Consider the following 43,937-nt stretch of genomic DNA (forward strand, 5'->3'; position numbering starts at 1 on the left):
CATATACCTGGCCCACCCGCAACGCTTCCGCCGCCCACCCCGGGCCCCGGAGATCCCGACCATCGTCGGGATCAACCACCGAAGAACAACCAACCAAGTCCTGTCTCAGACAGGTTGAGAAATTCCGTGATGGGGGGTGCGTTTGCCGAAAAGTGGTGGGCTTGTCGGAGCTGGCATCCTGGAGACAGCACCACGTCGGACAGCCAGGAGTGAACAGTGACCGCACCAGACCGCGTCGACGTCCTCATCATCGGAGCCGGGATCTCGGGCATCGGGGCCGCCCGCTACCTACGGACCAAGCGTCCGTCGAAGACGTTCACCATTGTCGAGGCTCGTGCAGCCGCCGGCGGAACCTGGGACCTCTTCCGTTACCCGGGCATCCGCTCGGACTCGGACCTGCACACCTTCGGCTACGAGTTCAAGCCGTGGACCGACAAGCAGGCGATCGCCGACGCCCCGCGAATTCTCGACTACCTCCACGAGACGATCGAGGAGAACGACCTCACCGGCCACATCCGGTACCACCACAAGGTCATGGCCGCCGCCTGGTCCTCCGACGACGCACGGTGGCTCGTCGACCTCGAGCGCACCGACACCGGGGAGCGGACGCAGATCAGCGCGCGGTGGATCTTCTGCGGTTCGGGCTATTACGACTACGACGAGGGATTCAGTCCCGACTTCGCCGGCGAGGACCGCTTCCGCGGTCAGATCGTGCACCCGCAGCACTGGCCGGAGGATCTCGACTACGCCGGGAAGCGGGTCGTGGTGATCGGAAGCGGTGCGACGGCCGTGACGCTGCTGCCCGCAATGGCCGAGGAGGCCGCGCACGTGACGATGCTGCAGCGCACGCCGACCTACGTCATCCCGTTGCCGCGTGAAGACGCAATTGCCAACTCGCTGAAGAAGATCTTCGGCGACGAGCGGGGATATGCGCTCACTCGGCAGAAGAACGTCGCGCAGCAGCGAATCCTGTTCGAACTGTGTCAGCGGTTCCCCCAGGTGGCGCGACGAATGATCCGGAAGATCAACAAGTCTCAACTCCCGGAGGACTTTCCGGTCGACGTCCACTTCAACCCGCCCTACGACCCGTGGGATCAGCGCCTGTGCGTGGTGCCCGACGCTGATCTCTTCCGCACCATCCGGTCGGGCAAGGCGTCGATCGTCACCGACCGGATCACGTCGTTCACCGAGACCGGCATCCTCCTGCGGAGTGGCGCCGAACTCGAAGCCGACATCATCGTCACCGCAACGGGACTCAACATCAAGATCATCGGCGGCATCGACCTCACCGTCGACGGCAACCCGGTCTCGCTACCGGACACCGTCGTCTACCGCGGGATCATGCTGTCCGATGTGCCGAACTTCGCACTGGCCATCGGGTACACCAACGCATCCTGGACACTGAAGATCGGGTTGCTGTGCCAGTACTTCTGTAAGTTGCTCGGGTACATGGACTCTCACGGTCACGACGCGGTGTGGCCGGTAGCCGACTCGGGCATGCCCACCCGGCCGTTGCTCGACTTCGGCGCCGGGTACGTCCAGCGCGCTCTCGACACCCTGCCGAAACAGGGACCGCACACCCCGTGGGTGATGTCGATGAGCTACTACGCCGATCGTCGCCTGTTCAAAGGCGATGTCGCCGACGAGAATCTACGGTTTGCGCAGGCGCGGCAACCGGAGGTTCTCACGTAGGAAACACGGACAGAACGACATACCTCGCCGGCTTCACCTGTCGGGCAAGCGAAACAATCAGTCGAACTCTAAGTCCTTCGCGGCCTCTCGCCGGTTCAGTCGCTGGGCGACGACACCCACCCCGAAGCCGTGCAACACGACGCTCGCCAGGACCGTCACGGTCATCGCATACAGCGTCTCGTTGGCGACCATGCCGTCGAGTTCGTTGAAAGCAAGGAGACCGAAGACGATCGACGCGGTTCCGCGTGGCCCGAGGACGCCGATCAGAAGTCGATCACGTGGGCCGATGTCGGTGCGCAGCAGCGCGAGGTAGACGGGAACGATCCGGAGGACGGTCAGCGCGGCGAGGGCCAGAACGACGATCTGCCAGACGAACCCGAGTTCGAAGACCAGCACGGCGGCACAGCCGAAGACGAACCACATCGTGAGGGCCGCGAGCGCACTGACATCGTCGGCGAGGCGCAGTTGCTCGTCGCCCGGACCGTCGGCCCGTGCCGCCTTGTAGGCGATACCGCAGAGGAATGCCGCCACGAAGCCGTTGCCGCCGAGTTGCACCGAACATCCGTAGGCGAGGATCGGGATGAGGACGAGGCTGATCCGGATGGACTGTTCGGTGGCGAGCCCGCGGCGAATGGTGAAGTTCGTCAGTCGCGCGGCGAGGAGTCCGATGACGCTGCCCGCCAACACCGCCCACAGCGCAGACGGCACCGCCTGTTCGAGTGCTTCGGCGGGGGAGGAGGCGTGCTTGTGGTCGCCTGCGAGCGTCAGGGCGAAGATGAAGAGCGGCGCGATGATGCCGTCGTTGTAACCGCTCTCGATGTTCAGCAGGTGTCGCACCCGCGTGGGGAACCGCCGATCACGTACCAGCGACGAGGCGGGCGTCAGGTCCATCGGGGTCACCACGCAGGCGATCAGCAGCGCGACGCCGACCGCCATCGACGGCAGGAGCGCGACACCCAGCAGGGTCGCCAGGGCGACCGACAGCGGCATCGCAATGAGCAACAGCCGCAGAGATGTTCGACGTTCACCGGCGAAGTAGCCGCCTCGCACCTCGATGGCGTCGACGAACAACAGGAGAGCCAGGATCAGTTCGACGAAGGGTTCGGCTGCGTCGGTGTCGAGTGCGTTGCCGATGGAGTTGTTCGTGGTCAGCCCGATCACGAGGCCGGCGACCACCATCACGATGGCCCCGGAGATCTGGAGCCGCGACAACCGGCCCGCGACCAGGGTCCACCCGACGATCACCACGATCGCGATCAGTGCGGGAGTCATCGACCTCGCCCACGTGACAGCATTGTCGGATCTTATCCCGGCCGGCCGCGCTGATCAGGTAGGTCGCAGCGAGATCAGTGCACGTGAGGCAGCTTCGCCACGTCGTGAATCCATGAAGTCGGCTCGCTCCGGACAGCCGTTGCACACGGGTGGACGCGGATAGGCTGACGTGCATGGAGTTCGAGGACATCTTCACCGCGGTGGCGGTCGCATTCGAAGCGCTCGGCGCACTGGCCATGATCACCGGCTTCATCATCGCGCTCGTCCTCGGTGCGCGGTCGTTGTCCCGCAGGGAATCCGGCAGCGAAGCCTTCTCGATCCTCCGGACAACCCTGGGCTCGGCCATCCTCCTCGGTCTCGAGATCCTCGTCGCCGCAGACCTCATCCGCACGATCACCTCGAAGCCCTCGATCGAAGACGCACTGATCCTCGGGATCATCGTGGTGATCCGGACGGTGCTGTCGATGTCCATTCAGATCGAGATCGAGGGCACTCTGCCGTGGCGGCGGGCGGTGCTGACCAACGGCGGTCAGTTGCTGAGCAAGGCGGTGGCACGTGACGCGGCCGCGAGTCGGGCGGTCGAAGAATCGTGATCGGCTGATCGACAACGCGTTCGGACGCCTACCAGATGCGCCTCGGGATGAGGAGTCAGCCGGTGACCCGAAATTGACGGCGATAACTGGTCGGCGACGTCGCGAACGTCGCCGCGAAGTTCTGTCGCATCGTCACGCTGCTGCCGAAGCCGCATCGTTCGGCGATGGTGTCCATTCCGACGTCGGTGGTCTCGAGGAGAACCCGGGCACGATCGAGCGTTGCCGAAGGATCCACTGCGCGGGCGTCGTTCCGGTGACCATCTTGAAGTTCCGCACGAAGCTCCGGGTACTCATGGCGGCCCGGGAGGCGAGATGTTGCACGGTGAGCGAGTCGTCGAGATGCTGCGCGGCCCACTCCATGAGTTCGCCGATCGGGTTGCCTGTTGCCGTCACCGGGACGGGCTGTCGGGTGTATTGCGCCTGACCGCCGTCCCGGTGCGGCGCGACGACCAGGCGGCGGGCGACGTCGTTGGCGACGTCGGCACCCAACCGTTCGCGGACGAGGTGCAGGCAGGCGTCGATCGCCGACGCCGTGCCCGCTGACGTCAACACGTCACCGTGGTCCACGTACAGTACGAGCGAGTCGAGCGGGATGTCGTTGTGGCGCTTGCGTAACGCGTCCATCGCCGCCCAGTGGGTCACCGCCGATCGCCCGGACAGCAGGCCGGCGTCGGCGACCGGGATCGCGCCGAGACACAGCCCGACGATGACCGCGCCACGGTCGTGGCCGTCGATGAGGATCTGGCGGAGAGAGGCGTCGAGCGGCGGGAGATCCTCGGGCCAGGACGGCACGACGATCATGTCCGCATCTGCGGCAGCCTCCGGTCCCACAAGACCGGAGATCTTGTACCCCTCGCCGACGCCGACCTCGCCGCCGGCCATTCGCGCCACTCCCGACCGTACTCTGCGACGACGCATAGTGAGGTGGTCGGTCGACACCCCCGGCCGCCGACAGATGGGAGACCCGACCATGACCACGATCCGCCGCGCACTGATCCTCGTCGACGTCCAGAACCAGTACTTCGACGGCCCGCTGGCCATTCAGTACCCGCCTCGTGACATGAGCGTGCAGAACATCGTCCGACTCATCGACCACGCGAAGGAGCAGCGCATCCCGGTGGTGGCCGTTCAGCACACGTACCCGGCCGACGCGCCGGCGTTCGCGGAGGGGTCGCGATCGTGGGAACTGCACCCGGACGTCGCCTCGCGGGCGACACCGTCGTGGAAGCGGGTGCGCAAGATCCACGGCAGCGTGTTCGCCGGGACCGACCTGGCGGAGTGGCTGCGGGCGCAGGACGTGAACACGGTGACGTTCGCCGGCTACATGACGAACAACTGCGACCTGGCCTCGGCCGCGGGCGCCGAGGAACTGGGCATCGCCGCCGAGGTGGTCTCCGACGCGACCGGCGCCATCCACATCGCGAACGCCGCCGGGAAAGCCTCGGCCGAGCAGGTTCACAACACGCTGATGGCGATCCTCCACTCCAACTTCGCCGCGGTCGCCACCACCGATCAATGGATCGACGCCAGCGCCGGTGGAGACCCGCTCGACAAAGACGATCTGGCGTCCTCAGCCGTGGAAGGGCAGCGGGCATTCGGCGCCTGACGAGCGCGGTTTTATATGTCGACCGTCATAGAGTAGCGTGCACTGCGTTATAGCGGTCGTCATAGTCGCGTGAGGAAGAGTCCTGCCATGCCCACACTCGCCGAACTCGTCTCGGGTTTCGATCCGACCTCGGAATTCGTCGTCCCCACCCAGTGGACGCAGGGTCGTACCGCTTACGGCGGGCTGACCGCGGCCATGTCGGTACTCGCCGCGCAGCTGACCGAGGGTAAGCCGCTACCGCCACTGAAGTCGGCACAGTTCCTGCTCAGCGCGCCGGTCGTCGACGCCGCGACGTTCACCGCCCGCCGACTCCGCGAAGGGCGATCAGCCTCGAGCGTCGCCGTCGAAACCGTGAGCGGGGGACAGATCGCCGCGCACGCGTCGCTGATCTTCGCGCAGCCGCGTCCGAGTGCGATCAGCCATGACCTCGTCGGCGCTCCCGAGGTTCCGGCACCCGAGGATTGTGGGCCGTTCGGCGACGCCTCGGCGCCCCTTCGTCCGGCGTTCGTCGACAACGTCGAGATGGTTCGGGCGGGTGGGACCGTCCCGCTGGGTGACGACGGGGACCCGCGGTTCCTCGCCTGGGTGCGGCATCGCGGTGCCGAGGGAGTGGATCCGACGATCGCGCTGGTCGCCCTCGCCGACGCCCTGCCGCCGGCGACCACGGCCGCGTTCACCGAGTGGGCGCCGATCAGCACGATGAGCTGGTCGCTGCACATCTGCACCGACGACCTGCCGAAGCCGACGGACTGGATGCTCCTGGAATCGTCGAGCACCTTCACGCGCGACGGCTACTCCCATCAGTCGATGACCCTGTGGGACAGTGCATCGCGTCCGATCATCCAGGCCTCACAGACGGTTGCGCTGTTCGCCTGACGAAGCCCGGAGAAGTGCGGCGTTCAACCGCCGTGGGATTCCCTGAGGGCTCGGCCCTTCTCGATGTCTTCCTGGTGGATCTTCTCGTTCTTGTCCGAGACGGTGGTGTCGCGAGGGGGAAGCTGTAGCCGCTCTTCGGCAGCCATACCCGCCTGAAGCTGACGACCACGCTCGAGTTCGGCGTCGAACTCCGCGCCGAAGAGCAGGGCCAGATTGGTCAGCCACAACCACAGCAGGAAGACGATCACACCCGCCAGCGCGCCGTAGGTCTTGTTGTAGCTGCCGAAATTCGAGACGTAGAGAGCGAACGCCGCCGAGGCCACGATCCAGGTGACGATCGCCAGGACTGCGCCCGCACTGATCCACCGGAACTTCGGTTGTTTCACATTCGGTGTCGCCCAGTACAAGACAGCGACGATCACCACCACGAAGACCAGCACCACCGGCCAGCGCACGATGTTCCACACAGTCAGAGCGGTGCTGCCCAGACCGATCGCATCGCCGATGGAACGTGCGATCGGTCCACTGACCGCGAGCATCAGCGCCACAGCAGCGGCGAGGATCAGGGCCACCAGCGTCACCAGCAGCATGGCGGGCCGCAGCTTCCAGATCGGACGGCCTTCATCGACCTCGTACATGCGGTTCATCGCACGACCGAATGCGCCGACATATCCCGACGCCGACCACAGAGCGCCGGCGAGACCGATCACGAGGGCGAGGCCTGCACTCGGCGCGGACACGAGTTGTTCGACGGGTGCACGCAGCGTGTCCACCGCATCCGACGGGCCCAGGTCTTCGACCATCGTCAGCACCGCGTCAACCGTCTTCTCTCCCTGTCCGAAGACACCGAGCAGCGAGACCATGGCGAGCAGTGCGGGGAACAGTGACAGCACCGAGTAATAGGTGAGCGCGGCCGCCAGGTCGGTGCATTGATCACGGGAGAACTCGCGGGCCGTCTTTCGCAGCACGAACATCAGCGACGGCTTGGTGAGGTCGGTGGGCGATTCGGGCTTACGTGGATCGTCTGGATCGGCGAGAGTCGGGTCGTCTTCGACGTCCCGGCCGGCCTTGTCCATGGTCTGCTCGTCCTTGCTCATACCCCGGTGTAGCCGCCGGGTTCGCAGACCAAACTCTCCATGCCTTGACCAGGCCGGACGGGGGAGCGCGCCCGGTGGCGGTCAGCCCGCGGAGGCGACCACACGTGACAGCGCGAGCTCGCGGCCGGCGATGCGCGCGTTCTCCTCGGCCTCGACCTTGAGCTCGGCCGCGATATCGGCGAAGGCATCGAGGGCAGGATTCACACCGACGAGCGTGAACTGACGTTTGACGATCCGGAGGTCGAGTCCCCAGACATCCTCCAGGACGCGGCGCAGCCACGGCGTCGAGCGGTCCCAGCCGTCCCTCGGCGTTCCCGGGTCGTAGTTGCCGCCCTGGGTCGTGACCAGCACCGCGGGCTTGCCACGCAGCGCGGCCGGGTCGACGCCGATCCGCGGATCGGTAGCTGCGAGGTCGTACCAGCCCTTGAAGTGTTGGGAAACACCGAAGTTGTAGAGCGGAACGGTGAGCAGCAACGCCTCGGCCCCGATGACCTCATCCGCGATCTCGGCGGCGACGGCGACTGCCTCGCGTTGCGCAGCGTCGCGGTCGGCCGGCGGGACCGTTCCGGCGATCACGGCATCGCGCCACACAGTCGCGGAAACGGGATCGGTCGACAGATCTCGGCGTGTGACCGTCGAGTCCGGGTGAGCGCTGGTCCATTCGCGCTCGACGAGGTCGCCGAGGGCGCGGCTCGACGACGTGGAGGGGAGGATGCTGGCATCCAGACGGAACAGAGACATTCGAACTCCTCGGGAGCAACTAGGTATTTAGAAGTGACTACTCACAAGGTAGTACCGTCGTCGTCGAAGCGCCACCGGGCGACTAGGATGTGGTCGATGTCCGATATTTCCGCGACCGGCCACGCGCCGCGCACATGCGACGATGCGTTGCGTCGTGCGTTCGGCTTCCTGGGCAAGCGGTGGAACGGCATTCTCATCGCAACGCTGATGAACGGACCGGCGGGGTTCGCCGAATTGCGTTGCGCCGTCGGAGGAATAAGCGATTCGGTGCTGTCCGGCCGACTCTCGGAACTGACCGCGGCCAATCTGGTGGAACGCCTGGTGGATCCCGGACCGCCGGTGTCGGTGTCCTATCAGCTCACCGAGTCGGGGCGCGCACTCATGCCGGCACTGACCGCCCTCACCTCTTGGGCTTGGGAGAATCTGCCGCCGTCGGTGGCGGAGTAACTCGACGGATCAGACTGCGATCCGACACACTTCGTCGACCACGCCCTGCAGGTCGCCCTGGATCATCCTCGTCAGCGCGGCAGGCGTCTCGTCCTTGAAGCCGGTCAGGTCGACCGGATCCCCGAAGGTCACCATCGGTCGGGCCCGATCGCTCTCCGATGAGTAGGCGATACCGGCGGACACGAGCGTGACGTCGACGCCCGCTTTCAACGCACGGTAGGCGATGTGGCCGATCCCGGTTCCGAGCTTCTGCAACCGGGTCACGTCACCCTCGTTGCAGGTCCCCTCGGGGAAGACGGCGATGCTGTCGCCGCGGACCATTCGCTCGACGCAGACGCCGAACATCTGGCGACCGGCCTCCGCGGCGGCCCGGACACCGTGGTCCTTCTGACGGAAGACCGGAATGCCGCCCAGGGTGTCGATCTTGCGTCGCTGCTCCGGGTCCTCGAAGAGTTCGTCTTTCGCCAGCACGCGCAGGTGACCGATGCGGGGACGAAGGGGTGAGCGGAAGCCTGCCGCCGCCAACACCAGCGGATCGCGCTCGGACACATGGTTGGCCGCGACCAGTAACGGTTTGCCGCTGCGGACCGCGCGAACCAGACGATCGCGGGCGGTGAACCCCACGACGGGCCTGATCTTGGCGGCGAGCACCCCGTACATCAACTTCGCGCGTACGCGATCCTGCTGGTGATCGAGGTAATGCGCGTATACGGCCTCAGACCGGGTGAGCTCCACATCCACGTAAGTTACGGTACCGTAGGTTAGTTGTCATGCCCAAGGAACGGCGAAACCAGTCTGTCTGTGGACGACGAAGAACAGCAGGTGGGGGGCTTGAGTCCATGCCGGGGCGATGTTCAGTCAGGCACCACGACGGCTCGACCACGTAGGTCATTGGCGGCCAATCGCCGGTAGGCCTCGACCCCGTCATCGAGCGAGAACCGTTCGACCGCCACCTCTAGGACACCGTCTCGTGCGAGGTCGAGAACCTCGATGAGCTCGTCGCGTGCTCCCCAGTACGGCGCGCGCACCGACACCTCGTAGGGCTGGGTGAAGAAGCCGACCTTCGCCGCGGCGACCATGTCGCCGATGCCCACGATCACCACGTCACCCATGGTCCCGACGACGCCCATCGCGATGTCGAGAGTGGGTTGCAGGCCGACGAAGTCGAAGACTGCGGTCGCACCGTCGTTCCCGGTGATCCTGCGGACGCCCGCGACGGCATCGGCGTCGGAGAGCACCACCTCGTGGGCCCCGACCTCGCGCGCGAACTCGAGCTTCTCGTCGCTCACGTCGAGGGCGATCACTCGCGACGGAGTCAGGTGCCGAAGCAGTTGGATCCCGACATGCCCGAGACCACCGGCTCCGATGACCACTGCCGTGGTGCCACCGACCAGCTTCGGAAGCGATGGTTTGATCGCGTGGTAGGGCGTGAGGCCGGCATCGGTGAGAGGGACTGCATCCACCGGATCGAGGTCGCCGAGGGGCACCAGGTGGCGCGCATTGTCGACGAGCAGGTACTCGGCCATCGCGCCCGGGTTGCCCAAACCCGGTGGTGCGATGCCCAGTTCGCCGGCTCGGCTGCAGTAGTTCTCCAAGCCGCGGGAGCAGAAGTGGCAGACGCCGCAACCCCAGGCTCCGTACACGGCCACTGAGATGCCCTCGGAGATACCGGTGACGCCGGTGCCCACCTCGGCGACCACGCCGGCTCCTTCATGGCCGAGCGTCATCGGAAGGGGATACGGGAATCCTTCTTCGGGCAGGTTGAGGACGAAGTCGTCCGAATGGCAGGCGCCGGCTGCCGTCACCTTCAGGAGCACCTGTCCGGGACCCGGCGAGGGTTTGTCGACCTCACGCAGCTCCGGCAGTTTGCCCGGCTGGATGACCTGAATAGCCTTCATGCGCATACCTTTCGATCCGGCGGATGGTGGACCCGCCTTCCGGTCTACTCCGTCGGTCGCAAAGCCATGCGTCTTCCGTCGAACTCGGCACAATCCGCTCGGCGTGGCAACTTCCTGTTCACCACCGGCGGGATGGGTTCCGTGCCGCGCATCGCACGCATTGCCGGGCCGCGGGGAGGACCTCGAGTCGCTCGGGGTCGATGACCTCGCCGCACGTCTCGCAGCGGCCGTACGCTCCGCGACCGACGCGCTCGAGAGCAGCGTCGATCTCGTCCAGACGAACCCGCGATCGTTCGAGCTGGGCGACCAACTGGCCACGCTCGACGGCGAGTGTCGTCCCCTCCGGATCGTGTTCATCGTCGGAGGCGGCGTCCGCGGTCGACTCGATGACGGCGGCCAGACTCGCAGACAGTGATTCGATGAGCGTCGCGGTTCTCTCGCGCTCGGCGATCAGCGATATTTCCGATTGGTTCGGGCCGGAGTTCGGGTCGGAGTGGATCACGTTGACCGAGCCCAGGTCTGTGGTCGACTCACGGCTCAAGTTGTACGCCGCAGGTACGACGTTCTCGGTCACGCATGAACGTCGCGGAGACCGACGGCGCCGCGCAACCCTGAACAGTTGACGCACCCCACGCAGCCCCCACGCAGCCGACACAGGCCGTGCAGCGGACGCAGCCGACACATCCAGCGCACCGCCGGCACAGCAGACAGGCCACGACACCGACACTGCCGGCGACCCCGAAACTGATTGCGGTGGCGACACTTCCGGCGACGAGCAGGCTGGCCATCGTCGCCGCCGAACCCGTGACGATCGCGCTCGCGACCGTAGCCGCCGAGGAACTGACACCGGCGCTGGCCACCGTGCCGGCCGACCCGGCGACGGCAGCGCTCGCGACGGTGCCGGCCGAACCGGCCACCGCCAGGCTCGACGTGGTCGCGATCGAGCCGGCGACCGCGGTCGAGTTCACGGTCGAGGGTGATTCGACGACAGAAGTCTCATCGCGGGTGAGTGTCCACATGATGTCCATGGTCGCGCAGTCGGAACACGCACGCAGGGGGTTCGGGGGCAACTCACCGGTGTTCCGCGGAACACTCCCGACACTCAGGTCCCGCAGAACGTCTGGAACGACGAGTTGAACTCGTCCGAAGCAGGCGCGGTGTACTTGACCCATTCGACGCGCCGCTCGAACGGGTGCGTCACGACGTCGAGTAACTCCTCGAACGGCGCGAGGTCACCCTCGTGCGCGGCGCGGAGGGCGGCGTCGACCATGTGGTTGCGTGGGATGTAGAGCGGGTTGACCTGATCCATCGCGTCTGCGGTGGTGTCGTCGTCCCGGCCGTGATCGGCGAGCGTCTCGCGCCATCGTGCGAGCCAGGGCGCCGAGACCTCCCGTGGGAGGAGTAGGTCGAGTGGAGCCGTTCGTCCGCGGAGTTCGTCGGCGAGCGCCCGGAAGGCCCCGGTCCAGTCGGCGCGGTGTTCTGCCATCAGGGCCAGCAGGTCGTCGATCAATGCGTGGTCGACAAAGGTATCGGCCAGCCCCAACTTGGCGGACAGACCTTCGTTGAGGTGCTGCTCGTACAGACCGTCGAAGGTGGACAGCGTGGCGGTCGCGATGGCGATCGCCTCGTCCGGCGTGGGGCTGATCAGCAAGAGAAGCGTTTCGGCGAACCGTGCAAGGTTCCATTTCAGGACGGCGGGCTGGTTCCCGAAGGCGTAACGCCCGCCCTGATCGATCGAGCTGAACACCGCTGCCGGATCGAAGGCGTCGACGAATGCGCACGGCCCGTAGTCGATGGTCTCGCCGGAGATGGTGGTGTTGTCGGTGTTCATGACACCGTGCACGAACCCGACGAGCATCCACTGGGCGACGAGGCGGGCCTGACGGTCGACAACGCCCTCCAGCAGCTTCGCGTAGCGGTTCCCACCACCGGTGGTCGGCAGATCGGACAGGTCGGGGTAGTGGCGAGCAATCGCATAGTCGGCGAGGGGTTGCAGGATGTCGCCGTTGCGGGCGGCGAACTCGAAGGTACCGACCCTCAGGTGACTCGCTGCGACGCGCGCGAGCACGGCTCCGGGCTCGACACCGGTGCGGTGAACGCCGCGACCCGTCGCCACCACCGACAGTGACCGGGTGGTGGGCACGCCGAGAGCGTGCATGGCTTCGCTGACCAGGTATTCGCGGAGCATCGGTCCGACGACCGCGAAACCGTCTCCTCCTCGCGAGAACGGCGTCGGACCAGAGCCCTTCAACTGCATGTCGACGCGGTGACCCTCGACGTCGAGCAGTTCACCCAGCAGAAGTGCCCGCCCGTCGCCGAGCAGTGGGGCGTATCCGCCGAACTGATGTCCGGAGTACGCCGTCGCCACCGGTTGCCCGTCGGCGGGCACGGCTGCGCCGGCCAGGATCGCGACCCCGTCGTCGGAGCGCAAGGCCTCGACGTCCAACCCCAACGACGATGCGAGCTGTTCGTTCACGACGAGGAGCTGCGGATCGGGCACGTCGGCTCCCCGCCATTCGACGGTGAGCGGCGTCAGCTCATCGACGAAAGTGCTCTCGAAGCCGGTGATCGCGTCGGACGTGCGGGCGGGGGAGTCGGTGGCAGCCACTCTTCGAGCGTAACCACTCGTCGCGCTGCCCGACTTTCGCTGATGTCTACAGTGCGATGGCGGCGCCGCAGATGCCGCAGGCCTCGAACTCGCGCCGTCCCCAGCGCGCGATCGGGATGAAGAACACGGTGAACTGCTTGAACTCCCGCATCCGGGTCCACTGGGTGGTGTTGTGACAACGGGGGCACGTACGGGTCTGTCCTGCGCCGAGTTGCTGCTGCTTGGGGCCGTATCCGAAGAGGAAGAACACTCCGTCATCGTATGCACGACCGCGACCGGCCCGTCCGGACTGGATCGAGACCCGGCACCCGTCAGTCGCACGCGTGTGCGAACATGGACGCGTGAGCTCGCAGAAGAGGACCGGCCTGACCGCCGTTGACCTGGAATCTCTGTCCGCCGCACTCGCGGCCGGCAAGCGCGTGACCGTCTACCTCCGTGACCCGATGCCGTCCCTCGGACTCGACGCCGGGACTTCGGCGCGGGTTCTGTCCGTCGACGGTTCGACGGTGACGGTGCGGCCCAAGGGCGTCGACGATCAGTTGCCCTTCGAGGCCGACGAACTGCAGCGCGCACGTTCCGCCTCAGCACCCGCGAAGGCAGCCCCACGGTCGCCCAGGACCGCCCCTGCCGACCCGACACCGTCGGTACGCCCTGCGCCGACACCGAAAGCAGCTGCAGTGGAACCGAAGCCGACGCCCGAGCCCACTACGCGTCCGGAGCCCGCACCGCCGCGATCGGCCGCGCCGAAGTCTGCTCCGGCGAAAGCTGCTCGACGGTCGAAGAACTCGACAGCGGCGGTGAGCGTGACCATCACGTCAGCGGGTGAGAGCCTCTGGACGGTGTCGGTGGCGCACGGGACCAAGAAGGGAAAGCCTGCTGAGGTGACCGCTGACCGCGTGGCCCGCGCGATGCAGGAACTCGGCGACGACGCAGCGATCACGGCCGTCGACGAGGTCATCGAATCCGCGCGCGAGGCCGCGCAGAGGAAGATCGAGGAGCTGACGCGCGAACTCGAGAACGCACGAGCAGCGCTCGCTCACCTCGACGTCGGGCCCGCCGAGAGCTGACTCGAGTTCATCCGGCCGGCGGGGCGAAGAACTCCAGCGCGATGTTGTCCGGGTCCCGGAACGATATCCCTGATCCGTAGTGGGCGTGCTTGATGCCGCTGTGCGCGATTCCGGCCTTGTCCAGACGGGCAACCCATTCTTCGAGTTCGGGCCGAGTGCAGGCGAATGCGACATGGTCCAGTCCGACGTTCCGCTCGTCGAAACCGTCAGCATCCGACCCGCTCGAACTATGGGTGTGGAGTCCGAAAAGCGTTCCGCCGGCGAGTGCGAAGACCGTGTGATGGAAGTTGCCGGATTCCTCGTCCTCGTCCAAGACCGGTTTGGCGTCGAACAGGGTCTGGTACCAAGCGGTACTCGCAGCAAGGTCACTCACGGTGATCGCGACGTGGGTGAGAGCGGGAAATGCAGGCATCGGATGCCTCCTCCCAGGAAGGGCGCCGGATGGGAACTCTGGACGCACCGACCAGTTTATCGCCGCAGCCAGAGTTCAGGCCTCAGTCCGGGTCGGTGAACCGAGGTTCCCGGCGGGCCAGGCCGGCGTGCACGGCCTCGAGCTGGTTCGGTGAACCGATCAGCTCGACCTGCAGTGTGCTCTCCAGCAGCAGCGCGGCCGATGGGTCGGTACCGGTCCAGGTCTCGTCGTAGAGGCGCTTCGCGGCGCGCACCGCGTGGGGCGACTTCGCCGCGATCTGGTGGGCGAGGTCCAGGGCGCGGGCGAGCGGGTCGTCGGCCGTGCCGGTGACCAGCCCGAGCTCGTGGGCCTCGGCTCCCGAGAGCACACGACCGGTGAAGGTGAGTTCTTTGGCCACGTCGGCCCGAAGGAGGCGCGGGAGCGTCTGGGTCATACCCATATCCGGCACCAGGCCCCACTTCACCTCCATGATGGACAGTCGTGCGTCGGGGGTCGCGTAGCGGATGTCGGCGCCGAGCGCGATCTGCAGGCCACCTCCGAAGCAGTTGCCATGGATCGCGGTGATCACCGGCGCCGGCACGTGACCCCAATCGAGAGACACCCGCTGCGCCTGGTTTCCGCGGTCGGCGTCGTCTCGATCCAGCAGAGAGTCGGCGAGCCCATCGCCGCCGAGTGATGAGATGTCGAGGCCGGAACAGAAGCTCTTCCCGGCTCCGTGGACGACGACCGCCCGCACTCGACGATCCGCCGCCAGGTCGCCCGTCACCGCGAGCAACGCGTCGAACATCGCGGGGTCCAAGGCGTTGTGCTTGTCCGCCCGATTGAGCGTGACCGTCGCGACGCCCGCATCGTCGACATCGAGCAGAATCCGTTGTTCCGTCATCGTCTTCACCACCTCGCCGTGTGTCGTCGGCCGTGCGATGGGCCCGGCCACGTACTCCGAGCGCTTACACTACGGCGGTGGCGGAATCAGTCTGGGAGTTCACCGAATCCGATGGTTCGGTCGTCGTGCACACCGATGTGGGCGGGCGGGCGGCACGCACCGGCCACCGACTGACGATCGCGATGCGCACCTGGTCGGCGTCGGTGACACTGACCGACGACCTCGTGCCGACGAACCTGAGCGCCACGATCGCGGTCGACTCGATGCACGTGGAATCCGGGGAAGGTGGACTCACCCCGATGACCGGTGCCGAGAGGTCACTGGCCCGCATGAACGCCCTGAAGTCCATGGGCGCCGACAAGTACCCCGAGATCACCTATGCGGCAGATACATTCAGCACTACGGACGGTGGTTACCGAGCCGACGGAGTGCTGACGATCCACGGTCGGTCACACCCGCATGGGCTGGACCTGCAGGTCGTCGAGACCGCCGATGGTTGGCAGATCTCGACCGAGTCCACCATCACTCAGAGCGACTTCGGGATCAAACCGTATTCGCTGATGATGGGCACGCTGAAGGTCGTCGACGACGTCCGCGTCGTCGTCGAGGTGGCCCGCACTCGCTGACCAGCGGTGGCCGCGCGCCTGACTTGGCTCCGGTGCGAGTGCGTTCCGGTCGGTACGCTCGATGGTGCGCGATTTGTCCGCCTGGTCCGTCAGCCCTCGCGGGCTTGCGCCGGACGAGCCCGTCGGACACGCACGAGCTGGAGAGAACCGTGGAAGCACTGATCCTGATCGCCGTCATCGTCCTGATCGTCGTCGGGGTGGTGGTGATCGCTCAGCAGCGCTCGGGCACCAACGCGGCCCGAAACCTGGACGACGCGAAGGCCGACGCCCGACAGGCGATCGAACGGCTCGGCGGGCAGGTGTTCATGCTGATCGGCGACGGCCCGGCGTCGAAGCAGGCTCTCGCCGACGCGGGCGAGCGCTATACCGCGGCGGGGTCGCAGATCGAGCAGGCCAACTCACCCGCGCAGGCGCGCCTGGCCAAGCAGACCGCCATCGAAGGCCTGTACTACATCCGCGCGGCGCGGATCGCGATGAACCTCGATCCCGGTCCCGCCATCCCCGAACTCGAGGGCCGGCAGAGGGCGGGCAAGGTCACCGAGGATCGGAAGGTCGAGTTCGAAGGACGCCAGGTCGAGGCGTCGCCCAACCCGTCTGATCGGACGCCGAACTACTACCCGGGTGGCCGTGTCGCCGGGCGGCCGGTTCCGGCCGGCTGGTACTCCGAGCCCTGGTGGCGGCCGGCGCTCGTGGCGGGCGCCTGGGGTGTCGGATCGATGTTCCTGTTCTCCGCGATGTTCTCCGGCATGGCCGGCGTCCCGTACGACGCCCAGGGCTTCGAGAGTGGCATCGGCGATGGATCCGACATGGGAGCCATCGACGGTGGCGCCGGAGGCGACGACTTAAGCGGGGGTGCCCCCGGCGGCGATGGCGGTTTCGGCGGAGACGGTGGTTTCGGTGGAGACGGCGGCGGTTTCGGTGATTTCGGTGGCGGAGGATTCGACTTCTGATCGACCTGAGGGGCATCGAAAACCGCGGTGTGTAGCCATCTTCGAGATGTCCTCCACCGGCAACGACCGCTCGGCGACTCGTGGTTCGATGTGCGGGTTTTGCGGCACGGTCCGCTCAACGGCGAAGAGGTCTCAGTACCTGGAATGGGCATAGACGTACAGCAAATGGAGCATCTTCGCATCCGCATGATGAGCCGGATGCAGCTCCTCCGCGACACAGACTAGAGCCGGCCTTGTCGACCCACTCGTAGCTTCCACCCTCGAACCCACTGGTCAGCGCACCGGCTATGGGTCAATCGCCCGTCCTTCGATTTTGGTGACACAGGTCACTCGACGCCCATATAGTTACCCAATGCCACTTAGTCATCTAAGTGACAGAGGACGGCGGCGCCGTTCCTGATCCCCAATTGAAAAGGACACACCGATGAAACCGTTCAGAGGCTCGCGCGTCGCCAAAGTGGTGGCCGCATCGTTCGCGGTGGTCGCGCTCAGTGCGACAGCTGCATGTGGCAGCGACGACAGCGGTGACGGCTCCGCGTCGGAGAGCGTCGCCGCACCGGAGGGTTCCTTCCCTGGGACTGCGGCCAGTGGCGAGCCGGTGAAGATCGGTCTCATCAACAACGAGGGCGGACAGGCCATCTCGATGCCCGAGAACCGGGAAGCGGCCGAAGCCGTCGTCAAGTACGCCAACGAGAACCTCGGCGGAATCGGTGGCCGGCCCATCGAACTGGTCATCTGCAAGCAAGGTGAAGACGCCAATCAGGCCCGAGACTGTGCCAACAAGATGGTGGAGGCCAAGGTCTCTGCCGTCCTCATGACCAGTAGCGGCCAGGGCAATTCGATGGTCCCGATCATCACCGGGGCCGGCATTCCCTACGTTTCCGCAGCGGGTCAGGCATCGTCGGAGCTGACCACCGACGGTGCGTTCATGTGGACCGCAGGCCTGCCCGGCGCGCTCACCTCGATGGCGAAGTACTCCGCCAACCAGGGCATGAAGAACGTCACGGCCTACGTCATCGACGTCCCGGCAGCGACCGCCGGTGTCCAGGCGATGGGCGCCCCCGCCTTCCAGGCCGCGGGAGTCAACCTCAAGGTCGTTCCGATCCCGCCGGGCACCCCGGACGCCACTCCGCAGGTGAGCGCGGGCCTCGGCGACAACCCCGACGGTGTGGTCGTCATCGGTGAATCCACCCTCTGCACATCGGTGTTCAAGGCACTGGGCACGGTATCGACGACGGCCGAGAAGATGACCATCCAGCCGTGCTCCGATCCGGCCGTGGTGGAAGCGGTCGGCAACCAGAACCTCAACGGCACCAAGGTCTTCACCGCCTCGGTCATCAACGCCGACGATCCCGAGACGCAGCTCTACAAGGCGATCATGGCCAAGTACGCGCCCGACACCGACATCGAAGGATTCGCGATCATCGGTTACCAGGGCATGCTCGGCCTGGTCCGCGCAACCGAGTCGGTCCAGGGGACGGACACGTCGCCGGCCGCGTTGACCGCCGCGATCAAGTCCGCCAAGGACGTTGTCCTGCCGGCCGGTTACGGTCTCAAGTTCACCTGCGACGGCAAGGCGATGCCCGGCATGGTCTCGGTGTGCGGCAGCGGAGGAATCGTCGAGACCTTCGAAAACGGCGAGCTCGTCGACCCCCAGCTCGTCTGACCTGACGAACGTTCACCACACCCGCACGATCATCCGGAAGTCGGTAGATGACCCAAGATATTCAGTTCTTGCTCCTAGGGCTCGGCAACGGCGCTGTCTACGCAGCATTGGCACTGGCCCTGGTCATGACCTATCGGAGTTCGGGTGTGGTGAACTTCGCCACCGGTGCCATCGCGCTGTACATCGCGTACACGTACGCGTACCTGCGCGACGGCGAGCTTCTCATCCCGATCCCGGGGTTCCCCAAGACAATTGATCTCGGGGGACCCCTGGGATTGGCACCCGCCATGGTGATCGCACTCCTGATCGCCGCCGGCCTCGGCGCCCTTCTCTATCTCTGCGTGTTCCGAATGCTCAGGACCGCACCAGCCACGGCCAAGGCGGTCGCCTCGATCGCCGTGATGTTGGTGATCCAGGCTCTGCTCGCCGCCCGGGTGGGTACCAGCCCGGTGTCGGTGGATGCGATCCTGCCCACCGACATCATCGAGATCGGAGACATCCGCGTTCCCGCCGATCGCGTGTGGATCGCGGCACTGGTCGTCGTGCTGACGGTGCTGTTGATCCTCGCCTTCCGCCTGACCCGATTCGGTCTGGCCACCCGGGCAGCCGCCGAATCGGAGAAGGGCGCAATCGTCGCGGGCCTGTCACCCGAGCGCATCGCGTACGCCAACTGGGCACTGTCGACGATGATCGCAGGTCTGGCAGGCATCCTGATCGCCCCGATCGTCCCGCTGATCCCGGTGTCCTACACGCTCTTCATCGTGCCGGCCCTCGCCGCGGCGCTGGTCGGCAACTTCTCCGCGATCGGTCCGGCGGTCGCCGCCGGTCTGGGAATCGGTGTCTTGCAGTCGGAGATGACACATCTCCAGGCATCCGTCAGCTGGATGCCACAGTCCGGGATGGCCGAGCTCATACCCCTGGCGATGATCCTGATCTTCCTGGTGGTGCGCGGCAAACCCCTGCCGACCCGTGGTGCGATCATCCAGAACACTCTCGGTGCCGCACCACGACCACGAAACCTGTTGATCCCCACCATCGTCGGTGTCGTGGTCGCGCTGGGGTTCCTGATCTTCACCGAGGGCAGTATCCGAGGCGCGGTCATCGTCACCTTCACGGTGGCGATCATCGCCCTGTCGCAAGTGGTGGTCACCGGGTTCGCCGGCCAGATCTCGCTGGCGCAGCTGACCCTTGCGGGAGTCGCGGCGTACACGATGTCGCGCCTGACCACCGATTGGGGCGTTCCGTTCCCGATCGCACCGGTGTTGGCGGCCCTGGCGGCAACGGTGGTGGGTGTCGTCGTCGGGCTCCCGGCACTGCGGATCCGGGGCCTGCCGGTCGCGGTCGTGACGCTCAGCCTCGCGGTGTTCCTGGAGGCGTTCTGGTTCCGCAACAACGAGTTCAACGGCGGAATCGACGGGGCGGTCGTCAAAGATCCGTCGCTGTTCGGTCTCGACCTCGGCATCGGCTCCGGAAGCACCTATCCCAACATCGCATTCGGCATCCTGTGTCTGATCGTCCTGACGCTGGTCGGCCTGGGCGTCGCCCGGCTGCGGACCAGTCGTCTGGGTGCCTCGATGCTGGCCGTTCGCGCCAACGAACGCTCCGCCGCCGCCGCCGGGGTCAACGTGTCACGAACAAAACTGGTGGCCTTCGCAATCGGCGCGTTCATCGCCGGGATCGGCGGCTCCCTCATGGCCTATCAACAGACCGTGGTGGTTCCCGAGTCCTATGCCGCCATCGCCGGAATCGGCATGTTCGCACTGGTGTACCTGGCCGGCGTCACCTGCGTCTCCGGCGGCGTCCTCGCGGGCATCATGGGCGCCGGCGGCATCCTGTTCGTGCTGCTCGATCGCACGGTCAACCTGGGCACCTACTACCACGTCATCACCGGCGTGCTCCTGGTCATCACCATCATCGCCAACCCCGAGGGCATCATCTCCGAGGTCCACAAGGCGGCGAACTGGTTGCGCAACAGAATCTTCGGCAACCGCAAGGAAACCGATGCCGACCTCGACCTCACCATCTCGTCCGAGGCCGACACCAAGAACGCCGAGGGGCCTCGCGCGCCTGGGGAAGTCATCCTGTCGTCCAAGGGAATCGGCGTCCGGTACGGCGGCGTCACCGCCGTCGACGATGTGTCGTTCGACGTCCGCGACGGCGAGATCATCGGCCTGATCGGCCCCAATGGAGCCGGAAAGACCACCTTCATCGACGCCATCAGTGGCTTCGCCGACGCCACCGGCAGTGTCAGCCTGGACGGCGACAGCCTCGACGGGCAGCGCCCCTATCAGCGCAGCCGCCACGGCCTGGGTCGCACGTTCCAGGGGATCGAACTGTACGACGACCTGTCGGTCCGTGAGAACGTCGCGGTGGGCGCCACGGCCGCTCGACACCGTCCGAACACAGCAACGCTGGGCGACGACGACCTGGACCGCCTCTTCGAGCTGTTGCATCTCACCCCGGTGGTGGACCGGCAGGTGAAGGAACTCTCGCAGGGGCAGCGGCAACTCGTCTCGGTCGCCCGCGCACTCGCCGGACGACCTCGAGTGGTCCTGCTCGACGAACCGGCTGCCGGCCTCGACAGCACCGAGAGCGTCTGGCTCGGACACCGCCTGCGTGCGATCCGTGATGCTGGGGTGACCGTCGTGATGATCGACCATGACATGGAACTGGTTCTCGCAGTGTGCGATCGGATCGTCGTCCTCGACCTGGGAAAGGTGATCGCGATCGGCACACCCGACGAGATCCGCACCGACCCCGCTGTCGCCAGCGCCTACCTCGGCGCCACCCACAGCGGTGAGGAGCTGAAAGCATGAGCCACGTACTCACCTGCACAGGTCTGGACGCCGGGTACACCGGCCGCCCGTGTGTCCGCGGATTCGATCTCGAACTCGCGGCCGGGGAAGTGCTGGCACTCCTCGGGCCGAACGGGGCGGGCAAGACGACGGTGCTGATGACACTGGCCGGGTTGCTCCCGAGCCTGGCCGGCGAGGTGTCGATCGACGGTCACAAGGTGAAGTCCGGACACGCACGGAGCGCCGCGAAGGCCGGACTGGTGTTGGTTCCCGACGACCGTTCGTTGTTCACCTCGCTCACCGTCGAGGAGAACCTGCGGCTCTCCGTCCGGTCTCGGCGTTCCTGGCCGACGGAACGGGACACCATTGTGGAGACCTTCCCCCAGCTCGCCGACCGGCTCAAGGTGGCCGCCGGTGCACTCTCCGGAGGCGAGCAGCAGATGCTCGCGATCGGACGGGCTCTCGTTCAGCACCCCAAGGTCCTGCTGATCGACGAACTCAGCATGGGCCTGGCGCCGGTCATCGTCGAACGCCTGCTGCCTATCGTCCGCGCCGTCGCCGACAACACCGGCACCGCAGTGATTCTCGTGGAACAGCACGTGCAACTCGCCCTTGGTGTCGCGGATACCGCGATGGTCATGCGGCACGGAAATCAGGTACTGCAGGGCAATGCGTCGGAGCTGGCCGCGACACCCGAGGTGATCGAGAACGCGTACATGGGTGAGGCGTTCGCTGGACCCTGACATCGCGGTGGTGTGCCACACGCCACGACTACGGGGCGGACGTCCGCGGCTGTGACCTGCGAGGACCATCGTTCTGCGGTGTCGAAACCGGGGCCTCGGCCGTGTCCGTACAGAGGTCGTTGTCAGCCAGTTTCCTGCGCTGCGCGCCGGCGAGGATCCGTCAGGAACGAAGGTGCATCGAGGTGTCGCCGACGTGGGTGATGTCGCCGTAGTCGCGACTCGCGAAGTGCCGCTCACCGTCGTCGACAACGAAAGTGTCATGGTGTCGGCCGATCATGACGACGTACTCTCCGTCCGGCCCGTGCTGCACCACCGTGTACGCTGCCCGCACCGACCCGGTTGCCGGAGACGAACACTTCCGCTCGGCCGAAGAGCTCTGCGACACCTGTGAGGTCACCGCCATCCAAGCGTTGAACGTAACTGCGCAGCAGGGCCGTGATGGCCGAAGTCGGAGATCCCATCAGCCGTGGACTCGGACGGCCAGCGACCGGAGGCGGCGGACGAGAAGGCTTCGCTCCCAATGGGGATCGGCGGTGTCGACGGTGGGGATCCGAGCAGTTCGGCGACAACCGCCATCGGCAAACGTTGGGCGACGGCGGCGACCCAGTCGATCCGGCCGTCGCGGAGCCCTTCGGACCACAAGCGCTCGACGGTGACGTCGATGAACGGTTCGAGTGCACGAACCCGCTTGGCCACCAACGACGGCATGACCATCGCACGGTGGGCTTTGTGACTCGGGTCGTCGACCGTGGCCAACACATGGATGGGGGAGCCCAACTCGGCTATCGGGTACTCCTCGACCTTGCCGCCCTCTTTCCACACCATCGTCGCGGTGAGGTTGGAGGAGAAATCTTCGGGCCGTGCTACCGCCTCGGCGATCGCATCCCATCCCGTGACGAGATAGAAGTTCGAGTCACCGACACGGCTGACAGGAGCGGCTCGGGTCAGAGCGGACAGTTCTGGATACGGATCGTCAAGATCATGCACGCCACAAGGGTGTATGCCGTTGTCCCGCGCACCTAGCAGTGTCGGCAGGGTCGATACGATCACGGCATCGATCCGACCTGCGATTGTCTCAACGTGACGCTTCGAACTGCGGTTTGTCTCTGGGTCGTGGTGTCATGTCGTCTCACGGTGAGATCACGCTGACGGCTGCCGACATCGACCGGAACCGGGCCCGGGCTGGAGAAGGCCAGTCGGCGACGGGCTCGATCGACTGCCGCAGCGGTCGTCCAGCGACTCAGGTCAGCCGTGTCACCGGTTGGCCGGGGTGATCGCGCTATGCGGTCGCCTTGTTGCGAACCGACGCGAGTTGAGACGCGATCGGTATGTCGAGATCGGCAAGTGCATCGCGATCGACCGGCAGGCCCTGTGTCAGAACACGTTTGCTGAACATGAACTCTTGCGGACGATTGACGCAGTCGGCTGCGATCAGTTCTCCCGCTCGCAGGTAGAAGCAGGCGAACTCGCGGTCCGACGTCGGGTCCCCGCGGAGTACGACGCTGTCGTACCCGGTGTTGAGTCCGGCGATCTGCAGCTTGAGGTCGTATTGGTCTGACCAGAACCACGGAAGAGCCGAGATCGTCGCCTCCTTGCCGCACATGGTGGCGGCGGCGACCTTGGCCTGCTCACCGGCGCTCGGCACCGACTCGAGTCGCGTCTTCCCGTACCGCTCATCGTGATACGCGACGCAGTCTCCGGCCGCGGTGATGTGGGGGTCGCTCGTGCGGCCGTGCGCATCGACGATGATGCCGTCGTCGACGGCGAGCCCGGCTTCGTGCGCGAGCTCGATGTTCGGCCGGACGCCGATCCCGACGATCACGAAATCCGCAGGTACAGTCTCGCCGTCGGCGAGGCGTACCCCCGTCACGCGATCTGTGTCGTCGTCGCCCTCGAAGCCGACGACGGTCGCACCGGTCCGGATGTGAACGCCCTCTGCTTCGTGGATTCGACGGAAGTAGTCGGAGACCTCCGGAGCGGTGACCCGCTGCAGGACACGGTCGGCCGCCTCCACGACGGTGACAGAGAGACCCAGTTTGCGCAGCGATGCCGCTGTCTCGAGTCCGATGTATCCGCCGCCCACGATGACGGCGCGCTTGCTGCCGGGAACATCGGCGCGGATCGCCTCGACGTCCTCGGCCGTCCGAAGGTAGTACACGCCGCCGAGGTCGGCTCCCGGAATCCGTAGGCGCACTGGGCGAGCACCGGTACACAGGGCGAGCCGGTCGTAGTACACCGACTCGCCATTCGTCAGGACGACGCGCTGTTCGGCGCGGTCGATGCGTTCCACTCGAGCACGACGAACCTCGATGTCCTGCTTGTCGTAGAACTCGGTGCCGCGGATCAGCAGGTCGTCGATCCCGACGGTGTCCGCCAGGTACGTCTTCGACATCGGCGGACGGTGATACGGCAGGTACGGCTCGTCGCCGACCAGGACGACCTCGCCGTCCCACCCCGACGACCGAAGCTGCGCACTCAGTTGGGCGCCGGCATGGCTGGCCCCGACGACGACCGCACGCCCCGTGGTCATGACCGTGTCTTCGGCGTGAGTTCGACCATCAGCTTGCTGTAACCACGGACGAAGTTGGACTGCACGTACTCGGGTTCCTCGATGACCTTGATGTCATCGAAGCGCTGCAGCAGTTCTTCCCAGAGGATGCGCAGCTGCAGTTCGGCGAGACGGTTGCCCATGCACCGGTGCACACCGAAACCGAATGCCATGTGGTTGCGGGCGTTCGGCCGGTCGATGATGAGTTCGTCGGGGCTGTCGAACTTGGTCTCGTCCCGGTTGCCCGAGGCGTACCACATCACCAGCTTGTCGCCCTTGCGGATGAATTGGCCGTTGAGAATCGCATCCTTCTTCGCGACCCGTCGCATGTACGCGAGCGGGGTCTGCCAGCGGATGATCTCCGACACCATGTTCGGGATCAGGCTCGGATCAGCCTTGAGCTTCTCGAACTCGGCGGGGAACTTGTTCAGTGCGTAGACACCGCCCGACATCGAGTTGCGCGTGGTGTCGTTTCCGCCGACGATCAGCAGCGTCAGGTTGCCGATGAACTCCATCGGACGCTTCACTAGGTCGGCGGTCTTCGGATCGGACTGCAGCATGCTGATGAGGTCGAATCCCGGTGCCTCGCCGGCGGCGCGTCGTGCGGCCTTGTCGTGCCACAGCGCGCTGAAGGCACGGGTCATCTCCAGGGCTGCCGCGTACACCTCGTCGGGATCGCTGGCGCCGCCGGTGGCCTCTTCGCTGCCGGACGCGAGATCGGACCAGCGGACGAGACTGCGCCGCTGCTCGTACGGGAAGTCGAGGATGGTCGCCAGGGTCCGGGCGGTGATCTCGACCGAAACGCGATCGACCCAGTTGAACGGTTCGCCGACGGGAAGGTTGTCGAGAACCTCGCACACGCGTTCCCGGATCAGCCCTTCCATCTCCTTGAGATTCTTCGGGGCGACGACGCCCTGAACGGCGCGACGCTGCTCGTCATGCCGCGGCGGGTCCATCGCGATGAACATCTCGACGTCGAGGCCCGGTGGGGGAGTGCCGATCACGATGAAGGGTTCGGCCGAGAAGGTCTCGTGGTCCTTGTCGACTGTCATGATGTCGTCGTAGCGGGTGATCGACCAGAACGGGCCGAACCGGCTTTCCGGCTGATAGTGGACCGGCGCCTCGGCGCGGAGGCGAGCGAAGTAGGGAACCCACTGCCCCTGCCGGTACATGAACGGGTTGCTCATGTCGATCTCGTCCAGACCGACTTCGTTGACCGGCGGGATAGGCTGCTCCACATAGGTTTCCGGCCGCGACTCGCCGAGCAGGCGAGCACGCGTCTTGTGGAAGAGCTGGAGGCCCTGAACCTGACGGTCCAGCGGGATGTTCGCCTGCACCGTCTCAACGACGCGGTCGAGGATCTGCATCAGTGGTTCTCCGATCGGTTCAGAACTGGAATTCGGGAAGATTGACGATGAGGCCGTCGTGCTCGGCGTTCAGCGCGATCTGGCACGACAGACGCGACGTCGCCTGGCAGTCGGGATTCATCTCGAGCATCTGCTCTTCGGCGACAGTGCGGCTGCCGGCCGCGGCGGCCCACTGCTGCTCGACGATGACGTGGCAGGTGCCGCAGGCGGCGTCGCCCCCGCAGTCACCGTCGATTCCCGACACGCCGTTGTCGGTCGCTACTTGCATCAGGTTCTGTCCCTCGACGAACGGGACCTCCTGCTTTTCGCCGTCGTGGGTGACGAAGGTGACGCTGGCCATGACTTCCTCCTCGGGTTGGGCTGCCCCCGGTGTGACGATTGCCACGTGTTGGCGCTGTCAACATGAGAATGGCCCACGATGTTGTCCTTGTCAACATCCGTTGGCACACATGTTGCCCGTGTCGCGTTCACCCAGGTAGGAGGACTGCACACGCGTCGGTAGAGTGACCGCCATGGCATCGGAGCGCAGCACCTACCACCACGGCAACCTTCGCAATGCCCTCATCGACGAGGCGTGGGAGCTGGCGCGCACCAGCGCGCCAGAGAAGGTGACCGTCCGCGAGGCGGCGCGTCGCGCCGGCGTTTCCCACAACGCTGCCTACCGGCATTTCGCGGACCGCCAGGAGCTGATGACGTCGATCGCCGATCGTGCCCTCGCAACACTCGCCGACTTGATGCGCGAGCGGATCGCGACGGTTCCCGACGACCAGGCCCCCGGGGAGGTCGCACGATCCCGGTTCCGGGAGACCGCACGTGCCTATGCCCTCTTCGCGATCGACGAACCGCATCTGTTCCAGGTGGCGTTCCACGCCGAGTTCTCGCGACCGGGTGTCAATCCGGACGTGTCCGCGCGCCGCGACGGCCCGTACGCCATCCTGCACAGCGTCCTCGACGAGATGGTGGCAGCTGGGGAGATCCCGCCGGAACGCCGCCCGGACTCCGAGATCGTCTGTTGGGCAGCGGTTCACGGATTCGCCGAACTCTGCATCAAGGGACCGCTGGGGTTGTTACCCGAAGCCGAGCGCGAGAACTACTTCGAGCGACTCATCGGCACGATCCTGCACGGACTGAAGGCCCCGCTCGGCTGACCCGTGAACTTCTGCGTCGCACGACGTTTCGACACTTCTCCACGGATTGCCCACCACCGGTGTTGAGCTGACGTATGTTCACCTGAACCCAATGCCGAGGGATTCGGGTATCTCCGCACGGGCGAGTCCGCAGCAAACGCCGCTCCGGAACGATCGAATACCGCGGAAGAGGTACCGGATGTCAACGAGAGGTCGTCGGTGTCGTACGACGCGCCTGATCGCCGCCATAGCCGTCAGCGGTCTGGCAATTGTCAGCTCTGCGTGCAACCAAGAATCCGACGCGAGCACAGGGGAGTCGCTGCAGATTGTGCTGGGTTCGCCTCCACAGGCGTCGCAGATCCCATTGGTCTACGGCGTCGACCACTACGGCGGGGACCTCGGGCTGAACCTCAGCGTCGAACAGAACGTCACGATCACCGACACGCACACCGACGCGGTGAAGACCTTGTCCGACGCCGATGCCGAGGTCCTGGCGACGTCGTTCTCCGCGATTCTCGATGCGCGGAAACGGGGCGAGGACCTCAAGGTGTTCTGCCCGTACGTCAGCATGGACGACTTCGTTCTGGCCGGCGCGAACGGTGTGAACACGGCCGGCAGCTGTTCGAGACGTCGACCCGCGTGGGCATCGACAGCCCGGGCGGCGCCGGCGCCATCGTCCTCAACGCGCTGTTGAGCGGCATCGGCGAGCCCCGGGACGTCCACGAGATCCCGAATCCGAAGATCATCGAAAGCTCAAGCGCCCGAACCGAAGCGTGGGCTACAGGACAGCTCGACGCCACCGTCATCCACGACACGCAGTACGACGCCGCCCACTCAACGGTGAACCGGCCGGTCCTGATCGCCACCCTTTACGAGAACGCCCCCGGTTTCATCAAGGTGGCCCAAGCCGCCGAGGCCGACTGGCTCGTACAGAACCGTGAACTGGCCGCGCAGTACTGCGCCACCACGCTGCGGGCGATGAAGGAACTGAAGAGCGACTTCGCCGTCTTCCGGGCTGCGGTCGGCGAGTACGTCGAAGAACCGCCGTCCGAACAGTCACTCAGAGAGCTCTACGACCTCATCCAGAAGTACCCGTTCTGGACAGCAGACGGCGGGCTCTCCGACGAGAGTGTGGAATTCATGATCGACATCGCTACCGAGTCGGGCGTCCTGACCGGACCGATGAATGCCGCCGATGTCGTCGACCGGGAGACTCGGCGTAGGGCCGTCGAACTCGCGAACACGCCGTCGACGGGGTAGTACTCACTTCCTGCCTGAGGGCACGTCGTTGCGGTCGGAGTCGGGCCCGGGCGCTTGGCGTTCCTGCTCGACCAGTTCCTTGGTCCGGAGCAGGCGCAAGGCCGTCACCAGCACGATGCCGCCGATGATGTTGAACACGACGGTGTACCAGAACCATGACAACCACCCGACGACGGTGACCCCGCCGCCGACCTGGATCGCTCCGAAGATGAGCAGCGAGTCGAGGACGGAGTGGAACAGCTTAGACCCGCCAGCAGAAACGCTGTTCCGACAGTCGCCGCGATCTTGGCCGGGTCGGACGACGTGCCCTGCTGCATCCGGGTCAGGAGAGTCATGACGGCTCCACCGAGTACCGCCAGACAAATGCTCTGCAACGACAGCGGGGCGTCGGCGAAGTGGTGTGCCGACTCCGACAGGGTCTCGTTCCATTCCGGAAACGATCGCGTGATCAGCCACATGATGACCCAACCTCCGAGGAGGTTGGCGAGCAGTGTGCCGACCCAGAGCTTGATCAGCTGAAGAACAGACCCCTTACGCGCCACCACCGCCGCGATGGGCATCAGGAAGTCCTCGGTGAACAGCTCGCTGTGCGCGAGGTATATCGCGATGAGTCCGATGCTGAAGGCGAGGCCTCCCAGGAGGTGGCTGCCGGTTTCGTGGACGACGGCCAGCATCGCCATGACGCCGAGTCCGACCTCCAGCCCACCGAAGAAGCCGGTGATGAGAACTGTGCGCACCGCCCGGTACAGGCGTTCGGTGCCCTCGGTCACGACTTCGTCGAAGCTCTCCTCGAGTTGCTGTTCGAGGGGGCCGTCCGCGCGACCGGCCGCGCGTCGGTCGTCCTCGTGGTCCCGCTGGTTCGCAGTCATCGCCATTCCTCTCGGAACGCGGGGCAGGCGCCACGCACCGCCCCTGCGCGGTCCCGCGCTGCTGCAGGTGCGACCCGAATGCTACGCGTCGTCGACGACTACGCAGGGGAACCGACCGATGCACGGCCGGTGTGCGTTGATGACGGTCGGTGGGCGGGCTCAGGTACGAGGAGACCGAACAGGTTGCGACTCATTGTTTCCGGCCGACGAAACCCCCAGCGGTTGGGGTCAGGCCGGCTCCAGCGCCCGGTTCGCCTTCTCCAGAGCGGCGAGCGTACGCAGGACGGAATCCCGCTTCGCGGTCAGGTCCGACACCTTGGCCTTGCCGCTCAAGCCGGAGTCCTTCTGCGCGATCGCCAAGCGTTCCTCGATCTCCGCGAGCTGCGCCAGCAGGTTCTCGGCGCGGCTCATGAGCTCGGCGCGGTCGGGGCGGGTGACTCCGGACTTGTCATTCTGCGTCCTGGTCGCAGGCGCCTTGGTGCTCGCCTTCGGAGCGGTGGTCGTGGTGCGGGTCGTGACGCGCTGCCCGGTTCGAGACTTGGTACGGGGAGGTGTGTGCGAGCGGGTCTGGTTGAGCAGCGCCCGGGCCTCGCGAGCGGCCACCCGGTGTTCGTGTTCTTCCTCGTCCTCCGAGGCGAGCGATCCACCCAGGGGCCGCAGACCGTACAAACCGACGAACTCGCGGGCCACAGCAATGGTCTGTTCTGCAGTGCGGCAGCGCCCGCACCGCGGCTCACCACGGAACTCGGCGATGTCCCCGGTGGACGAGCACCACACGCATACGCGCGAAGTGAGGTCGGTCATGAAAGCATCGTCAGCAGCGGAATTCACGTGAGAAAAGACTACGGCACATGGCTTTTCGATCGGCAGCGGGGTTGCACCCTCAGTCCGACGGATGCCGCGACGGATGTTCCTCTGAGGACGTCGCCGCCCCGATGACCTCAGCAAAGTAGGCGTCGAGCCGGTCGAACAGTCCGAGGAAGGCCTCGACGTGGCGGTCACCCGAGTCCGCGTAGCCCGCGATCGCCATTCGAGCAGGCACGCCCAGCAACCTCTCAGGTCACTTCATCTAGCCGTCCAGGATTCGTGCATCACTGCCGGTGAGTTGGTCGCGTGAGGTGTCCTTGAGCGCGACTCCGGATCTCCCGAGTTTGCGAGCGCCGTCGACCAGGGCCGCGGTGATCGCGGCGGCGGTTGTGTAGTCGAGGCCGTCGGGCGGGTGGATGTTGGAGATGCAGTTGCGGTCTGCGTCACTGCGTCCGGCTCGCGGGAGATGGGTGAGGTAGATACCGAGACTGTCGGCGACCGATAGGCCGGGGCGTTCGCCGATGATCATGATCATCGTCTGGGCGCGGAGGCTTCGCCGAGGTGGTCGCCGAGGGCGACGCGCGCTTGGGTTGCGATCACCGGGGGAGCGAGGGAGTAGCGCGGGGCGAGGGTGTCGAGGAGCGCTTCGAGCAATCCTCGTCCGTGGTCGGCGAGCGCACGCGGTGAGAGTCCGTCGGCGAGCACGATGGCGAGGTCGGCTCCGGTGTCGGGCAGGTGAGACAGATCCGCGGGCCGTCGCCCGAGATCTGGTCGCCGCAGGTACTCACTTCGGGAGCCGGCCTCGCTGTGCACATGGAGTGCTGGCTCGATGTCGAGATCACTGATCTGATCGTTGAGGTCGGCCACGTCGAGCGGTTCGTGCACGGCGTCGCGGGCTGCGGAGTGGGCAGCCTTGAACTCGAGTACTCGACGCGAGGGGAGTGAATTCCCGGCCCGGCCCAATCCGATCCGTGCTCGGGTGGTCAGTCGCAGTCCAGCCCAATGGTCCTCGGCCGGTTGGCGGGCGTTCATCGGGCCGCACTCAGTGCACGCAGGGGAGAGTCGAGCACGTCGACGGGCAGGATGCGTCCGTCGGTGTCGGCCATACCGAGTCCGGCCAGCCAGGCCTCGAATTCCGGAGCGGGACGGAGGCCGAGTGCCTGACGCACGTAGAGCGCGTCGTGGAAGGACAGGCTTTGATAGCCGAGCATGACGTCGTCGGCGCCAGGGACGGCGATGACAAACGCGGCGCCGGCGACACCGAGCAGGGTCAGCAGAGTGTCCATGTCGTCTTGGTCTGCTTCGGCATGGTTGGTGTAGCAGACGTCGACACCCATCGGGAGACCGAGGATCTTCCCGCAGAAGTGGTCTTCGAGACCGGCGCGAATGATCTGTTTCCCGTCGTAGAGGTATTCGGGTCCGATGAAGCCGACGACGGTGTTGATCAGGAGAGGTTCGAGGTCACGCGCCACGGCATACGCACGGGTTTCCAGTGTTTGCTGATCGACGGGTTTGCCGCCGGTGCCGAGATGCGCATTCGCCGACAGCGCGGATCCCTGCCCGGTCTCGAGGTACATGACGTTGTCACCGACGGTGCCGCGGTGCAGAGAGTGGCCCGCTTCGTTGGCTTCTCGCAACATCGCGATGTCGACTCCGAAACTGCGGTTGGCGCCCTCGGTTCCAGCGATCGATTGGAAGACCAGGTCGACCGGTACCCCTTTCTCGATCAGGTCCACAGTGGTGGTGACGTGTGACAGAACGCAGGATTGCGTCGGGATCTGAAAGCGTTGTCGGATGTCGTCGAGCAGGTACAGCAGCTCCGAGGTCGCGTGCGGCGAGTCGGTAGCCGGGTTGATGCCGATCACCGCGTCTCCGCATCCCATCAACAATCCGTCCAGAGTCGCCGCCGCGATGCCGCGAGGATCGTCGGTGGGGTGGTTGGGTTGCAGTCGGGTGCTGATGCGTCCCGGCAGGCCGACTGTGGTGCGGAAAGCTGCGGTGACGGTCGCGGCTGAGGCAACCAGGATCAGGTCCTGGTTGCGCATGATCTTCGATACGGCGGCAACCATTTCGGGGGTCAAACCTGCTGCCACAGCGGCAATTCGAGCGGCACCGTCGTCGCGAACCGCGGTTTCGAGGAACCAGTCACGCAGTCCGCCGACGGTCAGGTGCGCGATCGACTGGAACGCCACCCGGTCGTGGGTGTCGATGATCAGTCGGGTGACCTCATCGGTCTCATACGGAACGACCTGTTCTTCGAGGAAGGTCGTCAAGGGTAGATCTGCGAGTTGCCATGCCGCAGCGGCGCGTTCGGCATCGGACTCGGCAGCACACCCGGCGAGTTCATCGCCGGAGCGGCGGGGGGTGGCCTTGGCCATCAGTTCGACGAGTCCGTCGAAGGTGTAGGTCGTACCCGAGATCGACTGGGTGTAGATCATCGTAGGTCGTCCTCCGCTTCGGCGAGCGCTGCGAATTCCTCGTCGGGCGAGTTCGCGACGAGCCGGTGTCGGCTGTACAGGGCGAAGTAGAGCATGAACAGGGCGAACACTCCGAGGCAGCACAAGGCTGCCACCACGTCGACGAGGAAAGTCGCGATGACCGCGATGACTGCGACGACGAGTGCGAAGCCCGTGGTCGCGACGCCGCCGGGGGTGCGGTACGGGCGCTTCATATCTGGTTCGCGGCGCCGTAGAACGATGTGGCTGACCATGATCAACACATAGCTCGAGGCGGCACCGAAGACAGCCATGTTCAACAGGAGGTCGCCTTTGCCGGTGAGCGACAGCAGGAAGCCGATGATCCCGGGCACGATCAGCGCTAGCGTGGGGGCCTTGCGTCGGTTGGTCACCGACAACACCGTCGGCAGGTAACCAGCTCGTGAGAGTGCGAACAGCTGGCGCGAGTAGGCATAGATGATCGAGAAGAAGCTCGCGACCAGACCGGCAAGCCCGATGTAGTTGACCACCTTGGCCATCGACGAATCACCCAGTGCCTCGACCAGCGGATTTCCCGACTCCGACATCGGACCTGCACCACCTGCGCCGGTCGTCAGGAACAGCACGGTGACACAGGTGATGAGAAGGACGCTGATCGCAGCGATGATGCCCCGCGGAACGTTTCGTTCGGGGTCGGCGGTCTCTTCGGCCGCCAGCGGTACACCTTCGATCGCCAGGAAGAACCAGATCGCGAACGGAATGGCCGCCCAGATCCCGATGTAACCGAACGGCAGGAACGACGACGACCCGGCTGCGTCCGTGGGTGCGATGTCGGTGAGGTTGTCGATCTCGAAGTGGCCGATGGCAGTGATCGCAAAGATGACCAGACCGACCAACGCGATGGCAGTGATCGCGAACATCACCTTCAACGCCTCGCCTGCGCCGGACAGATGGATTCCGATGAAGATCATGTACACGACCAGATAGACCCACCAGCCGTCGGTGATACCGAACAGGTTCAACGACTCGACGTAGGCGCCGATGAACGTCGCGATCGCTGCCGGCGCGATCGAATACTCGATCAGAATCGCCGTGCCCGTGGCGAATCCGCCCCATGGACCGAGTGCCCGGCGGGCGAACGTGTAACCACCTCCAGCCGCTGGAAGAGCCGAGGACAGCTCAGCCATCCCCAGCACCAGGCACAAGTACATCGCGGCGATGATGACCGCGGCGATTGCCAGGCCGCCGAAGCCGCCGTGTCCGAGGCCGAAGTTCCATCCCGAATAGTCGCCGGAGACCACGTAACTCACACCCAGACCGGCGAGCAGCAGCCACCCGGCGGTGCCGCCCTTGAGTTGACGCTTCGCCAGATAGTCCGCCGATTCTGCGTGACTGTCCACGCCACCGGTGTGGTGCGAACTCTTCGATTCGTCGATAGCCAAACCGGCCTCCTCGGGAGAAGGACCTAGACCAAGTTATCCAGGCCACACCGGTCCGTGAACGTGACGCCTGACATTAAGGCGAGCAACGTTGCAACCGAGTTGGCCAGGGTTGCGCACTGCCCGAACGGGCAGGGCCCGTCCCAGGGTGCGAGCCGCGAGACGTCGGACACGGACCAGCCCGATCGCCGCACCGGGCGAGCAGGTACTCGAGGCGGCCCCTCAGCGCAGTGCGGCCACGACCTGGTCGGCCATCGCCCGCTGACCGAGTGCATTGGCGTGCATCGCCGGGAAGCTGACCGCACCCAACGTCGGCTCGACCCATCGCCGATCGCCCGCGCAGGCGTCGTGGCCTGCGGAGACCTTGGTCATGTCCACATAGGTTGCGCGCGTGGCTGCGGCGGCGCGGCGCATGGCGTCATTGAGGGCGGCGAAGGCCCGGTGTAGGTATTCGGTGTCTCCGGGCGTCGTGAGCAGAGACGCCGAGCAGAGCGCCGAGCCCACCGCCGGGAAGATCTGCGGATACCCCACGAGAAGGACGCGGGCTCGCGGCGCGGCGCGTTTGATGATGCGCAACGCGTTCACGAGGTCGGGGTAGGTCGCGGAGTTGATCCTGTCGACAAACGAGGTGCCGAACTTGTCGCGGCACGGGGTGGCCGACAGCGGCGCCGCCAGCCAGGCCTGCTGGCAAGCCGAGGTCGAGAAGCTGAAGAGCCCGTTGTTGTTCGCGCCGATCGTCAAGGTGATCAAGCGGGTGGCCGACCCCACCGCGGTGATCTGCGGTCCCTGCCACAAGTGTTGCGCCTGGGTCAGGTCTTCGGTCGACGCGCCTGAGCAACTGACGTCGGCGACCGAGAGCCCGCGTCTCTCCGCGACGAGATGGGAGTAGTTGACCAGCGAGTTCGAACAGAACATTGCCGCATTCGTCGCCTGGGGGAATACCGATGCGCCTGCGCTGTAGCTGTCACCGAGATTGACGTACGGGTATCCGTCCGCTGCCCGGGCCCCGCCGGCGTGGGCGAGTCCGCAGACGAGGGCGAGGGCGGTGGCCGCCGCGGTCAGCACGGTTCGAATGCCGAGGCGCCGGCGTAGGTCACGGCCGTACGGCAAGGGCATTCGGGCACTCCAGATCGTGGTGCTCAAGTTACTGATGGTGCTGATGAGACTAACACGGACGGAGAATTGCCTAAGTTGCAGCCGTCGATTCAACGGGCCTGCATTTGTCGCGTGTGACGATTCTCTTTTTGGTCGAATCGGGTCAGGACCTTTCGACGTCATGCCGATGACCTTCGACTCCGGCTTGTCGGCGGTGGCGGGGCGAGGATGAGTGGAGTCGAGGGGAACTGCTGCCGCAGGCTGTGCAGGGTAGGAGACAAACCATGACTGATTCAGTGACCGATGCGACCGCACCGATTGTCGTCGGGGTAGACGGTTCGGACTCCGCTTTGATGGCGGTGAGGTGGGCGGCCGGTGCTGCAGTTCGGGAGCGACGACCCCTGCGGCTGATCTCTGCGGTGGGGATCGTGCCGGGCGCGTACGCGCCGACCGCGACGTTGACGTCCCCGGCAGTGGTCGAGGCGATGCACGCGGGCGCGGCGCGGGCCATCGAGGCCGCGACTCAGGTCGTCGCAGATGTCGACCCTGACGTGGACGTTGCAGGCAAGACTGTGAGCGGGTCGGCCATGCTGACGCTTCGTCACGCGTCCGCGTGGGCGCACATGCTCGTGCTGGGCAGGCGTGGTCTCGGCGGAGTGCGCGGACTGCTCCTCGGATCGGTCAGCACCGACGCCGCCGCGCATGCGGAGTGCCCTGTTGTGGTTGTGGGCGGGCCGGCGCCCACGACCGGCCCCGTGGTCGTCGGTGTCGACGGGTCGCCTACCTCGACTGCGGCGATCGCCCATGCGTTCCGTCAAGCTGACCTGTTGAACACATCTTTGCTCGGGGTGCACGCATATGGAGGGTCTTCGGGCGCAGCGTTCTACGGCGCAGACCAGAGGACCCTTCGACAGTTCGAGGACGAAGCCGAAGAACTGTTGGGTGAACAACTGGCCGGGTATCCCGAGGACTACCCCGATGTGCAGATCGAGCGTCACGTCGGCATCGCCTCACCTGCCGAAGAAATCTTCGATGCGGCTCAGACCGCGCAGCTCGTCGTCGTCGGGACCCGCGGACACGGGGGTATTCGGGGATTGCTGTTGGGGTCGACGAGTCGCGCCGTGGTGCAAGTGGCGCCGTGCCCGGTGATGGTGGTGCACCGCAAGCCCTGACCCGTGACCGGGTTGCTCACTCAGAAACAGGTGTTCCCGGAGGTGGAGCGAGTCACCGATCCTGTGCGGGCTCGCCGCGAGAGGTAGCGCGGTGGATCGACCGTAGGGTCGTCGTCGATGGTGTCGACGTGCGGGTCGGCGAGAATGTTGGTAACCGCAAGGGAGCTGGCACCGAAGGTGGCGAAGTGCGGGTTGACGTCTCTGACGACACTCCGTGCACGGTCCGCCGGCCAAACGAACGCCGGGATCGGCCAAGAAGACCCGAACGGCGCGCGGCGTGGTTGTCGTCCCACGCGGCCAGATCAGCCTCGCCTCGCACAGGTAGTACCGACGGACGCTATGCCGCCGCTGCTCGTTATTGATGTTGATCCTCACGGCACCGGTTCGCCCGCACAGGGTCTCGACATGACTGACCAACGGCCCTCGTGAATTAACCCCTGGCTCAGTGGGTGACCGGTAGTAGCACTCGTCGCGAGTGGTGGTGTGCTGCATTCGAGCGAAGTTCTGTACACCGCGAGAAGCGCCTGAGACAGTGAGCGGGTGAGCCCGTCGTGAACTCGCCCCGGCCGTGCATGGTCGGAAGAACGTGCTGAGCGTCGACGAACTCCAGCCAGGCGGGGGCGCCTAGGTGTCTGCGTTGCCGTTCTTCCATTGTGGCCACGGGATGTTCCAATCGCCGAGTCCATCAACTCCCGGCAGTGTGTCGGCGTTGGTGTTCTTGACCGTGACGGGGTCACCGCGCAGGGTGTTCTTCACGAGCCATTCCGCGTCAGTGGGACTCAGGTTTGGGCAACCGTTGCTGACGTTGCTGCTGCCTTGCGCCGACATCGACCACGGTGCGCCGTGCATGTAAATGCCGCTGTAGGACATTTGCACCGCCCATTGAACGGGTGTGCGGTATCCCGCTGCGGACTCGACAGGCACTCCGTAGGTGGACGAGTCCATGATGATGTGCTCGACGCGATCTCCGATCATGTAGATACCGCGGGGCGTCGGAGTGCTGTCTTTGCCGAACGAGGTCGGCATCGTGCGGATGACCTTGCCGTCTCGTTTGACGACTATCGTTTTGGTGTTGTCGTCGGCAACGATTTCCTGAGCTCGGCCAATCGTGAAGTCGTAGGACAAGTTCTCGTCGCCGTAGAGCCCGTCGCCGAGGTCGACTCCGTAAATGTTGACGGCGACACTGACTTTGGTGCCCGGCGTCCAGAAGCGTTCGGGCCTCCACCGGACTTCGGAGTCGCTGATCCAATAGAACGCACCCCGCATCTGGGGGTCAGACGACACGGTGATCGCCGCCTGTGCCTTCTTTCGGTCGGGGATGGGATCGGCGAACCGCACCCCGACTGTGTGGGCGATCCCGACGGTTTTCTCGCCGAGGATGGCAGCGCTGGTCAGTGACTCCGGTGAGGTCGTGGTGAAGCGCTGCGAGACGACCGATCGACCGCCCACGCCCACGGCCTCGGCTTGAACGGAATACCGCTTCGAATATCCCAGGGGTTGGGTGCTTGTCCACGTTGAGCCGTCCTCGCTCAGTGAGCCCGCCAAGGGACGGCCGCTGGCTGTGGGGATACGGACGTTTGTCAACGCGCCGCGGCTGGCCGTGACAACAATAGGAAGCCCAGGTTCGACAACCGCGTTGGGCGCGAGTCGACCGCCACCTTCGGTGGCCACAGCAATGGAAGGCTGTGCGATGTCGGCGAAGCTGTCAACGGCCTGAATCTCGTTGCTGTAGGCGGCGCCTCCGGTTGAGCTGCACGAGGTCAATAACATCACCACAGCCGTCAGGGCTGCGAGCATCAGCAGTCGCGGAATACCTGCCCGGACCGACCCGCGGCATCCACGAGCGCTCGAGCACTGCGGCTGCGCACCGTAAGCCGCCAAGAGATCACGTGGCTCTTCGATAGCTCGAGTCCTTCTTACGCGGCCCATCGATTGTGGCGAACCCTCTCACTCGGCGCCTGGACTAGGTTTACTATCCACGATAGTAGTTGAATGCTGTGCGCTCCTCTACCCGCTGCACAGCGCGAGAGAAGGTTCGAAACGTCTTCGTGGTGGGCGACCGCCGAGCGGTCACGTCGACCTCATTATTGCCGTGTGGCGACACCCCACAGGTAGTCCCCGCCGATGCGTGTTCGCCACCGCTCGCCGACGTCGAGGCCGTGGTGCGACAACTCTCGCGACACCTGCGGGACCACTCGTCCTCATACCTCCCGCGCGCCGATAAGGCGGGTCGTCCGACGACGTAGACTCCCCGGGTTCTCAACCACGGTGCAGGATCGAGTTTGGGTCCATCTTGCTGCCACACCTTGTAGTGCAGGTGTGGGCCGGTGGAGTAGCCGCGGTTTCCTACCGTTGCGATCTGCGCGCCGGCCAGGACTCGCTGCCAGACGCTCACCAGTGTCTCGCTGATGTGCCCATACACGCCGATCGTGCCGTCGTCTTGCAGCACTCGCATCCACAGCCCGAAGCCGGCGGCCTTCGATAACCGTCCCCGCCCAAGGCGATCTTTGAGGTCGCGGGTTCGGTGTGCTCACGCAGCTGTGACACGCGCAGCAAGTTCGTGGGGTAGTCGGGGCTGCTCGTCTCATCGATAACGACAGTGACGTCGTCGAAGACGTGGCGTTTCTGGGTGCCGTCAGGTGGTCGAGAGTGACCACCCAGGTCGGCCGGGTGCCACCGTCTGTCAGATCCTGCTCGTGGAGTGGGTGGAGTGGACGTGATCAAAAGCGCGTCCGGATCTGAGTCGCCTCCTTCCTTCGTTGCTCCACACGAGTCCGTTAGCTGAGCGTGTAGAGCAATTGTTCGTTTGCGGCGTATGCATTTTCGGCGTTTCTGGCGACCAGCGCGTTGACACTATTGATGGTGCTGCGTTGTTCCCAGTGTGTGCCGTCTGGGCTGCGCCAGACGGTGTTGGCGGTGTCGATGCCCCAGAGCGTGCCATCGGGTGCGGCCGCCAGGAGGGCTAGGGCCGGCGCATCGGGAACGGTTGTGAAGGTCTGGGCGTCGTCGGTGCTGTGTTGCAGGCCATCTGGGGTAGTCGCCCATACGCCGCGGTCGGTGATCGCGAGTGCTGCTGCGGCCAGGGGCGCGCCGGGGGTCCAGCTTCTCCCGTCATCGGTCGATACGAGCAGGCCGTTGATTCCGTCGAAGCCTACGAGTAGTTGTCCGTTGGTGGCGAGCGCGTGGAAGTCGATGTCGCCGGCCACCGATCTCGGTGTCCATGTCTGCCCGCCATCTTCGCTGGCGACGAGTCCCAGCGGGTTGGGTGCCGAGCTCCGCGGGCCGGGATGGCCGGAGGCGAAGATCCGATCAGAGCCGGTTACCCCGGCCAGTCCCATGAAGTCGTCGTCGGAGACGCCGACCCGGCTGGTGGTTCCATCTGCGGTGAGGGCGATTACGCCGGTGTGAGTTCCGGCGAGGATAGTGCCGTCGGCGCGGATGTGCAGGGCGTGGAGGTGGTCGAGTTCTGGGGTCAGTGTTGCGCTCTCTGCTGAGGTTGCCGACGGTGGTGGGGATGTGGGTTGTTCCCGGGTGGAGCAGCCGGTTAGCACAATCAGCGTGGCGATGACTGCGAGGACGACCGCAGCGGTGCGGTTGGACGGGTTTGAGGCAGGCAAGCGGCTAGGACTTTCGTGTGGGTAGGACTGAGTTCGGGCGTGGGTGGTGTGGTGATCGGGGTGGTGGCGAGACCGGGTAGGAGCCGCCCTAACCCTCTGGGGGTGTCGTGGTCACGACTTCTGGATGGGGGTGGAAGGCTGTGAAGGCTTTTGGCCGCAATGCTTTTGGAGGACGAGGGAGATGAGCACGTTGCCGAGGTGGTGACGTGCCCCGGAGAGGTCGCCGATCGCAGCGAGGTGGCGGACGAGACCGATGTGTGCGGCGAGGTGGCGGCGTCGGTTCGAGGTGACGCTGAGGTGGTGGGCGCGGTGGAAAAACTGGTGGGTCGAGTATGGCGTGGGTGCTCGGTAGACGTCTCGCATGGCATGCAGATACTGACGACGGTGGTCGTCGGGGGGCGAGTGCGTCTCCTTCGGGTTCTCGGTCACGGCGCATTCCTCGGACTGGTACGCGCAGGCCGGGTCAACCCGCGTCAACTAACTACTATAAAACCTAGTAATTGGCGGCGCGGTCGGTGCCTGAGTTGCGGCGTCACCGACGAACTTCTGGGGCATACTGGCTGGTGGTGCAGGTGGTGGGTCGCCGGGAAGGTGTGTTGAGTGTGGGTCTCAGCGAGCACGACGGCGGGGCGTCGAGGATCGAGGCGAACGATGGGTGAGCATCCATGAGTGCAGCGGTGGTGTTAGTTGTTGCCGCGGGTGTGCTGGGCTGGTTGTGGCCTCGATGGATGGTTCGGGTGCAGGGCCGTATCGATGCTCGTTGGGTGTTGGTGGCCTGGCCGGCCGCGCAGGTCGTGTTTGCGATGTTGTGGGTGGGAGCTGTTGTGACGCTGGCGGTTCCCGGCCATTTCGGCATCCATTCGTTGTCCGAGGTGGTGTCGTGTCTGCGGGTGTTGTCACACGGCGCATCCCCGCGGGTGGAAGCGATCTCTGGTGGCGTGCTGGCGGTGGTGACCGTGGCAGCGATTGTCCGAGCGGTGACGATCGCGGTGCGATCGGCGGTGCGGATGCGTGGTGCTCGTGAGGAGTATCTTCAGTCGTTGCGGTTGGTGGGCGCCCGCAGTGAGCGCTATCCCGATGTGTGGTGGCTCGCCGACGGGCGGCCGATGGCGTTTTGTCTGCCGGGCAAGGATGCCGGCATTGCCGCCACGACCGGGTTGCAGGCGGCGTTGTCCGGTGAGGAACTCGATGCCGTCGTTGCTCATGAGCGCGCGCACCGGCGGCAACGTCATCACACCGTGGTGTTGGCGGCCCGCGCTCTCGGGCGTGCGTTCCCGCTGATTCCGTTGTTCAGCCGCGCGGGCCGTGAGGTCGCCGGCTTGGTCGAGCAAGCCGCCGATGCCCGCGCGGCCCAGCTGGTGGGTGCGCGGGCGGTCTGCTCGGCGTTGGGAACGTTGGCCCGTTCGGGACCTGTAGCGGGCCCGGTGGGTGTGTTGTCGATCAGCGATTCGTCGTCGGTGGGGCCTCGGTTGAGCCGCTTGGACTCCGGTCACCGGTGCCGGTCGCGACGTCATCATGTGGGTGCTGCCGCGGCGGTGGCTGGTGTGGTGGCGGTGCCGACCACGCTAGCGGTGTCCGGTGTCGTCGCGGCGATGGTGATCGCGATGTGTGTGTAGCCGAGGCAAGCCCGGGCGGGTCGGGCCGCTAGGGGTTGTTGAGAAGCTGCTGCATCCTCGCAATTTCGCTCTCCTGGTCAGTGACGATCTGGCGTGCCAGCGCGATCGCCTCGGGCGATTGGCCGTCTTGAATCTCGGTCTTGGCCATGGCGATGGCGCCGCGGTGGTGTTCGATCATCTGGGTCAGGAACAGGCGCGACGCCTCGGCGCCTTGCGCGTCGCGTAGCTGCTGCATCTGTTCTGGCGACATCATGCCCATCATCGACGGCATCGGGGAGGTACCCGGTGCCATCGAGGTACCCATGTCCATGTTGTGTCCCTGGCCCTCGAGTGGGGCTCCCCATTGCTTCAGCCACGACTGCATCTGCTCGATCTCGGGCTGCTGAGCGTCTTTGATCTGCTGGGCCAGACTGACGACCTGGGGGTTGATGTTGTCCTTCTCCAACAGGATGTCGCTCATCATGATCGCCTGGGTGTGGTGCGGGATCATCTGCTGGGCGAACGAGATGTCCGCGCTGTTGTGTTCGGCAGTGGCCGCCGCTGAGGATTCGGTACTGACCGTGCTGGTACCCATCCCCGACATCGAGGAATGATCCTCAGTCGAGGTGTCCGAACACGCGGCCACCACTGTCAGAACAGCCGCTGCGGCAGCAACGACGACACCGGTTCGTGTGACTCTCATCGATCTCCTCCTCAAGAGTGATACTTCGCCACCGCCCGGCGGCGCTTCGATAACAATTCTACTAACACCGATAGTAGTTAGTCGCCTGCCCGGCACCCACAAAACGGGCGGTGAACTGCGCAAACAAAGCCGCTAATGCCTGATTAGTTCGCTTCGTAGTGGAGCCGCGTGTGACTGGTGGGGCACAAGTGACTTGTGGTGTGATCTCGCGGGTACACGCATGGCACTCGTGCGTGGGTCTACGACGTCCGTGGGGAAGGTCCGACCGCATGCAGATGGTGTTGACATCGCTACGGGTCAAGGCGGGGCAGCGGTGGGGCCCCAAGGCGCTGGGGGTGGCGGTGGCGGTGTGTGTGGGCGTTGCGCCTGTGATTGCCACCGCACCGGCGGCGGCCTCGACCGATGGACATGTGGCCGGGGAGTTGATCGCGATCGTGCAGGACTCGGTGAAGGCCGCTTTGGGTGGTGCCGCGGCGGCGAGTTTGGGGGAGCCGATCACGCAGGCGGCGTCCTGCCTGGGCGCTCAGGCCCAGTCGGGCAGTGTCGGCGATGCGGGCAGTGTGGCCGCGCTGCAGTGCTTCGGCACGTTTTCGCTCATTGATCCGATAGACGGGTTCCGGATCATCGACGCGTTACCGCTGGCTCGGCTGGTGGCCACCCTGATCGCCGCGATCGTGCCGCACGATCCGAACGAGCCGCATGGCCCCCAGCCGCAGGAACCCGGAACGCCGACGCCGCTGCTGCCCGGTAGTGGCGGTGCGGTGGCGCCGACTGCGGGTGAGATCACGTCCACCTTCGGTGACGGACGGGGCCATCAGGGCATTGATATCGGTAATGATCTGGGCGCGCCGATTGTCGCTGTGGCTGACGGGGAGGTCATCACCTCCGGACCCGCTGAGGGGTTCGGGTTGTGGATGCGGATCCGGCACGATGACGGCACGATCACCACCTACGGCCACAACGACGAGAATCTGCTCGAGCAGGGCGCGCGAGTACGGATGGGCCAATCGATCGCCACGGTGGGCAACCGTGGGGTGTCGACCGGCCCGCATCTGCATTTCGAGGTTCTCGATCCGACGGGAGTCAACGTTGATCCGGCACAGTGGCTGGCCGATCGTGGGGTGGTTCTGGCGATGGCCGCTGATGCAGACGCCCGCGCGCCGGGGCCGGTGGTGCCGCAGTGGGTCGGCGAACGACGCCTGTGACGAACCCGGCGTGGTGGGTCAGGAACGAACGAGGCGAGCGATGGCCGCCGAGGCTTCAGCGATCTTCTCCTGTGCCTCGTCGCCGCCGGCGTGGGCGGCATCGAGCACGCAGTGGGTGAGGTGGTCGTCGAGCAAGCCCAGCGCCACCCCCTCCAGTGCCTTGGTCAGCGCCGAGATCTGGGTGAGGATGTCGATGCAGTATTGCTCTTCATCGACCATGCGGTGGATTCCGCGGGCTTGGCCCTCGATGCGTTTGAGTCGCGCGAGGTAGCGGCTTTTGTCACTGATGTAGCCGTGCGCGGTATGTGCGCACTCGTTCTCCGGTGCGGACGATGTCGTCATCGGACAATCATCTCCTTTTCAAGGGTCTGTTTCCTTACCCAGTGCTGGCTGTGGGGCGGGTGTCGTGCAGCGCGTGGGTGGTGCTGGTCTGCGGGCGTAGGTCCAGGCGGCGCAGGAGCTGGGCGTTGAGAGCCACGACCACCGTGGACGCCGACATCAGGATGGCACCGACCGACATGGGCAGCACGAATCCGATCGGGGCGAGGATCCCGGCAGCCAGTGGCACCGAGATCAGGTTGTATCCCGCTGCCCACCACAGGTTTTGCTTCATCTTGCGGTAGCTGGCCTTGGACAGTTCGATCACCGAGAGCACCGAACGCGGGTCATCGCTGGCGAGGATGACTCCGGCCGAGGCGATCGCGACGTCGGTGCCCGCGCCGATGG

Annotated in this window: 44 protein-coding genes and 4 pseudogenes; 18 read left to right on the top strand and 30 right to left on the bottom strand. The window is 65.6% G+C overall.

Translation table 11 applies throughout. The features are described from left to right. Nucleotides 1-216 precede the first annotated feature (216 nt). Nucleotides 217-1,692 carry an NAD(P)/FAD-dependent oxidoreductase gene (locus BJF87_RS14075; RefSeq protein WP_075863347.1) on the top strand — a complete coding sequence of 492 codons (1,476 nt, stop codon included), beginning with the start codon at nucleotides 217-219 and terminating at the stop codon, nucleotides 1,690-1,692. Between the two features lie 57 nt (nucleotides 1,693-1,749). Here BJF87_RS14075 and BJF87_RS14080 read toward each other — a convergent pair whose 3' ends face one another. Then, nucleotides 1,750-2,964 carry a sodium:proton antiporter gene (locus tag BJF87_RS14080; RefSeq protein WP_042376969.1) on the bottom strand — a complete coding sequence of 405 codons (1,215 nt, stop codon included), beginning with the start codon at nucleotides 2,962-2,964 and terminating at the stop codon, nucleotides 1,750-1,752. Nucleotides 2,965-3,137: 173 nt separating this feature from the next. Between BJF87_RS14080 and BJF87_RS14085 the strand changes: the two genes are divergently transcribed. Next, the gene (locus BJF87_RS14085; RefSeq protein WP_006357574.1) at nucleotides 3,138-3,557 is read left to right on the top strand and encodes a DUF1622 domain-containing protein; all 420 of its coding nucleotides are present in this window, start codon (nucleotides 3,138-3,140) and stop codon (nucleotides 3,555-3,557) included. A gap of 55 nt (nucleotides 3,558-3,612) precedes the next feature. Here the strand turns inward: BJF87_RS14085 and BJF87_RS27110 are convergent, their stop codons facing one another. Continuing rightward, nucleotides 3,613-3,732, bottom strand: a complete 120-nt coding sequence (locus tag BJF87_RS27110; protein ID WP_316042966.1) for a hypothetical protein — start codon at nucleotides 3,730-3,732, stop codon at nucleotides 3,613-3,615. Continuing rightward, nucleotides 3,690-4,439 (bottom strand): DJ-1/PfpI family protein, encoded by a 750-nt coding sequence (locus BJF87_RS14090; protein ID WP_316042967.1) that lies wholly within the window; start codon nucleotides 4,437-4,439, stop codon nucleotides 3,690-3,692. Before BJF87_RS14090 ends, BJF87_RS27110 begins: the two co-directional genes overlap by 43 nt. Nucleotides 4,440-4,527: 88 nt before the next feature. On the opposite strand from BJF87_RS14090, the gene BJF87_RS14095 reads away from it, so the two are divergent. Both BJF87_RS14095 and BJF87_RS14100 read left to right on the top strand, forming a co-directional pair. After that, entirely contained in the window at nucleotides 4,528-5,163 is a 636-nt protein-coding gene (locus tag BJF87_RS14095) for an isochorismatase family protein (protein ID WP_040004002.1), read from the top strand. 87 nt (nucleotides 5,164-5,250) lie between these two features. Beyond that, nucleotides 5,251-6,039, top strand: a complete 789-nt coding sequence (locus BJF87_RS14100) for a thioesterase family protein (protein ID WP_006357578.1) — start codon at nucleotides 5,251-5,253, stop codon at nucleotides 6,037-6,039. 23 nt (nucleotides 6,040-6,062) lie between these two features. Here the strand turns inward: BJF87_RS14100 and BJF87_RS14105 are convergent, their stop codons facing one another. Together BJF87_RS14105 and BJF87_RS14110 are read right to left on the bottom strand one after the other, a co-directional pair. Beyond that, nucleotides 6,063-7,136, bottom strand: a complete 1,074-nt coding sequence (locus tag BJF87_RS14105; protein ID WP_075863348.1) for a YihY/virulence factor BrkB family protein — start codon at nucleotides 7,134-7,136, stop codon at nucleotides 6,063-6,065. A gap of 81 nt (nucleotides 7,137-7,217) precedes the next feature. Then, nucleotides 7,218-7,877, bottom strand: coding sequence for an NAD(P)H-dependent oxidoreductase (locus BJF87_RS14110; protein WP_075863349.1), 660 nt, complete (start codon nucleotides 7,875-7,877; stop codon nucleotides 7,218-7,220). Between the two features lie 96 nt (nucleotides 7,878-7,973). On the opposite strand from BJF87_RS14110, the gene BJF87_RS14115 reads away from it, so the two are divergent. Then, nucleotides 7,974-8,324: a helix-turn-helix domain-containing protein gene (locus BJF87_RS14115; RefSeq protein ID WP_075863360.1), complete on the top strand. Its 351-nt coding sequence runs from the start codon at nucleotides 7,974-7,976 to the stop codon at nucleotides 8,322-8,324. Between the two features lie 9 nt (nucleotides 8,325-8,333). Here the strand turns inward: BJF87_RS14115 and BJF87_RS14120 are convergent, their stop codons facing one another. The 3 genes from BJF87_RS14120 to BJF87_RS14130 form a co-directional block, all read right to left on the bottom strand. Continuing rightward, the gene (locus tag BJF87_RS14120; protein ID WP_035752412.1) at nucleotides 8,334-9,065 is read right to left on the bottom strand and encodes a 1-acyl-sn-glycerol-3-phosphate acyltransferase; all 732 of its coding nucleotides are present in this window, start codon (nucleotides 9,063-9,065) and stop codon (nucleotides 8,334-8,336) included. Between the two features lie 113 nt (nucleotides 9,066-9,178). Further along, on the bottom strand, nucleotides 9,179-10,222 hold the full coding sequence (locus BJF87_RS14125; RefSeq protein WP_075863361.1) for an NAD(P)-dependent alcohol dehydrogenase: 1,044 nt from the start codon (nucleotides 10,220-10,222) through the stop codon (nucleotides 9,179-9,181). Nucleotides 10,223-10,340: 118 nt separating this feature from the next. After that, nucleotides 10,341-10,739, bottom strand: a complete 399-nt coding sequence (locus BJF87_RS14130) for a TraR/DksA C4-type zinc finger protein (RefSeq protein ID WP_075863362.1) — start codon at nucleotides 10,737-10,739, stop codon at nucleotides 10,341-10,343. Between the two features lie 236 nt (nucleotides 10,740-10,975). Between BJF87_RS14130 and BJF87_RS26105 the strand changes: the two genes are divergently transcribed. Then, complete coding sequence (locus BJF87_RS26105) at nucleotides 10,976-11,359, top strand: hypothetical protein (RefSeq protein WP_155829491.1); 384 nt, start codon at nucleotides 10,976-10,978, stop codon at nucleotides 11,357-11,359. On the opposite strand, the gene BJF87_RS14140 is transcribed toward BJF87_RS26105, so the two are convergent. Both BJF87_RS14140 and BJF87_RS14145 read right to left on the bottom strand, forming a co-directional pair. Then, on the bottom strand, nucleotides 11,325-12,830 hold the full coding sequence (locus BJF87_RS14140) for a YdiU family protein (RefSeq protein WP_006357586.1): 1,506 nt from the start codon (nucleotides 12,828-12,830) through the stop codon (nucleotides 11,325-11,327). The genes BJF87_RS26105 and BJF87_RS14140 overlap by 35 nt on opposite strands. 46 nt (nucleotides 12,831-12,876) lie before the next feature. Continuing rightward, entirely contained in the window at nucleotides 12,877-13,080 is a 204-nt protein-coding gene (locus tag BJF87_RS14145) for a zinc-ribbon domain-containing protein (protein WP_035752409.1), read from the bottom strand. Nucleotides 13,081-13,171: 91 nt separating this feature from the next. Here BJF87_RS14145 and BJF87_RS14150 point away from each other — a divergent pair, with 91 nt between their 5' ends. Next, nucleotides 13,172-13,897, top strand: a complete 726-nt coding sequence (locus BJF87_RS14150; RefSeq protein WP_244216526.1) for a DUF6319 family protein — start codon at nucleotides 13,172-13,174, stop codon at nucleotides 13,895-13,897. Between the two features lie 7 nt (nucleotides 13,898-13,904). On the opposite strand, the gene BJF87_RS14155 is transcribed toward BJF87_RS14150, so the two are convergent. Both BJF87_RS14155 and BJF87_RS14160 read right to left on the bottom strand, forming a co-directional pair. Next, a complete protein-coding gene (locus tag BJF87_RS14155) occupies nucleotides 13,905-14,309 on the bottom strand; it encodes a VOC family protein (RefSeq protein WP_006357589.1) in 405 nt (134 codons plus the stop codon). A gap of 82 nt (nucleotides 14,310-14,391) precedes the next feature. After that, nucleotides 14,392-15,192 carry a crotonase/enoyl-CoA hydratase family protein gene (locus BJF87_RS14160; RefSeq protein ID WP_042377036.1) on the bottom strand — a complete coding sequence of 267 codons (801 nt, stop codon included), beginning with the start codon at nucleotides 15,190-15,192 and terminating at the stop codon, nucleotides 14,392-14,394. Between the two features lie 77 nt (nucleotides 15,193-15,269). Here BJF87_RS14160 and BJF87_RS14165 point away from each other — a divergent pair, with 77 nt between their 5' ends. The 5 genes from BJF87_RS14165 (at nucleotide 15,270) to BJF87_RS14185 (ending at nucleotide 21,972) form a co-directional block, all read left to right on the top strand. Continuing rightward, a complete protein-coding gene (locus BJF87_RS14165; protein WP_006357591.1) occupies nucleotides 15,270-15,818 on the top strand; it encodes a YceI family protein in 549 nt (182 codons plus the stop codon). Between the two features lie 149 nt (nucleotides 15,819-15,967). Further along, nucleotides 15,968-16,768, top strand: a complete 801-nt coding sequence (locus BJF87_RS14170) for a hypothetical protein (protein ID WP_006357592.1) — start codon at nucleotides 15,968-15,970, stop codon at nucleotides 16,766-16,768. A gap of 424 nt (nucleotides 16,769-17,192) precedes the next feature. Beyond that, nucleotides 17,193-18,434 (top strand): ABC transporter substrate-binding protein, encoded by a 1,242-nt coding sequence (locus BJF87_RS14175; RefSeq protein WP_075863351.1) that lies wholly within the window; start codon nucleotides 17,193-17,195, stop codon nucleotides 18,432-18,434. 47 nt (nucleotides 18,435-18,481) lie between these two features. Further along, nucleotides 18,482-21,250 carry a branched-chain amino acid ABC transporter permease/ATP-binding protein gene (locus tag BJF87_RS14180; protein WP_075863352.1) on the top strand — a complete coding sequence of 923 codons (2,769 nt, stop codon included), beginning with the start codon at nucleotides 18,482-18,484 and terminating at the stop codon, nucleotides 21,248-21,250. After that, nucleotides 21,247-21,972: an ABC transporter ATP-binding protein gene (locus BJF87_RS14185; RefSeq protein ID WP_075863353.1), complete on the top strand. Its 726-nt coding sequence runs from the start codon at nucleotides 21,247-21,249 to the stop codon at nucleotides 21,970-21,972. The genes BJF87_RS14180 and BJF87_RS14185 overlap by 4 nt, the downstream gene beginning before the upstream one ends. Nucleotides 21,973-22,365: 393 nt before the next feature. On the opposite strand, the gene BJF87_RS14195 is transcribed toward BJF87_RS14185, so the two are convergent. From BJF87_RS14195 to BJF87_RS14210, 4 genes are all read right to left on the bottom strand, one after another. Continuing rightward, the gene (locus BJF87_RS14195) at nucleotides 22,366-22,959 is read right to left on the bottom strand and encodes a hypothetical protein (protein ID WP_231380859.1); all 594 of its coding nucleotides are present in this window, start codon (nucleotides 22,957-22,959) and stop codon (nucleotides 22,366-22,368) included. Between the two features lie 292 nt (nucleotides 22,960-23,251). Continuing rightward, nucleotides 23,252-24,502 carry an NAD(P)/FAD-dependent oxidoreductase gene (locus BJF87_RS14200; protein WP_006357600.1) on the bottom strand — a complete coding sequence of 417 codons (1,251 nt, stop codon included), beginning with the start codon at nucleotides 24,500-24,502 and terminating at the stop codon, nucleotides 23,252-23,254. After that, on the bottom strand, nucleotides 24,499-25,887 hold the full coding sequence (locus BJF87_RS14205; protein WP_006357601.1) for a cytochrome P450: 1,389 nt from the start codon (nucleotides 25,885-25,887) through the stop codon (nucleotides 24,499-24,501). Before BJF87_RS14205 ends, BJF87_RS14200 begins: the two co-directional genes overlap by 4 nt. 19 nt (nucleotides 25,888-25,906) lie before the next feature. After that, on the bottom strand, nucleotides 25,907-26,227 hold the full coding sequence (locus BJF87_RS14210; RefSeq protein ID WP_006357602.1) for a 2Fe-2S iron-sulfur cluster-binding protein: 321 nt from the start codon (nucleotides 26,225-26,227) through the stop codon (nucleotides 25,907-25,909). Nucleotides 26,228-26,399: 172 nt separating this feature from the next. On the opposite strand from BJF87_RS14210, the gene BJF87_RS14215 reads away from it, so the two are divergent. The 3 genes from BJF87_RS14215 (at nucleotide 26,400) to BJF87_RS26740 (ending at nucleotide 28,274) form a co-directional block, all read left to right on the top strand. Next, complete coding sequence (locus tag BJF87_RS14215) at nucleotides 26,400-27,035, top strand: TetR/AcrR family transcriptional regulator (RefSeq protein ID WP_035752560.1); 636 nt, start codon at nucleotides 26,400-26,402, stop codon at nucleotides 27,033-27,035. 307 nt (nucleotides 27,036-27,342) lie between these two features. Continuing rightward, nucleotides 27,343-27,708, top strand: a complete 366-nt coding sequence (locus BJF87_RS14220; protein WP_051405881.1) for a hypothetical protein — start codon at nucleotides 27,343-27,345, stop codon at nucleotides 27,706-27,708. Further along, a complete protein-coding gene (locus BJF87_RS26740) occupies nucleotides 27,654-28,274 on the top strand; it encodes a hypothetical protein (protein WP_231380858.1) in 621 nt (206 codons plus the stop codon). The genes BJF87_RS14220 and BJF87_RS26740 overlap by 55 nt, the downstream gene beginning before the upstream one ends. A gap of 3 nt (nucleotides 28,275-28,277) precedes the next feature. Here BJF87_RS26740 and BJF87_RS14230 read toward each other — a convergent pair. From BJF87_RS14230 to BJF87_RS14255, 7 genes and pseudogenes are all read right to left on the bottom strand, one after another. Continuing rightward, nucleotides 28,278-29,143, bottom strand: a pseudogene (locus tag BJF87_RS14230) (formate/nitrite transporter family protein). Between the two features lie 228 nt (nucleotides 29,144-29,371). Beyond that, complete coding sequence (locus tag BJF87_RS14235) at nucleotides 29,372-29,947, bottom strand: hypothetical protein (protein ID WP_006357606.1); 576 nt, start codon at nucleotides 29,945-29,947, stop codon at nucleotides 29,372-29,374. Between the two features lie 79 nt (nucleotides 29,948-30,026). Beyond that, nucleotides 30,027-30,185 (bottom strand): hypothetical protein, encoded by a 159-nt coding sequence (locus tag BJF87_RS26110; RefSeq protein WP_155829487.1) that lies wholly within the window; start codon nucleotides 30,183-30,185, stop codon nucleotides 30,027-30,029. 27 nt (nucleotides 30,186-30,212) lie between these two features. Continuing rightward, a pseudogene (eutC, locus tag BJF87_RS14240) lies at nucleotides 30,213-30,982 on the bottom strand (ethanolamine ammonia-lyase subunit EutC). Continuing rightward, nucleotides 30,979-32,388 carry an ethanolamine ammonia-lyase subunit EutB gene (locus tag BJF87_RS14245; RefSeq protein ID WP_006357609.1) on the bottom strand — a complete coding sequence of 470 codons (1,410 nt, stop codon included), beginning with the start codon at nucleotides 32,386-32,388 and terminating at the stop codon, nucleotides 30,979-30,981. Before BJF87_RS14245 ends, eutC begins: the two are co-directional and overlap by 4 nt. Next, nucleotides 32,385-33,827 (bottom strand): ethanolamine permease, encoded by a 1,443-nt coding sequence (gene eat / locus BJF87_RS14250; RefSeq protein ID WP_075863354.1) that lies wholly within the window; start codon nucleotides 33,825-33,827, stop codon nucleotides 32,385-32,387. Before eat ends, BJF87_RS14245 begins: the two co-directional genes overlap by 4 nt. 219 nt (nucleotides 33,828-34,046) lie before the next feature. Continuing rightward, entirely contained in the window at nucleotides 34,047-34,940 is an 894-nt protein-coding gene (locus BJF87_RS14255) for an SGNH/GDSL hydrolase family protein (protein WP_035752385.1), read from the bottom strand. A 263-nt stretch (nucleotides 34,941-35,203) separates the two neighbouring features. Between BJF87_RS14255 and BJF87_RS14260 the strand changes: the two genes are divergently transcribed. Continuing rightward, entirely contained in the window at nucleotides 35,204-36,091 is an 888-nt protein-coding gene (locus BJF87_RS14260) for a universal stress protein (RefSeq protein ID WP_006357612.1), read from the top strand. Between the two features lie 624 nt (nucleotides 36,092-36,715). On the opposite strand, the gene BJF87_RS14265 is transcribed toward BJF87_RS14260, so the two are convergent. The 4 genes and pseudogenes from BJF87_RS14265 to BJF87_RS14280 all read right to left on the bottom strand — a co-directional run bounded on the left by BJF87_RS14265 (nucleotide 36,716) and on the right by BJF87_RS14280 (nucleotide 40,137). Beyond that, complete coding sequence (locus tag BJF87_RS14265) at nucleotides 36,716-37,888, bottom strand: Ig-like domain-containing protein (RefSeq protein WP_006357614.1); 1,173 nt, start codon at nucleotides 37,886-37,888, stop codon at nucleotides 36,716-36,718. Between the two features lie 436 nt (nucleotides 37,889-38,324). Further along, a pseudogene (locus tag BJF87_RS26745) lies at nucleotides 38,325-38,567 on the bottom strand (M23 family metallopeptidase); the annotation flags it as partial. 301 nt (nucleotides 38,568-38,868) lie between these two features. Then, nucleotides 38,869-39,708: a F510_1955 family glycosylhydrolase gene (locus BJF87_RS14275; RefSeq protein ID WP_075863356.1), complete on the bottom strand. Its 840-nt coding sequence runs from the start codon at nucleotides 39,706-39,708 to the stop codon at nucleotides 38,869-38,871. A 111-nt stretch (nucleotides 39,709-39,819) separates the two neighbouring features. Beyond that, nucleotides 39,820-40,137, bottom strand: coding sequence for a hypothetical protein (locus tag BJF87_RS14280; protein ID WP_010844644.1), 318 nt, complete (start codon nucleotides 40,135-40,137; stop codon nucleotides 39,820-39,822). Between the two features lie 236 nt (nucleotides 40,138-40,373). On the opposite strand from BJF87_RS14280, the gene BJF87_RS14285 reads away from it, so the two are divergent. Beyond that, on the top strand, nucleotides 40,374-41,324 hold the full coding sequence (locus BJF87_RS14285; protein ID WP_075863357.1) for a M56 family metallopeptidase: 951 nt from the start codon (nucleotides 40,374-40,376) through the stop codon (nucleotides 41,322-41,324). Nucleotides 41,325-41,352: 28 nt separating this feature from the next. Here BJF87_RS14285 and BJF87_RS14290 read toward each other — a convergent pair whose 3' ends face one another. After that, the gene (locus tag BJF87_RS14290; RefSeq protein ID WP_075863358.1) at nucleotides 41,353-42,006 is read right to left on the bottom strand and encodes a DUF305 domain-containing protein; all 654 of its coding nucleotides are present in this window, start codon (nucleotides 42,004-42,006) and stop codon (nucleotides 41,353-41,355) included. Nucleotides 42,007-42,275: 269 nt separating this feature from the next. Between BJF87_RS14290 and BJF87_RS14295 the strand changes: the two genes are divergently transcribed. Further along, on the top strand, nucleotides 42,276-43,211 hold the full coding sequence (locus BJF87_RS14295; protein ID WP_006438342.1) for a M23 family metallopeptidase: 936 nt from the start codon (nucleotides 42,276-42,278) through the stop codon (nucleotides 43,209-43,211). 18 nt (nucleotides 43,212-43,229) lie between these two features. On the opposite strand, the gene BJF87_RS14300 is transcribed toward BJF87_RS14295, so the two are convergent. Continuing rightward, the gene (locus BJF87_RS14300; RefSeq protein ID WP_075863359.1) at nucleotides 43,230-43,553 is read right to left on the bottom strand and encodes a metal-sensitive transcriptional regulator; all 324 of its coding nucleotides are present in this window, start codon (nucleotides 43,551-43,553) and stop codon (nucleotides 43,230-43,232) included. Nucleotides 43,554-43,587: 34 nt separating this feature from the next. Continuing rightward, a pseudogene (locus BJF87_RS14305) lies at nucleotides 43,588-43,937 on the bottom strand (heavy metal translocating P-type ATPase); the annotation flags it as partial.

It is taken from the genome of Gordonia sp. CNJ-863 (assembly GCF_001942325.1).
GTDB classification, from domain to species: Bacteria; Actinomycetota; Actinomycetes; order Mycobacteriales; family Mycobacteriaceae; genus Gordonia; species Gordonia alkanivorans.

Bases quoted from the DNA above. Each gene is read 5' to 3' on its own strand.
- BJF87_RS14215 (WP_035752560.1), top strand. From the start codon at position 26,400: ATGGCATCGGAGCGCAGCACCTACCACCACGGCAACCTTCGCAATGCC.
- BJF87_RS27110 (WP_316042966.1), bottom strand. From the start codon at position 3,732: ATGGACACCATCGCCGAACGATGCGGCTTCGGCAGCAGCGTGACGATG.
- BJF87_RS14090 (WP_316042967.1), bottom strand. From the start codon at position 4,439: ATGGCCGGCGGCGAGGTCGGCGTCGGCGAGGGGTACAAGATCTCCGGT.
- BJF87_RS14080 (WP_042376969.1), bottom strand. From the start codon at position 2,964: ATGACTCCCGCACTGATCGCGATCGTGGTGATCGTCGGGTGGACCCTG.
- BJF87_RS14155 (WP_006357589.1), bottom strand. From the start codon at position 14,309: ATGCCTGCATTTCCCGCTCTCACCCACGTCGCGATCACCGTGAGTGAC.
- BJF87_RS14100 (WP_006357578.1), top strand. From the start codon at position 5,251: ATGCCCACACTCGCCGAACTCGTCTCGGGTTTCGATCCGACCTCGGAA.
- BJF87_RS14300 (WP_075863359.1), bottom strand. From the start codon at position 43,553: ATGACGACATCGTCCGCACCGGAGAACGAGTGCGCACATACCGCGCAC.
- BJF87_RS14290 (WP_075863358.1), bottom strand. From the start codon at position 42,006: ATGAGAGTCACACGAACCGGTGTCGTCGTTGCTGCCGCAGCGGCTGTT.
- BJF87_RS14295 (WP_006438342.1), top strand. From the start codon at position 42,276: ATGCAGATGGTGTTGACATCGCTACGGGTCAAGGCGGGGCAGCGGTGG.
- BJF87_RS14200 (WP_006357600.1), bottom strand. From the start codon at position 24,502: ATGACCACGGGGCGTGCGGTCGTCGTCGGGGCCAGCCATGCCGGCGCC.
- BJF87_RS14245 (WP_006357609.1), bottom strand. From the start codon at position 32,388: ATGATCTACACCCAGTCGATCTCGGGTACGACCTACACCTTCGACGGA.
- BJF87_RS14115 (WP_075863360.1), top strand. From the start codon at position 7,974: ATGTCCGATATTTCCGCGACCGGCCACGCGCCGCGCACATGCGACGAT.
- BJF87_RS14185 (WP_075863353.1), top strand. From the start codon at position 21,247: ATGAGCCACGTACTCACCTGCACAGGTCTGGACGCCGGGTACACCGGC.
- BJF87_RS14210 (WP_006357602.1), bottom strand. From the start codon at position 26,227: ATGGCCAGCGTCACCTTCGTCACCCACGACGGCGAAAAGCAGGAGGTC.
- BJF87_RS14085 (WP_006357574.1), top strand. From the start codon at position 3,138: ATGGAGTTCGAGGACATCTTCACCGCGGTGGCGGTCGCATTCGAAGCG.
- BJF87_RS14125 (WP_075863361.1), bottom strand. From the start codon at position 10,222: ATGAAGGCTATTCAGGTCATCCAGCCGGGCAAACTGCCGGAGCTGCGT.
- BJF87_RS14235 (WP_006357606.1), bottom strand. From the start codon at position 29,947: ATGACCGACCTCACTTCGCGCGTATGCGTGTGGTGCTCGTCCACCGGG.
- BJF87_RS14205 (WP_006357601.1), bottom strand. From the start codon at position 25,887: ATGCAGATCCTCGACCGCGTCGTTGAGACGGTGCAGGCGAACATCCCG.
- BJF87_RS14105 (WP_075863348.1), bottom strand. From the start codon at position 7,136: ATGAGCAAGGACGAGCAGACCATGGACAAGGCCGGCCGGGACGTCGAA.
- BJF87_RS14180 (WP_075863352.1), top strand. From the start codon at position 18,482: ATGACCCAAGATATTCAGTTCTTGCTCCTAGGGCTCGGCAACGGCGCT.
- BJF87_RS14260 (WP_006357612.1), top strand. From the start codon at position 35,204: ATGACTGATTCAGTGACCGATGCGACCGCACCGATTGTCGTCGGGGTA.
- BJF87_RS14160 (WP_042377036.1), bottom strand. From the start codon at position 15,192: ATGACGGAACAACGGATTCTGCTCGATGTCGACGATGCGGGCGTCGCG.
- BJF87_RS14110 (WP_075863349.1), bottom strand. From the start codon at position 7,877: ATGTCTCTGTTCCGTCTGGATGCCAGCATCCTCCCCTCCACGTCGTCG.
- BJF87_RS14095 (WP_040004002.1), top strand. From the start codon at position 4,528: ATGACCACGATCCGCCGCGCACTGATCCTCGTCGACGTCCAGAACCAG.
- BJF87_RS14285 (WP_075863357.1), top strand. From the start codon at position 40,374: ATGAGTGCAGCGGTGGTGTTAGTTGTTGCCGCGGGTGTGCTGGGCTGG.
- BJF87_RS14255 (WP_035752385.1), bottom strand. From the start codon at position 34,940: ATGCCCTTGCCGTACGGCCGTGACCTACGCCGGCGCCTCGGCATTCGA.
- BJF87_RS14175 (WP_075863351.1), top strand. From the start codon at position 17,193: ATGAAACCGTTCAGAGGCTCGCGCGTCGCCAAAGTGGTGGCCGCATCG.
- BJF87_RS14265 (WP_006357614.1), bottom strand. From the start codon at position 37,888: ATGCTCGCAGCCCTGACGGCTGTGGTGATGTTATTGACCTCGTGCAGC.